Source organism: Alcaligenes sp. 13f (assembly GCF_020496585.1).
Classification (GTDB): domain Bacteria; phylum Pseudomonadota; class Gammaproteobacteria; order Burkholderiales; family Burkholderiaceae_B; genus Alcaligenes; species Alcaligenes phenolicus.
The window spans coordinates 1-57,502 of the sequence record NZ_JAHKKC010000023.1 but is presented as its reverse complement, the minus strand read 5'-3'; the positions used below and the strand labels follow the sequence as shown (position 1 = coordinate 57,502).

Genomic DNA, 57,502 nt, shown 5'->3' with positions numbered 1-57,502 from the left:
CTGGGGCCGATAGTCCAGCCACAGACTGGCGGTCTGACGTGCGGTTTGCAACGTCTGCCGATCAATTTCTGCCGGGCGCTCGCTTTGCGTAGTCCGTGGATCCAGATAGGTATAGCCCGCCATCAGGTTGAGCTGAGAGCTAATGGGCAGCTTGGCTTCCAGCTCGATACCCGTGGATCGTACTTCTCCTGTCTGGACGCTGAAACGCGGGAAGTTCGGATCGGGCGTGGTGACATTGGTCTGGCGCAGATCAAACACCGCAGCGGTAATCAGGGCATCGGTTCCCGGTGGCTGATACTTCACTCCGGCTTCGTATTGCTTGCCCTCGCGCGGCTTGAATGCCGTGCCATCGGCGGCCCGCCCTGTTGTGGGGTCAAAGGCGGTGGAATAGCTGATGTATGGAGCCACACCATTGTCAAACAGGTACAGCAAGCCCGCGCTGCCGGTGGTGGCGCGGTCCGTCATGCGCGGCTGCGTCGCACTGCTTTGTACGGTGCGAGCAGTGTCGTGACGCAAGCTGACATTGGCAACCCACTGGTCCCATTTCAGCTGGTTCAGCATGTAAATCCCGGTTTGCTTCAGATCGCGCTCGGAGTAATCCAGTTCGGGCGGTGTGATGGACAGCCCGTATACCGGGTCGAGCATGTCCAGGTCAGGTACGTTCCAGCCAAAGCCCAAACCGTCGTTTTCTTTGTAGCGCAGATAGTCCACACCAAATTCCAGGGTGTGCTCCAACGGCCCCCAGTTAAAGTCCTTGCCGACACGGCTATCTACCGTGAAGGTGCGGCCTTTGGTTTCCTGGGCCAGGCTGGCGCGGGAGACGCTGCGCTGGTCGGCCAGAACGGCCATGGCGTAGATATGGCGGTAATCAATGTCGATTTCCGAATAACGCAGGTTCTGACGCAAGCGCCAGCCGCTTTCGGTGTCATGCTCCAGAGCATAGCCAATGGCTTTGGTGTCGCGATTGAAGTAGTCAAACGCCGGGTCCCCGGCGGTGCGTTTGAGCGGCAGGTCAGTGACTTCGGGGTAATAAAACAGATTGGGCCACCAGGACTTGGGAGTGCCTCGTTCACGCGAATACGAACCCAACAGTGTCAGGCTGGTCCGGTCCGACAGTTTCCAAAGCAGGGCGGGGGACATCGAGACACGATCGTCGCGCGAGTCTATGGTGCGTCCATGGCTTTTGCGCCCGGACAGATTCAGGCGATACAGCAGGGATTGATCGTCGTTCAAGGCTCCACCAATATCCGCCGTTACCTGACGGCGCTGGTAGCTGCCATAGCCCAGTCCCAGACTGTTCACGTGATCGGCTGTGGGGCGCTTGGACACCACGTTGACCACGCCGCCGGGGCGTCCCTGTCCATACAGGACCGAGGCCGGGCCTTTCAGCACTTCGATGCTGTCCAGGCTGTCCATATCATCGTTCCAGGACCCGTAGGTGCCTGCCGAGAGCTGTTTCAAGCCATCTTTGTAGTAGGCACTGCCGTCACTAAAGCCACGTATCACCGCGCCACTCATGCGCAGGTCGCCCGAGCCGGACACGTCAGTCTGAACGCCAGGGGTGTAAGCCAGGGCGCGTTCAATGCTTTGCGGGGCCAGAATCTTTAACTGCTTTTGCGTGACGATGGAGACCGAACGCGGGGTTTCGATCAAGGGCACGTCCAGCTTGCCACCGCGGCTGTTTAGTGCGACGTAGCTGTCAGCGGTGTCTGTGGGGGCGCGGCGTATCGTGACTGGCGTCAATTGAGTCACACCGGCTGACAAGGTGATCGTGTTGCCGTCTCGGGTGTAGTTGATGCCACTACCGTCCAGCAATTGACGCAAAGCTTGCTCAGGTGCCAGATGACCCGAGACCGAGGGGGCTTGGCGTCCGGCAACTACATCCTGAGAGAAAAAAATCTGCAAAGAGGTCTGTTCGCCCAGTTTCAGCAGGGCATCGCCCAAGGGCTGGGCAGGGATTTGAATAGAGGCAGTTTGTTGGGCCTGCGCAGCAGAAGGGGCCAGGCTGAAGGCCAAACTCAGGCTTAAGGTCAAGGCACTCAAGTTCGCCTGCAAAAGGGGCGAGTGGCGACGACGTGGGGTAAAGGGGCTCACGATCCTACGTTTTCCAATGAAAATACATCTCGCGCGATAGACGCGCCCAGCCTTTGGCCAAAGGGACTCAGGGGGCTGCCCTCCGGGGGATAGCCTCCTTCACCTACCTAGACGCACAAGGTGCTCAATCACCGGAATGAGAATCATGATTATTTTGTAACAGGCCCAGGAAGCTCTGTTTTTAGCGCGCCACAATGTGCGTCACACCTGACGCATCTCTCTGAACCTGGACTGGGGCAATGGCAGGTAAGGCCTTGAGGACAGTCTCGGGTTGGTCGACATCGAAAATGCCGGAGATACGGTGCTGGCGCAGGGCGGGGGCGTCCAGCGTCAAGGGCTGGGGCAGGTAGCGAGCCATTTCCTGTACCAGCACTTCCAAAGGCGTGTTCTTGAAAATGATCTTGCCGCGTTGCCAGGCTGTCAGGCTTTCCACATCGGCTGTGTGTACCGGGCCGGGCTCCGCACCTTGGCGCAACAGCACTTGTTGCTGCGCTCCCAAGAGGCGTTCCTGGCGACGCCACCAAGGACCGGATTCCACTTTGACCGAGCCGGACTGAACGCTGACTTGCAGGCTGTCTCCCAGCCGTCGCACATTGAAGCGGGTGCCGGTGACGGTTACGGTGCCCAAGTCGGTGCGCACAATAAAGGGCAGGGTTTGGTAGTGTTGGACGGCAAAAAAAGCTTCACCCTGGAGCAGTTCGATTTCCCGTTTGGAGGCAGATAAACGAGCCTGGGCGATGGTGTCGGTATTCAAGTCCACAACAGAGCCATCGGGCAAGGTGATTTGCTGACGCTCGCCTTTGGCAGTGAGCAACTGTACCGTTTCTTCTACCGGGTTCAACCAGCCTGACTGATGGATGGCTCCTGCCGAGAGGGCCAGCATGCCAAGCGCGCCCAAACCCAGTGTCAGATAACGGCGCTTGGGGGATGGCACACGACCAGGGGCGTGGGGCAGCAGTCTGCGCAGGCGTTCTTCCGGGACGGCCTGGCTGGCGCGCCACAGGTACTCCACCTCGCGGTAGCGGCGCGCGTTGTCAGGATCAGCGTCCCGCCAGACTTGGAAGGCGTGGTGGTCCTGCTCGCTGGCTTCCCCCGATTGCAGTCGGGCGAACCAATGAGCGGCATCGCTGGGGTGATCCAGTTCGTCGGAGGAAGAGGGGTGGGTCATGGCGCGGGCTTTGTGTACGACATGGCGTCAGTCAGGTACGTAATGGTGCAGCCGTTCATGGATGTGACGCAAGGCACGAGTCATGTATTTTTCCACCATGCTGCGGGAAAGGGCCATGTCCTGGGCAATTTCGGTATGGGTCCAGCCCTCCAGTCGATGCTTGATATAGACCTCTCGGCATTTTGGGGGCAAGTCGGCCAGCGCGTTCACCAGCGCGTCGGCTAATTGCTCAAACTGGGCGTGGCTGTCAGCCCCGGCCTGGCGCGGATGCTCGGTATCGCTTAGCTCGTCCAAGGGTAAGACAGTCAGGACGGTTTGATGGCGATGGCGGCTGATCAGACGGTTGTTGGTGCCTCGTGCCAGATAGGCACGTGGGTTGTCGATCAGGGTAGTGTTGTTTTCCAGCATGCCCACAACGGTGTCGTGCATGGCATCTTCCGCGTCTTCCCGGCTCTCGGCCTTGCGCCGCCATACGCCAAACAGCTCGCTATACGAGGCGAGCCAGGCTTTTATGGGACGTGAAGGGTGAGACATGGAGCGGCTTAGCGGAGCAGGCGGAAAAAAGAATAGTGAATAATAGCAATAATTCTCATTCAGGTTGTTCTTGTTCGGCCTGTCTGTGCAATTTCTTCTGACCGGAAGGGTCTTGGGGTCAAGCTGCCCGTACCAAGCGGCTTGGTCTAAAATCTTTCGATCCTTATATCTTCTACATCTGAATTCCGAGGTTTTCATGTCTCAAACCAGCACTCCCGTTGATCCGGACGGCCTGCTTGAATATTCGGTGGTCTACACCGACCGCGCCTTGAACCATATGTCCAAGACCTTCCAGGAAGTGATGCGTGAAATCTCTCGCACGCTCAAACAGGTCTATCAGGCACATTCGGCGATTGTTGTGCCGGGCAGTGGCTCGTTTGGCATGGAAGCGGTGGCCCGTCAGTTTGCAACGGACCGCAAGTGCATGGTGATACGCAATGGCTGGTTCAGCTACCGCTGGACTCAGATTTTTGACATGGGTTCCATCCCCGCCAGCACCACGGTTCTGAAAGCACGCCCGATTGAGGAAGGCAAGCAGGCCGCTTACGCACCGGCCCCTATCGAAGAAGTAGTTGCTGCGATTCAGGCTGAAAAACCGGCTTTGGTGTTTGCCCCGCACGTGGAAACAGCCTCCGGCATCATGTTGCCCGATGACTATATGCGTCAGGTCGCCGATGCCGTGCATGCGGTAGGCGGTCTGTTTGTGCTGGATTGCATTGCATCGGGCACCGTGTGGGTGGATATGAAGGATGTGGGTGTGGACGTGCTGATCAGCGCGCCGCAAAAGGGTTGGACTGGCTCGGCATGTTGCGGTCTGGTGATGTTAAGCGAGCGCGCTCGTCAGCACATTGAAACCACGACCAGCACCAGCTTTGCCTGCGATCTGCGCAAGTGGCTGCAGATCATGGAAACGTATGAGAGTGGGGCTCATGCCTACCATGCCACCTTGCCGACGGACTCCTTGAAGGTGCTGCAAGAGGCGATGGCCGAGACGGAAGCTCTGGGCTTTGACTGGATCCGCAATCGTCAGCTGGAGCTGGGCCGCAAGGTGCGTGCCTTGCTCAGCGAACATGGTTTCCGCAGCGTGGCGGCACCAGGTTTTGAAGCGCCGGGGGTGGTGGTGTGCTACACCACAGACGACGGCATCCATTCGGCAGCGAAGTTTGCCAAGGCTGGTTTGCAAGCCGCCTCGGGTGTGCCGTTGCAATGCGATGAACCTGCCGATTTCAAGACCTTCCGAATTGGTCTGTTTGGCCTGGACAAGCTGAACAATCTGGAACGCTCGGTGGAGCGTTTGGCCAAGGCGCTGGATGCGATTGAAGAGCAGTAAGTTGCTGCAGTAGCGGTTGCTACATGAGAAGGGAGCCTTGCATGGCTCCCTTTTTATTTTTGCTCCCAAGTAGAGTGTGGCTTGCTTCTTCTTTGCCTACTACTTAGTGGCATCCCCAGGGGTTTTGGGGGCTTGATTGAGTTCACCCATGGCAAAGGCCAGGTTTACAGAGCCGACCAAACCTGCAGTATGAGCCGTAGTCTGGGCTTCTTGTGCACCCAATAGACCGCTGTGCGCTTCGGTCAGCAAGGTCATGCCGGTCAGACCTTCCTTATAGGATTCCAGCGCACCTTGGTAAGTGATTTGTGCCGCCTCGACCAGGCTGGTGGCGGCTTGATGAGACTCCAGAGCAGCTCGCAGCGCGTCGGCAGCAATGATCATTTGCTTGTAGGCGTCTTGTTCGGTTTTGGCGACGCGTTCGCGCGCGGTGTCGGCACGCAACTGGGCTTCGCGTACTTGCTTGTTGCGTAGCCCAGCGTCGTAGATCGGGATATTCAGGGCCAGCACGGCGCCTCGGGAAGAGGATTGCGGGCTGACTTCGGGCAGGCTGCCTACACTTAATGAACCCATGCGTTTGGAGATAAAACCCATCAAGGCCAGCTTGGGCATGAAACTGGCTTCGGCTGAGTCTATGCCTGCCAGACTGGCCTGATGGGCGGCTTGCAGGGCCTGTACATCGGGCCGCTGGGCGATGGCTTTTTTTAGTGTGTCATTGCCAGGGATATCCAGATCCTTGGGCAGGGGACGGGTGGCGCTATCGGCGACTTTCAGCTCCGTTTCCGGGGACAGGCCAATTGCACCCAGCAACGTTTGATAAGACTGACGTGCCAGAGTGCTGGCATTCACATGGTGCAAACGTGCCTGGGCTTTCAGTTGTCGTGCCTGCGCGACTTCAATCTGGGTGCCCAGCCCATTGCGCTGCCGCTCCAGGGCGATATCTTCAATCAGTGCCGCATTTTTCAGCCCTTGGGCAGAGATTTGCTCGCGTTGGCGGGCCGAGTTGTAGTTGAAGTAGCTGATGGATACTTCCGCAATCACGGCTTGATGCACACCGCTGAAGGTAATCCGGCTGGCCATGGCCAGTTTGTCGGCCGCCTCTTGCAAGGCGGCGCGTTTGCCAAAGTCGAACAGCAGCCACTTCAAGGTCAGGGAAGGGACGGCGCCACTTAAATGGGTGTCGTAGTCCACATCGACTTCTCTGCCCAGAATGTGCACGCTGCTGTCGCGGTCGCTGCGCATATAGCCGCCCACCACGCTGGCGGAGATCAAGGGCAGGTAGGTGCTTTCCACCATACCGGCAGCTTCTGCGGCTTGTTGGGCCTCGCCCCAGGCAATGCGGGTGCTGGGGTTCAGGCGCTGGGCCAGGTCGATCAGTTCAGGCAGGCTGTATTCGTGATGGGCTTGCACGCGGGGCGCTGGCTGGTTTTGATCCGGGCCGCTGTAGTCGGCCAATGTCAGGCGAGGAGGTTCCGGCGCATCTTGCTCGGGCATGGCCTGGGCCATGGGTTTGTGATCAGGCGCCGCGCAGGCGGCCAGAGTCAGGGCGGCCGTCACAGCCAGAGTCAGACGCAATGCAGGAAAACAAGTCATAGACATAAATTCAGGAGGCAGCAGAATGAGTCAGCAGCGTAGCAGCATACTGCTGTCCGCCTTCAAGGACGAGTTGTACGGCCATGCAGACCAGCAAGAACCCCATGATGCGTGAAATGGCATCGACGCCGTTATGCCCGATCACACGCACGATGCTGAGCGAGGAGCGCAGGCAAATGAAAAAGATCAAACCAATCAGGATGGCCAGAATGATGGGCGTGGCCACCAGCACCCATTCCGCATAGTGCCCGCGCATGCCAGCCATTTTGGAGGAGGCACTGATAACCAGAGCCATAGTGCCGGGACCGACCGTGGAGGGCAGGGTCAGTGGAACGAAGGCGATATTGTTGTGGGCAGCGGTGTTCTGATCGGCTGCTTTGGAAACCACGTCGCTGACAGTGGGGGGAAACAGCATGCGAAAGCCGATATACGCCACGATCAGCCCGCCCCCGATGCGCATGTCCACCATGGAAATGCCCAGTGCCGAAGTAATCCACAAACCGGCGTAGTAGGTAATCAGCAAGGCAAGAATGACATACAGCGTTGCCTGACGCAGTTGCTGCTTCTTTTCTGCTGCGCTCAAGGTTTCGCCCAACGACAGGTACATCACCATTGAAGTCAGGGGATTGGCCAGGGGCAGCAAAAATGCCAGCCCCAGGCCGAGCAATTTGAATAACTGCATCACTTCGTTGGGCATGGGAGCTCCTTGATGAGGTTTCAGGCGGGCAGGGCGTTCTTGTAAATCTTGCCGTCCTTGATGATCAAGAGCAGGTTCTGTTCGGGCTGCTCCAGAAAGCTCAGGCTTTGTTCGGGTTCGCCATCAATCAACAGCAGATCGGCCAGGGCACCGGCTCGGATCACGCCCAGTTCGCCTTCGTACGGTTGGCGCAGGCCCGACAGTTGCAGCAGCCGGCCATTATCTCCGGTCGCCATTTTCAGCACCTTGAGTGGGCTGTAAAAACGGGTCAGCTTGGACAGCATGCGGCCATGGTGTGGTAGATGGGCGGGGGTGAACAGAATGTCCGTGCCCCAGGCGGTCTGGATCTGATATTTATCGGCCAGTTCGTAGGCACGTACGGTTCCTACGGCAACTTGTTGTTGCTTGGCCTTGCTGCGTGGGTCGTGCTGGACGTTGGCGTCTTCATCGGCCAAAAAGGGTTGCAGGCTCCACCACACGCCTTCGCCAGCCATCATGCGGGCGGTTTCTTCGTCGGCAAGTTGGCCGTGTTCGATGGATTTCACGCCTGCCTTGATCGCACGCTGGATACCACGAGCGCAGTACACGTGCACCATCACGTAGGTGCCCCAGTCGCTGGCGGCCCCCACCGCGGCACGCAGTTCGGCATCACTAAATTGCAGTCCTTCCAGTGGGTCGTACAAGGAGGTGACACCACCCCCGGCCATCAGCTTGATCTGGCTGGCGCCCAGCATCAGTTGCTCACGAACACGACGCAGGACTTGGTCGGCGCCATCGGCAATGCAGGTTACACCTGCTCGTTCGGTATGGCTTAGCTCGCCTTCTGCGCGTGGCACTTCGTAGCGCATACGAAAGTCTGCATGGCCGCCGGTTTGCGCAATCATGGCGCCGCTAGGATAGATGCGCGGGCCATGCAGCAAGCCCATATCAATACCGCGTTTCAAGGAGAAGCTGGGGCCACCGGCATCGCGCACGGTGGTAAAACCGCGCAGCAAGGTGCGCTCGGCTTCTTTGCTGGCAATCAAATGCAGGTCAGCCGGGTCGGCCATCATGGCGGTCATCTGGTCGACAGCGCACAAGAGGCTATGCCAGTGGGCGTCGATCAGGCCAGGCATCAAGACTTTGTTCTGGCAGTCCACGACGGTGGCGTCAGCCGGAATCTCGGCAACCGGCATGACGGCAGTGATGCGGCCCTGGTCAATCTGGACGGCTAGCCCGTTTTTCAGCTCTGTTGTTTCACCATCAAACAGGCGCAGATTGCTCAGGATCAGTTTGGGAGCCAGGGCGATGGGTTTCTGATCCAGGGCATTATTGGATTGGAAGGCCGGGCCTGCAGGGACCGCGCTGGGGGCGAAACTGGCTGATGCACTCAAGCGCTTGTGAATGAAGGGAATGGAGGGGTGGGCGCAAACACAGGCTGGCAAGCCGTGACGATAGGCTTGGCGTTGTTGGCGCAGGGCAGGGGACTGGCCCAGGTAGGAGTAAGTCTGCATGGCGTCCTAAAAAATCAACGATAAATGAAAGGAAGGCGGACTCAAGACATACGCAGTTCGATCAGATCCAGCAGGCGGACCCGTTCGCGAGCGATTTCATCGGATATCTGGTGTGTGCGAGCTAAGGTGTAAACGGCCTCACGCGCGGCGTGGATGGCCCGGATTTGCATGTCTTTTTCCAGTGCTTGTTCTGCCAGATCCGGCTCCAGTCCGTCGCCTTGATGGCTGTGAGCAATAGTGCCCAGGACGCGGTCGGCCATGGCCGTGTAACGCGCCCCTGAGGACTCGGGATTGTGCGCAATCAAGTCATTCAATGTCTGCGCCACCGACTGGGCGCTGGCGTGACGTACGGCTTGCTCGGCCCGTTCTTCCTGCTCCTGACGTCGACGCAGGGCAGGGAAGCTGACTCGTTTCATGATGGGTGGCAGGGCCAGGCTGGCCGTCAGCAGTGACACGATAATGACGACGGAGGCCAGGAAAATGGCCAGATCTCGGGCAGGAAAAGGACTGCCATCGGCAAGAGTGAGCGGCAAGGTCATGACACCGGCCAGGGTGACGGCACCTCGTACCCCGGCAATGGACAGCACCAGCACCAGGCGCGGGTTGGCTTGGGCGGTCTCAGCAGCATGATGCAAGCCCAGCAGGGACAGGCCGCGTCTTAGCCACAGGTACGCGTAAACGCATAGAAAGCGCAGCAAAATCAGGGTGGTACACATGGCGACCGCATAGACCAGCAGCCAGGCTGGATTATGGTGGCCGGTCTCCTGGACAACCTGTACCGCGCCGCGAAAGATAGCGGGTAGTTGCTCGCCCAGCAGGACGAACATCATGCCATTCAAACTAAGTTGCAAGGTGTCCCAGACGGTCTTGCGCTGCATACGGGTGGCCGCCAGTGCATTGCCCGAGAGCTCGGCGTAGCTCATGGTCACGCCTGCTGCGACAGCGGCCAGAATGCCAGAGGCCTCCATTTGTTCGGCCAGGAAGTAGGACGCAAAAGGCAGGAGCAGGCTGAACAGAACCTCTGGCCCTGGCTCTTCGCCCCAGCGGCGCACAAAGAGATTACGCAGAAAAAGCAGGGCACGCGTGGTCACTACGCCCACGACCAGGCCGGCCAGCGTTAGCCACAGGAAGTTCTGGCTGGCAGACGTGATGGAGAAAGAGCCGCCCAGGGCCAGGGCTACAGCAAGTCGAAACGCAACCAGACCGCTGGCATCGTTGAACAGGGATTCACCCTCCAGCAAGGCCTGCAGTCGTGGCGGCAGAGGCACGCGGCGGGTAATGGCCGAGACGGCAACTGGGTCAGTTGGCGAGACAATGGCGGCCAAGGCGAAGGCCACTGGCAAAGGCATGGCAGGAATGAGCCAGTGCAGCACGTGGCCTAATCCGAATACCGTTAAAAAGACCAGAATAAAAGCCAGAACCAGAATGCCAATTCGGTCCCGAATTAAACTTTCCTTGGAAATGCGCCAGCCATCCAGAAATAATAAGGGCGGCAGAAACAGATAAAAGAACAGATCCGGATTCAGGGTCATCCCATGATTGAACCAGCCGGCAATCAGAAAGCCCAGCAGAATCTGTACGAGAGGGGCAGGGATGGCAACAGGTATTATCTTGACCACGCTGTTGCTGATTAAAACGGCGGCCAGCATGCTTAAAGTCAGGTTTACGTCATCCATGGCAACTCTGTGTAAATAACCGAGGTTATTGAGACCCTATCAGAAAGATGTTTGTCACTATACTCGTGAAAATCATAGATACACAGTTGCTTAATCCGGCAGAGATATAAATGATGTCTTTGAAAGGGCTCAGGTACAATTCGTCGCAGCGATCAGGGCGCCATGCGCAGATCGGTTTAACAATAATCAGGGAGATGCCACGCATGCGTGCGCTACTAGCCGGTCTGGCTGTCTTGCCCTTGTTGGGGGGATGTTCTCTTGCCCCGTCGGTCTATGTGGCGGGTTCGTATTTCCCGGCCTGGCTGGTGTGTGTGCTGGGCGCCGTGCTGCTGACCTTGCTGATTCGTTGGGGGCTGATTCGTGCAGGTGTGGATGATGCCCTGCCCATGCGTTTGCCTGTCTATGCCTGCTTGACGCTGGCACTGACCTTTGCCGCACTTCTTCTTTTCTTCGAGTGACTGAGCCATGACCCAGGCACAGAAATCCTCCCCCCGTAAAGGCGCTGCCCGCCTGCTGAGCGTGCTGATTGTTGTCGCCGCCATTGTTTTGGCATGGTGGTATTTGCAGCGCTCTGCCAACAACCCTTTGTCCGAAGACGCGGTGATCGGTGCCGATGTGGTGCATATCTCCAGCTCCTTGCCTGGACACATTGAGCGCATGATGGTGCGTGACGGTCAGTTTGTCAGCCGCGATGAACTGCTCTTTACCGTAGACCCGGTGTTTTATCAGCTGCGTCTGGAACAGGCCCAAGCTGAACTGGCGCTGGCTCAGGCTACGCTGGACATGAAGCAACGGGCTGTGCGCGCAGAAGGGCATAACGCCGTTATTGCCGATGATCAGATTACCCGCGCTAAAACCAATTTGACGATGGCCACGCAAAGCCAGCGTCGCTTGGCGAATCTGGCGGCCAAGGGTTATGTCTCCCAACAGCAATTGGATGAAGCTAATACCTTGCTGCGTGATGCTCAAGTCACCTTGAAACAGGCAACAGAGCAATCCGGGGCCGCTCAGGCTCTGGTCGGCAATACGCAGGCAGAAGAAGCCATGGTGCAAGCGCGACAGGCAGGTTTGGCGATGGCCCAGCGTGATCTGGAACATACTCAGGTCAAGGCACCGCACAACGGTCGTATCGTGGGCTTGCGTATCGGCTCGGGAGAGCATCTGATGCCCGGCACGTCTGTCTTTACCTTGCTGGATACGGATTCCTGGTATGTCACGGGCATGTACCGTGAAACGGATCTGAAAGAGATCAAGCCTGGTGCCTGCGCCACGGTGTATGTGATGTCCGATCCTTCGCGCAAGCTCTCGGGCAAGGTAGAGGAAATTGGTTGGGGTGTCAGCAGTCAGGAGCAGATCAATCTGCCGCGCAGCCTGCCCTATATTCAGAAATCCATGAACTGGGTACGGGTAGCGCAACGCTTTCCGGTGCGTATCCGTCTGGATGCCCCGCCCGAGGACTTGATGCGCATGGGTGCCTCGGCCACCACCATTATTCATCGCGATGGCAACTGCTAAGACCGGCGTGTCGGGTCTGGCGCGGCTGGTCTGGCAAGACTTGCAGCCCACCCCCGGTCGTCTGGCGCAAAGCTGGCGCGTGGCGGTGCTGTGCGCCTTGATGGTGCTGCTGGCCATGAACTACGGTATTCCCGAGTCTGCCGTCAGCTGCTTTGTGATCTTCTTTGTGATGAAGTCCGATGCCGGCGAAAGCTCGGTACTGGCGCTGGCTCTGGTGGTGCTGGTGTCCATTGTGGTGCTGCTGATGGTGCCATTGATTCAGGTCACGATTCAGTATCCGGCCTGGCGTTTGCTGGCCATGGTGCTGACCTCCTTTGTGCTGTTGTTTCTCGGGGTAGCCAGCAAGCTGGGGCCTTTGGGCGGGATTATTGCCTTGGTCATCGCCTTTGTGCTGACCTTGTTGGGCTATGTGCCCTTTGGCGAGATTGCTACCCGTGCCGTGCTTTATGCCTGGTTAATGACCTGCGCCCCCATGGGCCTGGTGCTGATCTTCAATCTCTGTTTTGGTTTGTACCCGCACAAGGTGTTGCGCCGTGAACTGGCAGCGCGTTTGCGTTTGTCGGCCCAGGGTTTGATGGGGCAGGCAGATACGCAGGATTTGTGGGACGAACTGGCTTTGGGAGTCAGTGCACAACAGAAGCGACTGGGCTGGATACGGCTGTTTCACTTGCGGCCTGCACAAGAGCAGGCAGAACTGGATCAGGCCATCTTGAATACCTACCGAGCCTTGCTGGCGGTTGCCGTCTTGCGCGATCAGCATCTGGACAATGAGCAGGCCACAGCATTTGCCCAGATGTGCGAACGCAGCGCACAGGATATTGAACAAGGGCGTTTGCCGCAGATGAATGATCTGCCCGAGCTGTCAGCCTCCAGTTCTTTGGCCGAACAAGATTTGCGCGATGCCTTGCTGGCCTTGTCGGGGGCGGTGTCTATTGGCAAAGCGGATCCGGAACATGGCTCCTTCATGGTGCCCGACGCCTTTAGTAATCCGGTTTATCAGCACCATGCCTTGAAGGCGACGGCAGCTGCAGTGCTTTGTTATCTGATCTATAGCGCGGCAGACTGGCAGGGCATTCATACTGCCATGATTACCTGCTACGTGGCCGCTTTGGGCTCTACCGGGGAAACCGTACACAAGCTGACCTTGCGGATTGTGGGCTGTTTGCTGGGGGCGGCGCTGGGCTTTATCACCATCTTGTTTGTGATGCCGCATCTGCTGGATATTGGCGGCTTGATGGTCGTGGTATTTCTGGTGTCCCTGTTAGGGGCCTGGGTATTTTATGGCCCGGAACGTATCTCGTATGCCGGCATTCAAATTGCCTTTGCCTTTTATCTGGTGACCTTGCAGGGCTTTGGTCCCAGCTTTGACCTGGATTCGGCCCGTGATCGGGTGATCGGTATTTTGCTGGGCAATGCGGTGATGTACGTGATGTTTACCCAGATCTGGCCTGTCAGCATTGCAGGTTCGGTACGTCAGCGTTTGGCCACGGCTTCTGACAGTTTGAGCGGCCTGGGCAGCTTATGGCAGGAACGTCCCGCCCAGGCGGTGCAACAGTCAGCCAGCGTCGCGCAGGAGCTGTCGGCGGCCAAATATGGATTGGCTCTGATGCACTTGGAACCAGAGCGTTTGCGACCCGACCAGCAGCAGGCCCAGGATATGCAACGTCAATGGCAGCAGTTGCGCCAGCAGTTCATCGGCCAAGCCTATATGCCTGTATCTCGCCACCGAAGCGATTGATAACCCTCATTACCTAGAGGTGATTTTCCCGTCCTTGACGGCTCGTAGAATGGGCCTCACTTCCCATTATCGGGATCAAAAGAAGCGCCGCAAAGGCCTCGGTTCGGTCGGAGACACCCCCGCATACCTACTTCTTTCTGCCTATGTCTGCACCTTGTTGCGGGCAGGGCAGGACTCGTCTTTGCTCGGCGTTTTCTTTGATTCAGCGTGTGAGAAGTCTCTTGCCCCCTTTGGGGCTGGAACTGTCCATTACTGATTCCTGATGACGGCAACGTACCGTTTCAGACATCACAATACTGATAAAGGAGCATGAAGTATGGCTGAGCAAGAATCCGCATTGCGGCCAGGGCAGGAGGCCCTGGTCCCTCCGGTTGCTGGCGGTTGGTTGCAGAAACATTTTGCCTATACAGAGCGCGGCAGTTCTCTGCGTCAGGAGGTCTTGGCAGGGCTGACGACATTCCTGGCAATGGTTTATTCCGTATTTGTCGTACCGTCCATGCTGGGCAAGGCGGGCTTTGATACCTCGTCGGTCTTTGTGGCCGTGTGTCTGACCAGCGCTTTTGGCTCCCTGCTGATGGGGCTGTGGGCGAATCTGCCCATTGCGGTGGGCTGTGCCTTGTCCTTGACTGCGTTCTTGGCTTTTGACTTGGTGCTGGGTCAGCAACTCAGCCCGGCCGTCGCCCTGGGTGCCGTGTTCCTGATGGGCCTGATCTTTACCCTGATTTCCGCCACCGGGATTCGTACCTGGATTCTGCGCAATTTGCCCCTGGGCATCGCGCATGGCACGGGTATCGGAATTGGCCTGTTCTTGCTGATGATCGCCTCCAACGAGGTAGGTCTGGTGACCCGTAATACGGGCGCAGGTCTGCCGGTTGCCCTGGGGGACGTCACGTCCATGCCGGTCTGGCTGAGTGTGCTGGGTCTGGCAGCAATTTTTGGCCTGGAGCGCCGTCGTGTCACGGGCGGTATCTTGCTGGTGATCTTGGGTCTGTCGGCGGTAGGCCTGATCTTCGATCCCAATGTGCGCTTTGCTGGCCTGTTTGCCATGCCTAGCTTGCTGGGCGAGAACTCCTTGATCGGTGCCATGGACATAGGCGGGGCCTTGAATGCGGTCGTCCTGCCCAGTGTGCTGGCTCTGGTGATGACAGCCGTGTTTGATGCGACCGGCACGATTCGTGCGGTCGCGGGCAATGCCGGGCAATTGGACAAGGATGGTCAGATCATCAATGGCAGCCGCGCCCTGACGACGGACTCGCTCAGCTCTTTGGTGTCTGCCAGCTTGGGGGCTTCGCCTGCCGCCGCCTACATTGAATCTGCTGCCGGCACAGCCGCCGGGGGACGTACCGGTCTGACCGCGGTGGTGGTTGGCCTGGGTTTCCTGATGCTGATCTTCCTGTCGCCTTTGGCCGGTCTGGTGCCTTCCTATGCGACTGCGCCTGCCTTGATGTATGTGGGCTTGCTGATGCTGGGCGGCGTGCGTCATCTGAATACCGAAGATACGGTCGACACCATGGCGGGTCTGGTGTGCGCCGTGTTTATCGTGCTGACCGTCAATATCGTCACAGGCATCATGCTGGGCTTTTGCACGCTGGTGCTGGGTCGCCTGTTCTCGGGTGAACTGCGTCGTCTGAATGTGGGCACGGTTCTGATTGCCATTGCCCTGGTTGTTTTCTACCTGGGTGGCTGGGCCTTATAAAGCAGGGCTTGGGAAGGGCTGGTGTTCCCCTTTACACTAGCCCTTTTTCTGAAAACCAAAGGGGTACCTGTGCTGGTCGCATTTGATTTTGATGGCACGATTACAGACCGGGACAGCTTGCAGGACTTCATACGTCGCATGCGAGGCTGGCCGGTCTGTATTCGTGCCTATTTAGCTTGCGTGCCTCGCGTCCTGGTCTGGGATCGCGGTCCGCAGCGTCGTCAGGCGATCAAGCATCGTTTTCTACGCAGTGCCTTGGGTGGTTTGAGCCGGGAGCAGGTTCAGGCTTTAGCCGACACCTATGTGCGGGACTATGTGCCGCAGATTGTCCGCCCGGAAATGATGGAACGAGTCCGTGCCCATCGAGAGCGGGGAGATACGGTGGTGCTGGTCAGTGCCTCGCCGTCCATTTATTTACAGCCCTGGGCGCAAGCACAGGGAATGGCTCAGGTGCTGGCGACAGAGTTGGCCTTTGATGATCAACAAGGTTGTGTGGGCATGGCCAGCGCCAATTGCTGGGGGCAGGAGAAGGTGAATCGCTTGCAGGCGTGGCTGGGCGATAAACCCGTGGAGCTGGATATGGCCTATGGTGATAGCCCCGGTGATGCGCAGATGCTGGCCCATACGCGTCAGCCCTGGCTGCGGGGAAGGGATGCCGCTCTGCCAGCGCTGGAAGTCCGATAGTCGATTGTAGGGTTTGCTTTGTACCGCTTGAGTTGCAGGCTTGGCAGCCTGGTGGCAGATCTACAGTCCAGGGCGGGAGATCAAGATAGCAAAATGCCCGACCAGAAGCAGATTCTGGTCGGGCATTTTTTCGGAGTGATTTGCAGTGATTTAGTCAGCGGAGATCAATCCCGACGCAGGGGTTTGATCCTGGCCGCTGGTTTAGTTCTGATTGCGCTTGATTGCCATACCAATCAACAAGCTGGCCCAACCTTGGGTCAGCAAATCAATACCCAGAATCAGGCCCAGAATCCATACGCTATTGCCGGGCCAGCCTGCGGCAATGATCAAACCGGCTGCCAGTGTAATCAGGCCGGAAAAAGCCATCCAGCCGCCACCTGCCTGGGCCCGGTTCTGAAACCAGATCCAGAGTCGGAATGCGCCGGAAGCAATCAGGAAGGCGCCAAAAATCAGGGTCAGGACGGTGGCACCTACCAAGGGGTTGCTGATGGCGATCAAACCGGCGAACAAGTACAAAATGCCGCTCAAGCTCCAGAACAGAAAGCCGCGCCAGCCTTTGGAACTCCATGCATGAGCCAGATGCAGCACGCCGCCTATGGTCATCAGGATGCCGACGTACACCACGCTGGCAACCGTGGCACCAACCACGTAGATCAAGGCGATCAGACCCAGAATAATCAGGGCGATGCCCAGACCAATAAACCATCCTGGTTTCAAGGGCAGTTGACGTAGCAACTCAGAGCGATTGTTGTCATGTGGACTTAGAGCCATCTATGTACTCCTTGCAAGGTTAAACCGACGCTACGGTCTTAACTTTACTCCAGACCCGGGCAAGGGCCTAGTGATATGCAAAGAGCCTGCTGCAGAAACACGAAGGCCCTACCGTTGCGGTAGGGCCTATGGGCCGCTCTGGCGGCGGTGAACTGTCATGATGACAGTTTGGGAAAGCTGTGTTTCAGACAGCTTACTGACACTATGTCAGTGGTTTCAATGTACGTTAGCTAATCAAAACCAGCCAATTATGGAAAACCCGGAAGTCTGAAACAAAGCCCTTCAAACCGGTAAAACAGGCGGTTTGAAGGGGTGAGAACAGGGCCTTAGTGGCCGTGTGCGCCCTGGTGACCCTGGCCAGCCTTGGTGTTCAAGGCACGGACCGGAGCGCTGATTTTCAGCTCTTCCTTTTGACCGGCGGCATTCTGGATTTCCAGGGTGAGATCCACGGAACTGCCCGCCTCAACCTGTTTGTCCAGACCCAGCAGCATGATGTGGTAGCCGCCGGGTTTCAGTTCCACAGCCTTGCCAGCGGGCAGGTCGATTTTTTCAACCTGGCGCATGCGCATGACTTCGTTTTCCATCGCCATTTCGTGGACCTCCACCTGCTTGCTCAAGCTGCTGCTGGCGCCCAGCAATTGGGCGTTCTCGGTAGATTGCAGCACCATGAAGGCGCCGGTGGCTTGCTGGCCGGGAACCGTGGCGCGAACCCAGGGATCGGTAACGGTGACTTCGGCCTGGGCCAGGGTGGGCAGGCTCAGCAAGGCGGCCAGGGAAAAAAGAGAGCGAGCAATAGTACGTTTCATGTTGGTAATCCTGTTGGGGTTCACTTGCTCAGAGCCAGTACCTGGCGGATATCAGCCACGGCTTCTTCAGCCGTTTGCGTATGACGCAGGGCGATCTGCAACTTGCCTTGTGTGTCATACACATAGGTCAAGGCGCTGTGGTCCATGGTGTAGCTGGAGCCGGTAGGAACCTTTTGATAGAAGACTTTGAAGTCGCTGGCGGTTTTGGCCAGCTCTTCCTCGGTGGGGCGCAGGGCCACGAAACTGGGGTCGAAAGCCTGCATGTAGGCTTGCAGCAGTTCGGGCGTGTCGCGCTCCGGGTCAATGGAGATAAACAAGACTTGCAGCTTGTCGCCATCCTCGCCCAACTGTTCCTTGATGTCGACGGCACGAGTCAGGGCTGTCGGGCAGACGTCGGGGCATTGGGTAAAACCAAAGAAGATCAGCACGATCTTGCCGCGATAGTCGGCCATGGTGCGACGTTGGCCTTCGGTATCCAGCAAGCTGAAATCCTTGGCAAAGTCGGCACTGCTCATGTCTACACCTTCCAGATTACGAAAGGCGGGCTGCTTGGGGGCCTTGTCGCCGCAGGCGCTCAGGACCAGAGGAGTCGCCAGCATGGCAAGCAGGAGCTGGCGGCGTGAGAAGGAGGCGTTCATAGAAATATCCCGCTAATTGACAACATAAGGTGGCTGCGCCGGGCAGCCGAGGCTGGTCAGGAAACGAGCGTGGAGGGGGGACCGCGCGCACTCAGGGGCGGGCCCGTCAGGGGAAGAACGGGAGCCGCCGCCTGTTGGGCAGTGTCCCAGGTATGTCGTGGTGTAGGTGTCAGATTCCAGGCAGGGCTGGGATCATCATTCAGGGCTTTTTGCGCCTGGGCCTGGGCGAACAGACAGGCCGCATGCAGGCTGTGTTGCTCGTCGTGCTTTGGGCCACCAGGGAGCTGGCTGCTCCATTGCGCCAGGAAAGGGTCACCCTGAACGCACAGGCTGAGCGCGGCTGCATTGGCCGGGTCGGCGCTGGGCATGTAGCCGTTGGGGATCAGACCACGCAAAAGCAGGGCGCAGATTGCCAGCACCAGTAAAAACCGGCTGCGAGTACCTGAGGTGGGGAATGCGCAGTGCCTGATCATGATCAGAGCATTCTAGTACAGATGGAAATCAGTTTGCCCAGATTCTGTGGCACAGTAGACGCCTATCATCAAGGAGCTTGATATGCGACAGATTTATGGGGTGCTGAGCGCCTTGGTCATGGTGCTGGGGCTGGCGGCGTGTTCAACACCGGATCGCTTTGCAGACAGCAGCTGGAGTCGACCGTCGGGCGTTGAAGTTTACGGGGAAGTGGATGCGGGGGTAGGGACCCGGCGGCAGTCCCACTAGGGAGACTGCCGCTTGCAGCGTCAGGCCAGGGCTTGGCCTGCGCTATCAGCTGCGTCCTGTTTTTTCATGATTTCTTCAGGATCAGCTTCATCATTCAAGTACGACAAGGCTTTGCTCAGGCTATAGGCCGGTTCAAAGGAGTCGGGGTTGGCCATAGGCCAGCCCACACGGAAAATCGTTTGACGATAGTGGCCGCGCAAGAGTTCGCCTTTTTTCAGATCCGGGAACAGAGCCGACATCACGCGCACTTCGCCGTTGCTGATACGGCGGGCAATATGGTGAGGACGTAGCTGGTCCGGATGTTCCAGGCCCGCCGCACCCAATAGTTCAGCCAGGGCTTTGAGCGTATTGCCATGGAAGCTGGCCACGCGCAGGGATTTGTCATCAACCACCAGGGCTTTTTGACGCTGCGGATCTTGTGTCGCCACGCCAGTGGGGCACTTGTCGGTATGACAGGCCTGGGCCTGAATGCAACCCACGGCAAACATGAAACCACGCGCGCTATTGCACCAGTCAGCACCCAGGGCCATGATGCGGGCCATATCAAAGGCGCTGATGATCTTGCCCGAGGCACCCAGGCGGATTTGTTCGCGCAAACCGATACCCACCAGCGTGTTATGAACCAGGCGCAGAGCCTCGCGCAAGGGGGTGCCGACGTGGTCAATGAACTCCACGGGGGAGGCACCGGTACCTCCTTCCGCACCATCGACCACAATAAAGTCCGGTGTGATACCTGTTTTCAGCATGGCTTTGGCAATGGCAAACCATTCCCAGGCATGTCCAATACAGAGTTTGAAGCCCACGGGCTTGCCACCGGACAAGGTACGCAGCTTGGCCACGAATTCCAGCAGCTCTACGGGAGAATGGAAGGCGCTGTGGCTGGGGGGCGAGTTACAGTCCACGCCTTCCGGCACACCGCGTGCCAGGGCAATTTCAGGCGAGACCTTGGTGCCGGGCAAGATGCCGCCGTGGCCAGGTTTGGCCCCTTGCGACAGCTTGATTTCAATCATCTTGATGTGATCCTGAGTGGCTCGTTCGGCAAAGCGTTCGGGCGAAAAGTTGCCTTGTTCATCGCGGCAACCAAAGTAGCCCGAGCCAATATTCCAGATCAGATCACCGCCATGACGCAGGTGATAGGTGCTGATGCCGCCTTCGCCCGTGTCATGCGCAAAATTGCCCATCTTGGCACCCTTGTTCAGGGCTAGGATGGCATTGGCCGACAGCGCCCCAAAACTCATGGCCGAAATATTCAGCACCGACAGCGAATAAGGCTGGGTACAGTCCGGCCCACCCACCGTGATACGGAACTGTGAGTCTTTGATGTGCTTGGGCGTCATGGAGTGGTTGATCCACTCGTACCCATTGTTGTAGACCTCCTGGTGAGTACCAAAAGGCTGCTTGTCGACCTGCTGTTTGGCGCGCTGGTACACCAGGGAGCGGTCCGCCCGCGAAAAAGGCAGTTGCTGCTCATCGCCTTCCAGAAAGTACTGGCGAATCTCAGGGCGTATGGCTTCAAAGATAAAGCGCAGATTGCCGATAACCGGGTAGTTGCGACGAATGGCGTGACGAGTTTGAGTGATGTCCACCAAGCCCTGAATGCACAGGGCCAGCCCTGGTATCGCCAGCCACAGCCAGCTTGCGCTTCTGAACAAGGAAAGCAGCAAGAAAAAGGCGGTCAGGCCAATGATGATGTAGAAGGCGGTGTAGCGTGTCAGCCACTTTTGCATAAAGACTCCTGCCAAGAAAACGGGGTGACGGGCAGGATTTCGGGTACCTGCCGGTCAGGCTGCCAACATCATAGAACGCTCCCGTACGGTTTGACCATGCCTGGATGGCGATAGTTTATGAAAACTAACAAACAACCATGGAGTGGCTGAAAAAGGGCGGGGCAGGGCGCAAATTGTTTAGCTTTGAAAGGCGTGATGGAAACCAGGGAGGCTGTTGCGGTGCAGCATGAAACAGGGTGTTCTGCCTTGAAGCTTATGTCTGGCGGGCAGGGCCGGAGCTGCCATAAACACGATATTCAGCTAGCTGTAATTGAATAGGTAGGTAAGCTATCTATATAATCATGCTTTAGCATTTTTTTTGTCTCCTGTCTTTTATGCTCCCCTCATTTTCCTGGATCCAGCTGGATCGACCTGCGCTCCTGCATGGCCTGAATTTGGCCTTGGCAGCGTGGCTGTCGTTCACCATCGCTGTTCTGCTTTCCGTTGATAACCCGTTTTGGGCTGCCATGCCGGTGTGGGTGCTGTCGCAAGCGTATCGGGGGCTGGTGTACGAGCGGGCTTTGTGGCGGATTTTGGGAACGTTGGTGGGGGCCGGTTTGGGATTGGCGTTCCTGCACTTACCCAATCCTTATCTGCAATTGCTGGGGATGGCCCTGGTGGTGGGGGTGGCCTCGGCCTTGACCCATGTGTTTCGGGGCGCTTTTTCTTACTTGCCCATGCTGGCGGGGATCACGATTGGCGTGGTGGTCTTGCCCTCGGTGCTGGCTCCGGAAGCGTCACTGGATTTGGCCTTGTCGCGAGTGGAGTGCACGCTGATCGGGGTCGTGGTCACCACCTTGCTGTGCTCGCGGACAACGCCGCGCAGTCAGCGCAAAACGTATTACGAGCGCGTACGTGTCCTGGCGGCGGATGCCTTGCGCATCGCTGCTCATGCTTTGGGGCCGTCTTATCAGCAGCCGGATCAAAGCTCGTGGAGCCGTGTTCGCCAGGAGATTGTGGATCTGGATGCCCAAGCCCGTATTCTGGCGGCAGGCTCTCTGGATGCTTATCGACGCCTGCCTTATGTGGATGCGTTTCTGTACGCCGTGATTGAGCTTTTGGCCGCCAGCGCGCTGATTGTCCAGCAAAGGGAGCAGGGCCTCTCGCCTGCCGCGGATTATGCACGCGACTTGCAGGAACAGGCACAACGCTTGCAGGACGGTCTGAGTTTGCGGGTGCTGGGCAAGACAGCCTTGCGGCACGAGGGGCAGATCAGTCTGGCGCGCTTGCGCCGTGCAATGGGACAAATACAAAGAGCGGAGCAGGGTTTGTTTGCTGAACGGGTGCAACCCAGACGGCACCGTTTTCTGACGACGCCTGCTGTTTCGGTGGATTGGCCCTTGGCAATCCGCACAGGCCTGGTCAGTGGCCTGGCCGCTTTCACTGCAGGTGGTATCGCTTACGCTTTGGCCAGCCCCGCGCTGGAGTTGATGGCGATTGGGGTGTGTACGTTCTCCATTATTTTGGGCTCCATGCCGCGTCCGCAACTGATGAGCCGAACCATGTTTACCGGGATTGCCGTGGGCGTGCTGGTAGCCAGCTTTTATCGCTACTTTGTCCAGGTACACCTGGTTGCGGACTGGCAGGTCATTCTGTCCGTGCTTCCTTTTTTGGTGATCGGCGGTTTGTTACGTGCCAACCGTCCCACATCCACCTGGGCATTGGACGCGAATATGTGTTTCCAGCTGGCCAGTCAGGCCGGGATGGCGGCGGTTACTTGGCCCATCATCTTGAAGGAGTCCTTGCCTTTGCTGGCGGGCTCCGCGGTCGTGTGCAGTGCTTTCTTTCTTTTGCCTCGCCGGACTCATCCTCGTGGCCAAGCCTTGGTCAGACGTGTGGTGCGCGAACTGTATCCCTTGATCAAGCGTTCGCGCCCACGCCTGTTCCGGGTCTGGCGTGCGCGGGTAGCGCGTCAATGGGTGCGTCTCTGGCACTGGATGGGCGAGCAGACCCCTCATGGTTTGCTGTCCTTGATCAACCTGGGCCATGGCGTGGTCGCGCTGAAGCGGCTGGCCAAACGCGGACCGGAGCAGCAAGCCTGTGTGGAGCTGGTCTGTGAGTTGCTGGAAGGGTTTGAGCATCAGCCCGTGGAGTTGGCCCAGCAATTGCTGCGTATCAGCCAATCCTGTACCGACACAGTATTGAGGCAGGCGATCATGGATGTGGCGCAGTCCTTGCAGGGGGCGCAAGCGGTTCTGGTTTATGCTTACCCGCCTGATGCTACGTCGCGCGCTGTGGAGACTTCCTGATGAATCACCAACTTTATGAACGATTTGGCCTGTCCATGATTGTGCTGGCGCGCCTGTATCGTCGTGAACTGGATCAGACGCTGGTGCGTTATGGCGTGTCCGAGGCCACCATCCTGCCGATTCGCTATCTGGCCCAGTTGGGGGAACCCATACGGCAAGGGCAGTTGGCACGCATGATGCGTTTGGAAGGCCCCACCCTGGTGCGCCTCATCGACCAGTTGGAGTCCGGCGGTTTGCTGGAGCGTGTGCCCGACGAGCAGGACAAGCGCGCTCGCCTGTTGTGTCTGACTGAAAAAGGGCGGGACTTTCACGAACGCCTGCTGGAATTGCTGCGCCAATCCCGTGCTCCCCTGTTTGAAGGGATTGCGGACGCAGATATAGAAGCGGCCTTGCGTTGTTTTGACGCGCTGGCCAGCAATCTGGGGCTGGAAGCAACGGATATGTCCAGCCTGTTCGGGGATTGATCAAGTGCCTGGGCGGGGCAGCGTAAGCGCATGTTCCAGATGGTGAGCAGAAAGCAGGAGCTGGTTTCCTGCTTTTTTACTTTATGGTTGAATAAACCGTCCTTGTTTCAGCAATAAGGAGGGTATGCCATGAACGATGTAGATCTTGCACGCTTGGTCAAAACCATGACCGAGGCCCAGCTGACGCTGGCAACCGCAGAATCCTGCACGGCAGGGTTGATTGCGTCCACGCTGGCTGACCAAGCGGGGGCGGCAGTTGTACTGGACTGTGCTTTTGTGACGTATTCTCCGCAGGCCAAGTATCGCTGCCTGGGCGTCGATCAGCGGGTGCTGGCGGAAAACAATCTGTGCAGTGAGGCAGTGGCGCGGGCCATGGCCAAAGGAGCCGCAGAATTGACCCCGGCCAATTTGATCATTGCCAATACGGGGGTGGCTGACGATATTGCGGAGCCGCAGATTCCGGCCGGCACGCAATGTTTTGCCTGGCTGTTCAAGCCACAGGATAAATTTGATCCTTTGGTCGTCTATACGGAAACGATTGTTTTCGATGGCACGCGGGATGAAATCCGCCAGCAAAGTGCGAATCATGCCTTGCTGCGCATCGAGCATTGGTTGCGGCTGGTTAAACAAGAACGCCAGGGTGTGACCCCTGGCGTTTGATACCGCTAACTGGACAAGCTAAGCCTGTAAAGGCTTAGTTTTCCAGGTATTTGCGCCAGACGCGTGGCAGGATACCGCCATGACGCCAGTACTCCATGTCCTCGACCGTATCCAGACGCACAATCACCGGCACGGACTGGGTGCTGCCATCCAGGCGATGGATGATCAGCTCGGCCTGCGAGCGTACACCCAGGTTTTCTTCCAGGCCCTTCACATCAAAGGTTTCGGTGCCGTCCAGTCCCAGGGTATCGGCATTGGTGCCGTCCTGGAACTGCAAGGGCAGCACACCCATACCGACCAGGTTGGTGCGGTGGATACGCTCGAAACCTTCGGCAACCACCGCCTTCACGCCCAGCAGAGCAGGGCCTTTTGCGGCGGAGTCGCGGGAAGAACCGCAACCGTAGTTCTTGCCAGCAATCACCAGCAAGGGAACCTGACGCTCCTGATAGGTCTGGGCCGCTTCAAAAATACGCATCACTTCGCCTTCCGGCATCACCTTGGTGACGCCGCCTTCCACGCCGGGAACAATCTTGTTGCGCAGACGGATGTTGGCGAAGGTCGCACGTTTGACCACTTCGTGGTTGGCACGGCGCGTGGTGTAGTTGTTGAAGTCTTTTTGCTCCACACCCTTGGACAGCAGGAAGTCAGCAGCAGGCGTACCCAGGCTGATCGAACCCGATGGCGAGATGTGGTCGGTGGTGATGGAGTCACCCAGAATCGCCAGCGGACGCATGCCGCGCAGGTTGGCCACGGGAGCCGGTTCTCGCTGCAAGCCGTCAAAGTAAGGCGGTTTGCGGATGTAGGTGCTGTCGGCTTCCCATGGGTAGTGGCCACCATTGCTTTCGCGGGCCAGGGCATCCCAGGGTTCGCCACCGTCGTACAGCTCGGCATAGCGTTCGATGAACAGGTCGCGGTCGTACGCGCCGTGGATGGCTTCCTGAACTTCTGCCGATTTAGGCCAGATGTCGCTCAGGTAGATGTCTTTGCCGTCCTGATCCTTGCCCAGCGGGTCGCGGGTCAGGTCTACATTCAGGTTGCCGGCCAGGGCGTAGGCCACAACCAGGGCGGGCGATGCCAGGTAAGCAGCGCGCACGTTGGCGTGGATACGGCCTTCAAAGTTACGGTTACCCGACAGTACGGCGGTGGCAATCAGCTTTTCGGATTCAATCGCGTTGACGATATTGGCAGGCAGTGGGCCCGAGCCGCCGTTACACGTGGTGCAACCAAAGCCGGCAATATTAAAGCCCAGCACGTCCAGGTCGTCTTGCAGTTGAGCGCGCTCCAGCACGTCAGCTGTTACTTGGCTACCGGGCACCAGCGAGGTCTTGACCCAGGGCTTGCTGCGCAGGCCACGAGCCACGGCGTTGCGGGCCAGCAGACCGGCGGCCATCATATTGGCGGGGTTAGCGGTATTGGTACAGGAAGTAATGGCGGCAATGACCACATCGCCATCATTCAGCACAAAGTCCTCGCCTTCCACGGGTACGGCACGTTGCGGGTCGTAAGGACGGCCAGCAATTTTCTGGTGATGGGCGGGGAAGGATTGGGCAGCGGTGTCCAGATCCAGGTGATCTTCAGGGTTGCTGGGGCCAGCCAGGCTAGGCTTGATGCTGTTCAGATCCAGTTTCAGCACGGTGTCGTAAACAGGAGCGGGAGCGGCCGGATCGCGCCACAGCTTTTGAACCTTGCTGTATTGCTCGACCAGATCAATTTGCTCTTGCGGACGGCCTGTCATGTGCATGTAGTGCAGGGCAGCGTCGTCAATGGGGAAGAACACGGCGGTGGCGCCGTACTCCGGTGCCATATTGGCGATCATGCCGCGGTCGCCCAGAGACAGCTCGTCCACGCTGGGGCCGAAGAACTCTACAAACTTGCCGACCACGCCCAGTTCGCGCAGTTTTTGCGTGATGACCAGCACCAGGTCAGTAGGCAGTACGCCGTCATTCATTTTGCCGGTCAGCTCGATACCCACTACAGCAGGTAACGCAATTGCAACGGGCAGACCCACCATCACGGCTTCGGCTTCAATACCACCTACACCCCAGCCCAGAATGCCCAGGCCGTTAACCATAGGCGTGTGGCTGTCGGTGCCCACACAGCTGTCGGGGTAGACCAGATCCACATCCTGGCCTTCTTCGGTCCAGACAACCTGACCAATGTGCTCGATATGCAATTGGTGCATGATGCCTTTGCCGGGCGGCACGACTTTCACGCCATCAAAGTTGCTGGAACACCAGCGCAGGAAGGCAAAGCGCTCGCCGTTACGTTGGTATTCGCGTGCCAGGTTGACGTCGGCCGCCTTGGGGTTGGCCCAGCTGTCCACTTGCAGGGAGTGGTCAATAATGACGTCGATAGGGACTTGGGGGCGCACACGGCTGGCGTCACCACCGGCTGCTTGTACGCCTTCGCGCAAGGCCGCCATGTCCAGCAACATCACCAAACCCAGAATGTCCTGACCAAATACGCGGGCAGGGTAGAAGGTGATGCCGTCGCCCACCTTGCGCTGGAGCAGGGAATCAATTTCCTGATCCACGTCGGCGTGACGCACGGCCTTCTGACGACAGAGGTTTTCCAGCAGAACGCGCAGCGAATACGGCAGCTTTTCAATACCGGGGATGTCGGCGATAGGAACGTAACGTACGGAACGTCCGTTCAGGGACAGCGTTTCTAGGGCAAGAGACTGAGACATGGCAAACGATTCATCCGTAATAAGAAGCCAGGCAAGCAGGGCCAACCTGGGCAAGAATAATCAATAAAATTATGCGTCTGGAGCCTTGATAAAACAATTAAATTGTATTTTGTTTGTATATAATACAATAAAACGATCCAGGATCGCTTCGATTTTTAGGAATGTCGGCATGAAAAGCCAATCTAATTCTTTGCATGTCACCTTGGCGCATCGCCTGCTGGACTACGTGCGGGCAGGGCATTTGCAGGCCGGGCATCATTTGACGGAACAATCGCTGGCCGAAGCGCTGGGTGCGTCGCGCTCGCCCATACGGGGGGCGCTGGCCTATCTGGCGGAAAAAGGCATTGTGGGCGCGCAGCCGCCTCGGCGCGGCCTGTATCTGTTGAAAGGGGCCGACCAGCTTGGTGTGATCGAAGAAGAGCTGGGCACCAGCCAGGACGACCAGATCTACTTGCAACTGGCCCGCGACAAGCTTTCGGGCATTTGGGGCGACACCTTGTCGGAAAACGATGCCATGCGCCGTTATGGCCTGACGCGCGAGCGTGTGCGCCGCATTCTGGCTCGTGCTGCCAATGAAGGCTGGATGGAACAACGCGCCAGCAAGGGCTGGTCTTTCCTGCCCATGATTGACGGCCCCCAGGCCTGCGAAGAAAGCTATACCTTGCGTCAGATGCTGGAACCTGCCGCCATGCTGCTGCCCGGCTTTGCGATTGACTCTACCGTCTTGCGCCGAGTGCGGCTGCAACAGCAAGCCCTGGCTGACGGCGGCTGGCGTCATGCAGGACATGCCGAGATGTATCAGGCCAATGCCACCTTCCACGAAGCCTTGGCGTCCTTGTCCGGCAACCGTTTTATCGCTCAGACCGTGACACGTCAGAACCAGTTGCGACGCTTGCTGGAATATCAGGAAACGCTGGATCGGGAACGTATTCGTCGCCAATGTCTGGAGCATCTGGCGATTCTGGATTTGCTGGAAAAGGGCGAACGCGCCCAGGCCTCCGCCTTGCTGGCCCGCCATCTGGGCAACGCCAGCGAGGAAAAAGTGCAGCAGCTGGAACGACAACAGCAGCGCACGATCCGATCAGACTCTTCTTTTAGCGAACCGATTGTCTCTCACGCCGAACCCATGGAGGAGACGGCGCAATTTTCTTTAATGGCGCAAGCCAAGAACCAGGAATAACGTGATGAAGCAAAAATCCCTTCCCGCCGTGTTCATGCGTGGTGGCACCAGCAAAGCCTTGATGCTGAATATTGCAGACCTGCCTGCCGAGCGCGACGACTGGACGCCTCTGTTTTCCGCTGCCATGGGTACGCCGGACCCTTATGGTCGCCAACTGGACGGCATGGGCGGTGGTGTTTCTTCCTTGTCCAAGGTTTGTATTATCGGCCCGTCCAGCCATCCGGACGCGGACGTGGACTATACCTTTGCGCAAGTAGCCATCAAGGAAGAGAAGGTGGATTACCGTGGCAACTGCGGCAATATGAGCTCGGCCGTCGGCCCTTACGCAGTAGAGCAGGGCATGGTCAAGGTTGAGGATGGCGAAGCGTGCGTACGCATTCTGAATACCAACACCAACAAGATCATTCACGCCCACTTCACGGTTGAAGATGGTCAGCCCCGGTACGACGGTGATCTGTCCATTCCCGGCGTAGGCGGCACGGGCTCGCCTATCCGTCTGGACTTTGTGGAACCGGGCGGTGCCTCTACTGGTTCCTTGCTGCCTAGCGGTGAATTGACCGAGTGGCTGGATGTGCCTGGCGTAGGCCGTATCGAGGTGTCGCTGGTGGACGCGGCCAACGCAGCGGTGTTTGTACGCGCGGCTGATGTAGGCCTGACCGGTCTGGAATTGCCCGACTGGCTGGAAGCTCACCCCGAAGTGCTGGAGCGTCTGGACGCAATTCGTGTGCAGGCGTCGGTACGCATGGGCATTGCTCCCGATGTGGAAGCCGCACGTCAGATTCGCATCGTGCCCTTTGTTTGCATCGTGTCGCCGGCTCAGGACAACCCGACCTTGTCTGGCGACGTGGTTCCTGCCAAAGAGATTGATCTGGTTGCCCGCGTGATTTCCAATGGCCAGCCGCACCGCGCCTTGCCCTTGACGATCTCGCTGTGCACCGCTGTGGCTGCTCGTTTGACGGGCAGCCTGCCTTCGCAATGTCTGTCTGACTCGGTTGCCCCTCAAGGTCCACTGCGTCTGGGCATGCCTTCCGGTGTGCTGACAGTGGGCGCGGAAGTGGAAAAGAAAGACGGCCAGTGGTTTGCCAAGGCCGGTTCTTTCTATCGTACGGCGCGTCGCTTGTTTGACGGCCGTGTGTGGGTTCCTGGCAAAGCCTTGAAGGACTAATCCACGATACGCAAGTCCTGCGAGGGCGAACGCCCGAAGCGGGACTTGTAGTCTGCACAGAAGCGGCCGAAATGGTTGAAGCCGCAACGCAAGGCAATCTCGCTGACCTGGGTGCCCGGCACGGCATGACGAATGGCTTGCTGGGCCGCTTCCAGACGAATCTGCTTTAGAAACTGCATGGGGCTCAACCCCCGTTCGTTGCGAAAGGCCAAAGTCAGGCTGCGCACGCTGGCGCAGGCCGCGGTGGCAATCTGCTCCAGCGTCAGGGCCTCGTCCAGGCTGGCCCGCATGAAATCCTCGGCTCTTTGTACCCGGCGCGAACTGGCCGGGCGCACGCTTTGCTGCAATTGCTGGCTGTAGTTACCCGGCTGGGTATGAAACAGATGCAGCAAAAGATTGTCTTCGGCCTGACGCGACCACTGGTCCATTTCGGGCGGCAAATGCCCGCCATAAGCCAGCAAGCTGCCAATCTGGTGCTGCCAGGCGCAGCCGTGCGGCGAATCCAGAGACATGCCAGCAGCAAATTCAATGGGCCGATCCAGGCTCAAGCCCAAGGTCTGACGGGCCACTTCTTCCAGCCTGTGGCGCGGAATCTTCACCAAAAACTGTTCACAGCCCTGTTCCCAATCCAGTTCAACCTGGAGGGAAGGGGAGATCACGCTGGCAATTTTAGGGTTGGCCTGGACGTACTCCCGACCAACCCGAATACAGGATCGTCCCTGTATTGGCACCTGAAACAGCAGAAAGTCTTCCAGAATCCCCGGCGAGACCTGCACCGCCGCGCCATATTTCAGCAAGACAAAGGAAAAGCTGTGGCTGCTGGCATAGCGCAGGGAAGCATCGACCGGGCCGTCATTCCAGGTCAAGCGGTGCTCGGTTAAAAAACCGGCCGTCTCGCTGCGTGTCTGGTCCGGGCAGCGCGATTCAAAGCGCGGCGCACTGTGTTGCAAGGGGGCCAGCCCTGACATAAACCACGCTTGCATGATGTGTGTCTCCAAATTTTTGCCGGTTCGGGATAAGGCTTGCCATATCTGGATAGCCGCCCATTCTGCGCCGGTCTAATGTATTTCAAACCTAAAACAGTAGTCCTGTCCCGGCACCTTAGCAGATTGGGATACGACTGGGAATTGCTGTATTCACGTAGTCCCTTGGGCCCGTCTTTTCTGGCTTGCAGGACAAGCGCCGCAAAAATCACGGGCGTCAGTGGTACACAGCTTCCGGCGTATTGGGGGTGGTCCAAGGCAGAACTAAAGTCCAGTTTTTTGAAAGACAGAGGACGGAGACAAACATGAAAAAACAAGTGGCGTTCTGTATGAGCACGCTGGCCTTGGCCCTGGCCTGTAGCCCGGCATCCAGTCAGGAAGTATTCAAGGTGGGGCTGCTAACCACCTTGTCTGGCCCTGGTGCAGCCATTGGCGCAGAAATCCGTGATGGTTTCGAGCTGGGCCTGAACCACTCGGGTGGCAAGCTCGGCGGTGTGGATGTGGCCTTGACGGTGCTGGATGATCAGCAAAAACCAATGGAAGGCCGCCAGGCGGTGGACCGTCTGGTCAAGCGTGACAAGGTCGATGTGATTACCGGCATGGCTTTCTCCAATGTGCTGCTGCCCGTGATGCCGACGATTTTGAACAGTGACACGGTCTACATTTCCGCCAACACCGGCCCGGCCGATTACGCGGGCGAGCGTTGTCACCCCAATTTCTTCAGCGTGTCCTGGCAGAACGAGGATATACCCGCTGCGATGGGCAAGTACGTGACCGATCAGGCGCACAAGAAAGTCTATTTGATTGCCCCCAACTACCCCGGTGGTCGCGAGTCCATTGAAGGCTTCAAGCGTCTGTTCAAGGGCGAGATTGCCGACGAAGTGTATGTGAAGGTCGGCCAGATGGATTACGCCGCCGAGCTGGCACAAATGCGAGCTTCGGGTGCGGATGCCGTGTTTTTCTTCCTGCCCGGCGGCATGGGCGTGTCTTTTATCAAGCAGCTGATCAACTCGGGCCTGTCCACGCAACTGGCGGTGTATACCCCCGGCTTCTCGGCTGATCAGGACACGATTGCCGCGATTGGCGAGTCCATGAAGGGCATGGCGAATGCCGCCCAGTGGTCGCCGGATCTGGATAACCCGGTCAACAAACGCTTTGTGGCGGATTTTGAAAAGGCTTACGGTCGCCTGCCTTCCATGTACGCCTCCCAGGGCTACGACGCCGCCTTGTTGCTGGATGGCGCACTGAAGGCTGACCCCAAGGCCGCTACCGACCGGGAGGCCCTGCGTAAAGCCTTGCGCAGCGCACCGTTCGAGTCTGTACGCGGCGCCTTTGCCTTTAACAACAACCAGTATCCGGTGCAGACCTACTACATGCGTGAAGTGGCCCCGAATGACAAGGGCCAGATGAGCAACAAGATTGTGTCCACCGTATTCGAGCAGTTCCAGGATCATTTTGCACCGCAGTGCAAGATGGAAAAGTCATAAAGAGGGTGCGTCAAGCATCCGGCAGCAAGGAGGTAATGATGAGCTATAGCAACGAACAGCTGTCCGCATTGGTGCGGGGCGACAGCGTACATAAATCGGTCTATACCGACCCCGAGATCTTCCGTCTGGAGATGGAACGCATTTATGGCCGTGCCTGGATCTACATCGGCCACGACAGCCAGGTGCCTAATCCCGGCGACTACCACACCACCTTGTTGGGCGGCCAGGACGTCATCATGGTGCGCGGCAGCGACAAGAAGGTGTACGTGCTCTACAACCGTTGCCCGCACAAGGGCGCGAAAGTGGTAGCGGACGGTTGCGGCAATGCGGGCAAGTTCTTCCGCTGTCCTTACCACGCCTGGACATTCAAGCTGGACGGTCAGCATCTGGCCGCTCCGATGAAAAACGGCCTGGAAAACACCTGTTTTGATCCCAAGCACCCGGACTTCTCCATGCGCCGTGTGGCTCGTGTGGAAAGCTACCGTGGTTTTGTTTTTGCCTGTCAAAGCGCCCACGGCCCGGACCTGAAAGAGTTTTTGGGTCCCATCATCACCTCCATCGACAATCTGTGCGATCGCTCGCCCGTGGGTGAAGTGGAAGTGGCCGGCGGCAGCTTCAAGGTCTGGCAGCCCTCCAACTGGAAGGTGTTCTACGAGAACCTGCACGACACTATGCACGCCAACGTGACGCACGAGTCGTCCTACGTGGCCGCCCGTGAGCAAGCCGAAGATTACGGCTCCATGCCATTGGAACTGCACATCATGGACGGTAACGGCGAGCCCTACGGTTTCTGGGAAAAGCTGGACCTGTATGCCTTTGATAACGGCCACGGCTATATGGAAGGGATTTTCAATCCCGGTGCCATCGAAACCGACCCGATCACCAAGGCGCACTACGAAACGCTGAAAGAAGCTTACGGCGAAGAAAAAGCGCTGAACATTCTGGGCGAGAACCGTCACAACAGCATTATTTACGGCAGTGGTTCGCCCCACACCGTGTTCCAGCAGTTCCGTGTGATCCGCCCTGTGGCGGTGGACCGCACCCACGTGGAAATCCAGCTGTTCCGCCTGAAGGGCGCACCGGACGATATTTACAAGCGCGGCCTGATGTACGCCAACCTGATCAACTCGCCGTCGTCCAACGTGATGCCGGACGACATCGAAGTCTACGGTCGTTGTCAGGAAGGGAACCAGACCAATGGCGGAGACTGGATCAGCATGCACCGCTATGACGGCACCGACAAGCCTATCGAAGGCGGTATGGTCGCCACCAACGGCACCAGCGAATTGCCCATGCGCAATCAGTTCCGCGCCTGGAAGCATTTCATGACTACCAGTCTGTACGACGCGCCTGCGCAGTCGGAAGACAGTGGTAAAGCCACGGTGCGTTCGGCTTCTGGTGAGCCCATCGCCCCGGCAACACAGGCTTAAGCGGGCTGCTGTCCGAGCCAAGGAGAATTCTTATGTTGTTTGATATTGATTTTGACGTCAGCGTGGATCAGGTCACGCCTGTGAACCTGAGCCTGGAAGCCATCCGTGAAGTGGAGCAGTTCATCTATCACGAAGCTCGTTTGCTGGACGAGCGTCGCTGGCAAGCATGGCTGGATCTGTGGACCGAGGAGGGCATGTACTGGATTCCTCACAGCTACGATCAGGAAAGCCCTTACGAGCACATTTCCCTGTGCTGGGAAAACAAGCTGCTGCGTGAACTGCGCATCCGTCGTCTGGAAAACCACCGCAACTGGTCCCAGCAGCCAATTACACAGTCCTGCCGTGTGCTGGGCAATGTGATGATTGATGGCACTGATCCGGAAGGCTATCTGGTGGTGCGTTCCAGCTTCCACTCCATGGAGTGGCGTGGCAAGGATCCGGTCTACCGTGTGGGCAGCCTGATTCACAAGCTGCAGGCCCAGGAGGGCGGTGGCTGGAAACTGCGCATGAAGCAGGTGAACCTGGTGGATCGTGACGCGGTTCACGGCGCTATTCAGGTGTACATCTAATGTCGGCAGCCCATCACACAGCCTTGCTGGCCCTGCATTATCAAAACGACGTCCTGCACGCCGATGGCCTGATCCGCGTGGGGGTAGAGGCCAATAGCCCCCAGCGTCAGGCCTTGATCGAGGCCGCAGGCCGTTTGCTGGCGCAGGCCCGCGCACAGGGCGTGCCCATTGTGCATGTGCGGGTGGGCTATCGGCCTGACTATGCCGACCTGCTGTGCAATGCGCCGATTCTGCACAATGTGAAACGAATCGGCGCCATGCAGACTGGCAGCTGGGGAGCCCAGTTCTTTGACGGGCTGGCTCCCTTGCCTGACGAGTTTGAAGTCCACCACACGCGTATTAACGCTTTCTTTGGTTCCGCGCTGGAGCCAGTGGTGCGTCGTTTGGGCGTGGAGCGTCTGGTGATTGCCGGTGTGGCTACCCATTCTGTAGTCGAGAGCACAGTGCGCCATGCGGTGGATATGGGCTATGAGGTGGCGGTGGTGGCCAGCGCTTGTGGTGCTCCCCCCGCGACCCATGAGGCCTCCCTGGCCAGCATGAGCCTGATTGCTCATATTGACCGGGATGAAGATTGGGCGACGGTGTTCGGCGCACCAAAAGCACAGTAGGAGAAGCACATGCAGCAGGACATGAAGGTGAATTTACAAGGTAAGGTCGCCATCGTGACCGGGTCCACGCAAGGGTTGGGGGCGGACATCGCCCTGGCTCTGTGTGCCGCCGGTGCGTGGGTGCTGATCGTGGGTCGCAGTCAGGAAGAAGGTCAGCGTACCGAGGCGCGTCTGCAGACCGTGGGCAAGGCCCAGTTCATGGCCGCCAATATTTGTGATGATGCACAGCTGGATGCCTGTGTGCAGGCCGCCCTGGCACAAACCGGCCGCATCGACATTGTGGTGAACAATGCCTGTTCCTACGGGGACGAAGGCCTGGCTTCCAGCCGGGAGCTGTGGCATCAGACGCTGGATGTGAACCTGATCTCTAGCGCGATTCTGGCCCAGAAAGCCACGCCGCATATGGGGCAGGGTGGGGTCATCATCAATATGGGCAGTACAGGTGGCAAATTCGGCGTGGCCGGGCGCGCCCTGTATCCGGCTTCCAAAGCGGCCATCCTGCAATTTACAAAAAGCTTGGCCGTGGAATTGGCTCCCTCGGGGATTCGTGTGCTGACGGTTTCGCCCGCCTGGACTTGGTCGCCATCCGTTGAGCGCATGAGCGGTGGCTCGCGCGAGCTGGCCAATCAGGTAGGGGCACAAGTTCATCCTTTGGGGCGAGTCGGCTCCGGTGAAGAGGTCGCCCAGGTGGTGTTGTTTGCCGTGTCGGGAGCGGCTTCCTGGATGACAGGCATTGATCTGCCCGTCGATGGTGGCTTTTCCGTACTCGGGCCAGAGCAGGGCAAGTCGCCCCGTCACTGGTTTGAACGCTGGCAGGCGCAGTCGTCTGGCTCATAAATAGAAAAGTGCGGTAAAAGATGTCCAGGGCTTGTGAACAGCTGTTTCTTGTGGCGTGTTCACAAGCCCTGACCCCGTTCAGGGCAATTTAAAAAAGGTGTGGGATGACAGACTCAACAAATAAAAAATCGTATGCCGTCATTGTGGTGGGCAGTGGCATTAACTCCCTGGTGTGTGCAGCCTTGCTGGCGCAAAAGGGCAAGCAGGTCCTGGTGCTGGAGCGTAACGACCGTGCGGGCGGGTGTATCCGTACCGAGGAGCTGTTTCCGGGCTTTACCCATGAGTTGCTGTCGTCCTGGTACCCCTTGTTCACATCCGGCGCTGCCTATGCCCGTTTGAAAGACGATCTGGCCGCCCAGGGCGTGGAGTTTCTGGAAAACGGCTACACCACCGGCGTAGTGGGCAGCGATGGCAAAGGCCTGGCCCTGCGCCACGATGTGGGCGATTCAATTCAGCGTATCAATGGCTTGCAAGCTGGTGATGGCGATGCCTTTGGTGCCATGTGCAGCCAGTTGTTCGAGCGCGATGCGGGCCTGACCTTCGGCTTGCTGGGCACCGAGCCATACAGCCGTGGCTTGTTGGGTTTGCTGTTCTCGCAATGGCGCAAGCGCCGCATGGACGGCATGGTCCAGTACGGACGCGAGTCCCTGGAATCCTTCCGCCGCTGGGCTGACCGTGAACTGAAAGATGACCGTGTGCGCGGCATGATGGCTCCCTGGGTCTTGCACTCGGGCCTGGGCCCTGACGACGCCTGCTCGGCCTTGATCGGCAAGCTGACCTTTGCGGCTGTGGTGGCCGGTGGCATGCCCGTGGTGAAAGGTGGCGGCCAGAATCTGGTGCGTGCTCTGTGCGCCATTATTGAAAAGGCTGGTGGCCGTATTCAACTGAACACCGAAGTGGAAGAAATTGTGCTGGAAGGACAAAAAGCCCGTGGCGTGCGTGCCGGCGGCCAAGTCTACGAAGCCAGCCATGTGGTGTGCAACGTTACACCGCCACAGCTCTATGGTCGTTTGTTGCAGGGTGCTCCCGCTCAAGTACGTGAACAAGCTAATGCCTACCGTTTTGGCCGTGGCGACATGCAAATTCATCTGGCGCTGGACAGCATGCCTAACTGGAGCGATCCGGAGCTGCTGAAAGTACCGTTGCTGCACCTGTCCGACAGCCTGGAAGACGTCAGCATGAGCGTGGCCCAGGCCAATAACGGCCTGATCCCGGCCAAGTTCACTGTTGCTATTGGCCAGCCTTGCTCTCTGGACCCCAGCCGTGCGCCGGAAGGCAAATGGATACTGTGGATGCAGATGCAGGACATGCCGTCCAAGTTGCGCGGCGATGCGGCTGGCAAGATCGACGTGCCGGAAGACGGCAAATGGACCGAAGAAGTCAGCCAGGCCGTGGCCGAGCGCATCATCGACCAACTGGAAGGCGTCATGCCCGGTTTGCGTCAACAAATCGTGGGTCAGAAAGTGCTGTCGCCAGCCGACCTGGAATCCATCAACTGCAATCTGGTGGGCGGCGACCCCTACTCGGGCATCTGCTCCCCCGACCAATTCTTCTGGATGCGCCCCTTTGCCGCCAGTAACGGTGCCCGGTCTCACGCCACACCGTACAAGAATGTCTACCACATTGGTGCGTCCACCCATCCAGGCCCAGGTCTGGCGGGAGCGTCCGGATTCATGGTGGCGGAGCAGATTCGTTAATCCTGCTTGTTCCTGGGCCTGAGGCTTGATGCCTGCAGGCAGAATAACCGGCCGGGGTAGGTGTTTTGCACCTGTTCTGGCCGGTTTTTTTTGCTTCTTGGCATTCAGCCAGAAGAGGGGATGAGGGGGAGTAAAGGAGCCGGAACCTGAAAAGTGAGCAGGTCGGGGCGTTTATCACCAAAAAAACAGGGTTCTCGTGAATACCTCATGCGCCAAGCACACAATAGTTCGGTATTCTGTGCATGTTTTCTGCTGCCCTGACGGTTTCATGCTTGGGGCCTGATTGTTTAGCCGGAGTTTTATTGATGCACGCCTTTCGCTGTTCGCGCCTGTGTGCTTTTTTGTCCTTGTGGCTGCTGGCTGTGGTGCTGGCTGTTACCGCTGTCCCTGTGACGGCCGAGACGGTGGCATTGACGCCTGCGCAGGCCAGTGAATCCCTGAATGAATTGCGTGACACGCTGCAAACTGTCCAGGACCGTTTGCAGAAAAATGATGGCTTGGGCGATTCCGATCTGGTTGCCTTGCGCAATCAGTTGCTGCTGGCGCAAGAGCAGGCTCAGGAAATGAGTGTGCGTCTGGAGCCTGAGCTGTTGAGCGTGACCGCGCGTCTGAATCAGTTGGGGCCTGTGGATGATCCGGCGGGGGAGTCCGAGGACATTGCGCGCCAGCGTGCTCAATTGCAGCAGGCGGTGACCGAGCTGGACGGCATGATCAAGCTGGCCCGTTTGATCGGCGTGGAAACAACACAAGGCCTGGATCAGGTGTCCAAGCAGCGCCGCGTAATTTTCCAGGCGGAATTGGGTCGGCAGTCGCAGTCCGTGTTGACACCACGCTTCTGGCGTAATGTGTCGCGTGACTTGCCCGGTGATCTGGCCAGGGTCGAACGCATGCGCAAGGATCTGGCTCAGCGGGTAACCGATTTGCCCGCTTATGTGCTGTGGTCGGCAGGAGCCTTGGCTCTGGTCTTGCTGGCTTTGTCGGTCTGGGCGGTACGGGGGCTGGAGCGTTTTACCATCAACCACACCAAGCCCTCGCGCTTGCGACGCTCTTTTTATGCGACGGCTTTGATTGTGCTTTACAGCCTGACGCCCGGTTTGCTGGCATCGGTGGCGGCAGGGCTGTTTTACTGGAACGGCAATCTGGCTCCGGATCTGTCCAGCTTTGTGTCCAAGTCCGTATTCGCCTTGTATCTGGGTGGCTTTGTGACCGGGATGGGCCGCGTGCTTTTGTCGGCGCAGCGTCCTAGCTGGCGCTTGCCTCCCATTCCCAGCAATGTGGCTTTGAAGCTGGCATGGTTGCCCATTGCTCTGGGCATCATGGTGGCCTTGACCTGGATGTCGCAGCAATTGCTGGGCCTGATCAATGCCACGCTCAGCACTACCTTGCTGGTCAACAGTTTTAACACGCTGACACTGAGCATCTTTATTGCCATTGCAGCCTGGAACTTGAGCCAGGGACGGGACAAGACCCCCGTTCCAGAGGGCGGCGAGGACCCGCAGAAAACGGCTCCGGTTCAGCAGGGGGCGACCTGGTTACGCGCCATTCCTGTCACCTTGGGTGTGGTCATTGGGCTGGGGATGATTGCCTTCTTGCTGGGCTACATCGCCTTGAGCAGTCTGATTGTGCAAGAGGTGTTGTGGCTGAGTCTGGTGATTTGCACCTGCTATGTCCTGGTCGCGCTGATTGCGGATATCGGTCAAAGCCTCTTGCTGCAATTTAAAGAGAAGCGCGCCGCTAATGAATGGAGCAGTACGCAATTGCGTGGCAGCAGCCAGATCGTGATCGTGCTGTCCGGAGCCTTGCGTTTATGCCTGATTATTACGGCGATTACCCTGGTCTTGCTGCCTTTTGGGGAAGACCCCACGCAGTGGCTGCAGCGTCGTTTGGGCTTTTTGGTTAAAGGTTTTTCTTTAGGTCAGGTTCAGTTAAAACCCAGCTCGGTCCTGCTGGCCGTACTGATTCTGGTGCTGGGGATTTTGTTTGTCAAAGCCTTGCAGCGCTGGGTTGCCAACCAGCTTTTACCCGCCACGCGTATCGATCCGGGTATGCGAGTGTCTACTGCTAATCTGTTCAGCTATGTGGGCTACTTTATTGTGGTGGCTACGGCGATTTCGTCTCTCGGAATCGGTCTGGAGCGCATGGCCTGGGTGATTTCAGCCTTGTCGGTGGGTATCGGTTTTGGCTTGCAAGCGGTGGTGCAGAACTTTGTATCGGGGCTGATTTTGTTGGCCGAACGTCCCATCAAAATTGGGGACTGGGTCAGCCTGAACGGGGTAGAGGGCAATGTACGCAAGATCAATGCCCGTGCGACGGAAATTGAAATGTTCGACCGCTCCACCTTGATCGTGCCGAACTCCGAATTCATCACCAAAACCGTGCGTAATGTGACCTTGAGCAATCCCTTGGGGGTAGTGAAGGTCAAGATCAATATGCCTATCGACACAGACGCTAAACGGGTACGTTCTATCATGCTGGATGTGATGCAGAACTACAGCGACGTGCTGGCCGACCCGGCGCCGGATGTGACGCTGGATGGCTTTGATGCCAACGGCTTGCAGTTCACGGCGACCTGCTATGTAAGCTCGCCTCGCATTGGCAGCCGGGTACGTAGTGTCCTGATGTTCGATATTCTGGATGAATTACGCAAGGAAGGTCTGGCGTTGCACCATACTCAGACCATGACGGTGTTGCCTAATACACCGGTCGCCAGCCAGAATGAAAGCGGCAACCCCTTGCTGAATGATTGAACCTCGATAAAAACAACAGGCAGGCCCCAGGGAGACAACAGCCATGAAGACGCTACGACTAGGTGTGCAGGTCTTGCTCTTGTTTCTGGCTCTGCTGGGGGCCTGGCCACAGGCACAGGCACAAGCCTTGTCCGAGGTAGAGCAAGAGCGTGAGATGATTCGAGAGCTGCAGCAGGCCCAGGATGAAATCCGCCTGATGCAGTACCGCCTGGAAGGCAACCAGGTATCGATACGGCCCGAGCGCAGCTACGAGGAAGATCAAAAGCTGGTGCGAACGCAGGAGTTGTCCGGACGGGTGGTGCAGTCTCTGGAGCGGCGTAGCCGCCTGTTGAAGGCACGTTTGCAGGAGCTGGGCGAAGATTCGGGCGATGAGGCCGAGCAGCTCATCGTTCATAACGAACGCATGCAATTGCGCCGTGCCGATGCTGCCTTGCGGGCTGATCTGCGCGTTGCGCGTCTGGTGCAGGTGGAGGCGCAACAAGCCCGTCAGTTGCTGCGAGAGGCGACGGTGCGCTATGAGAAAGCGAAGCGTTGGCGACGCAATGCCTCTTTGGTCCTGCTGGAAAGTTTGCCCGAACTTGCACAGGCCTGGCCCGCTGACCGTTCCAAACTATCTGACTTTGCCCAGCAGTGGCGAGGAACATGGAGCAATAGCAGTTGGCAGCAAAGCAGCGCCTCATTGTGGATGGCGGCGGCGGTTCTGCTTGTGATGCTGGCTTTGTTCCGCGTCATGCCCCTGTGGGTAAGCCGTTATCTGCCAGCCGGACGCTTGCGTCGCTCCAGTCTGATCATTGCTAATTTCTTCCTGTGGTTTATCGCTACCTGGGTGGTAGTGGACCAGCTGGTTGAACTGGTGTTTCAACGGCCAGGCCTTTCTCCCACCCAGTTTGAGCTTCTGGCTTATTTGAAAGTAGGAGCTTGGGCTGCGGCAGTGGCGCTGGCTTGTCTCAAGAGTATGGTGGTTCAGCCTCGGGCTTCCTGGCGTTTGATTCCCGTTTCCACTCAGACTCAGCATAGGCTGCGTTACTTTGCACCCGCTTTTTTCCTGCTGGTGTATGCGGACATCACAAGCAGTTTTTTTCGGGGATCGATAGGTTTATCGGATGCATTTCAGTCCATGGCTGATGGTGTGAGCAGCCTGCTGTATTTGATCCTGTATGGCTATGGTTTGTGGGTTCTGCGAGACGAGCTGTTCAATCGTACTGATGTCGCGGGGCAGGGGGCGAGCCGAACGGGACGCAGTTGGGCTCGTCTGGCCTTTAAAGGCGGCGTCCTTGTTTACATCCTGGTGTTGGGCTTGTTCATCGGCGGCTGGCAAGGCCTGTCGGATGACTTGATGTCGCATTTCATCACCATGCCCTTGATCCTGGGGCTGCTGGCCTACGTTTGTATGGTGTGGCTGCAGGACATTGCGGATTCCTTGCTGACCTATTTACGTAACCGCAGTCATGATCCAGAGGCTGCGCCGATTCGCGTGCAAAGCCAGTTCATCGTTGTGTTTTTTGCTATCGCCCGGATGAGCGTGTTGCTTCTGGCGATCTGGATGGTCAGCGGGGATTGGTTAACTGAACCCAAACAGATGCTGGAGTCGGGACTGGATGTCTCGCGTGAGGCCTTGCGTCTGGGAGCGGTGCAGTGGCGCCTGGACTTGTGGCTGATTGCCTTGGGCGTGATGCTGGTGGGGGCCGTCCTGATTCATTTCCTGCGCACCTGGCTGCGTCAGCATTACATGCCTAACACCACGCTGGAGCCGGGCCTGCAAAATGCGATCGTGGGCATGGTTGGGTACGTTGCCTATTTTGTTCTGTTGGTGATCTGCCTGTCCATGCTGGGTGTGCCGATTGAATCGGTGACCTGGATCTTTACGGCCTTGACGGTGGGTCTGGGTTTTGGCTTGCGAGGCATTGTGCAGAACATTGCCTCTGGCCTGATGCTGATGGTCGAGCGTCCCGTCAAAGTGGGAGACTGGGTGGAGGTAGAGGGCAGCGAAGGCAATGTGCGCCAGATTCGCTTGCGGGCGACCTATGTTGAGCGCTTTGATCGCACCATGGTCATGGTCCCCAACTCCCAGATGATGGGGCGGCAGGTGCGTAATCTGACTTACACCCCGACCTCCTTGGGCGCGATCGAGTCCCGCTTGCTGTTTCCGCTGGATGTGGACGCGGATGCGGTCATGCAGATTTTGCGTGAGGCCGTACAGTCCGAGCCGGAAATTCTGACCGAGCCAGCCCCTATCTTGTCTTGCGACGGAATTTTTGGGGATGGGGTGGCATTCAGCACCCGTTGTTTCATCAATACCATGCGAGTCCAGCGCCGGGTGCGTAGCAATCTGATGCTCGATATTCTGCGGCGCTTGCGTCAACAGGGCATCAGTCTGCATCCGGCCCAACGCTGGGTTCAGGAAGCCATGGACAAGGACAGGGCCGAAGACCCCGACCTTTAGGGTTTTCCCAGTGATTGAAAGCTGAAATATTCATCCGTATAATTTGTTTAGCCACACTAAACAGAATAGACGCATTATGCGTATCAGGATGGATGAGACATGAGCAAGAAACAGTCCCCACAGGACGAGGCCCCCGTATCGCCGTGGCGTGCTGCCAGCGCAGCGGGTTTGGGCACCATGATCGAGTATTACGACTTTCAGCTGTACGGCGTCCTGGCTGTGACGCTAAGTGTGCTGTTTTTTCACGCCGGCAATGAGAACGCGGCCTTGCTGTCCACATTGGCCGTGTTTGGCGGGGCCTTTCTGGCGCGCCCCTTGGGCGGTATTTTCTTTGGCTGGTTTGGCGACAAGCATGGCCGTACCGCTGCCTTGATGTTCACGATTGTGGGCATTGGAGTGGCCAGCGCCTTGATGGGCATGTTGCCTACCTACGCCACGCTGGGCCTGGCTGCACCGGCCTTGCTATTGTTGTGTCGTTTGCTGCAGGGCTTTTTTGCCGGTGGTGAAATTACGGGTGCAGCTACCTATGTGGCAGAATGCTCGCCCCCCGGCAAGCGCGGTTTCTTTGGCGCGTTCAACCCGGCCGCCGCCACTTTGGGCTTGTCCCTGGCCACCGGCGTCGCGGGGTTGGTGACGGCGCTGGTGGGTAAGGAAGCCATGCTGGATTGGGGCTGGCGTATTCCCTTTCTGCTGTCCATTCCCTTGATCATTCTGTGTGTCTGGGCTCGTTCACGTATCGAGGATTCGCCGCGCTTTAAGGAAATGCTCAAAAGCCATCATCCCGAGCACTCGCCCCTGTCCTTGATTGTGCGTGATTACCGCCGTCCCCTTTTGCAAGTCATTGCTATTGGTTTTGCGCAGAATGCAGCAGGCTACGTGGGCGTGGTCTATCTGAGTACCCATTTGATTCACACCCTGAAATACGACGGCACCGCGGTGTTCTGGCTGATTTCCCTGGTCACCTTGTGCTCGGCCTTCATCATGCCTTTTGCCGGTGGCCTGTCTGATCGCTTTGGCCGCAAACCCTTGCTGACGATTGGCTTGCTGGGCTATCTGGTGCTGGTGCCGCTGACGATGTGGGTCGCCTCCTGGGGCAGTTTCCCGCTGGCGGTGATCGCGGTGGCCGTGTCCATTTTGCCCTTCATCGTAGTGCAGGCCGTGGGCTACCCCTTGTATGCCGAATTGTTCCCTACGCGAGTGCGCTATAGCGGCGTGTCGCTGGGCTTTAACATCGCCACCATTCTGGGTGGAGCGACGGCGCCATTCGTGGCGTCCTGGCTGACGGGCCTGACCGGTTCCAGCATGGCACCTGCCTTTTACGTGATGGTAGTGGCGCTGATCGGGATTGTGGCTTTGAGCACGGTGCAGGAAACCTCTGGCCGTCAGTTGGCCGATTGATTTTCAAGGAAGTAAATGATGTCCGGATATTTTCTTTATCACTCCATTGGCATGTTCGAGGGCAAGGAAGCGGCCATGCGTGCCGAGCTGGATCAGTTCAGCCAGGTCTGGTCGGCGCAGGACGATGCCCAGTGGGGGTACGCTCTGGGCCAGAAACAGGCTTTCATGGATGCCTGGGCCCGTTTGATTGGTGCTGATTCCAAGGATATTGCGCTAAGTGAAAACGTCACAGGCGGCCTCTACAGCATTCTGGGTTCTTTGCCTTCGCATGTGCTTAAAGGACGTACCTTGCTGGTTGCGGCCGATTGCTTTCCCAGCCTGCATTTCCTGTTGCAAAAACTGGCCTTGCGCCTGGGCTTCACCTTGCGCACCGTACCTTTGAGCGCCGGCCTGTCCTATGTGACGGACGATGATTTCATTAATGCCTGGGATGACAGTGTGGGTTTGGCCCTGGTGACCTGGGTCAGCTCTACGTCCTCGCACCGGGTGGATGTGGATCGCATGGCGCAATGTGCGACGGAGCACGGCAGCCTGATGGCGCTGGATTTGACACAAGCTGCCGGGCTGGTGCCGTTCACCGTGCATGAAGGCGTGGCCTTTACCTTGTCGGCCTCCTTGAAGTGGGCATGCGGCGTGTCCGGTGCCAGCCTCTTGCATGTGCGTGCAGATTTGATCGAGCAGTGCGAGCCGGAGTTTCGCGGCTGGTTCAGCCAGGAAAATCCCTTTAACTGGAATCTGGACCAGTTCAGCTATGCTGACGGCGCGCGTCGTTTCGACCACGGCACACCGGCTATTTTGGGAAGTATTGCGTCCCTGCCTGGCATGCGTTTCGTGCTGGAAACCGGCGTGGAAAAACTGCTGGAGCAAAACCGGGCATTGACGGCGGTCTTGCTGGATCGTGCGGCCAAAGCCAATTGGCCCGTGCTGACCCCATTGGCCGAGAACGAGCGCGGCGGCAGCATCATGTTGCGCGCCAGCAGTGCCCAGCGCGCTCAGGCTATGGTGGATCAGCTGCGTGAGCAGGAGCTCTATTGCGATCAGCGTGACGGCGTATTGCGTCTGTCGCCCGGTAATGTCTGCACCGAGCAGGATGTACTGCGCTTGTGCGACACCTTGCAAGCCGGTTGGTAAAGGAGGAGGGGATATGGATAGCCAAACCTGGGCTCATCAGGCCAGCCGTCGTATCGAACGATCCGCCAAGGTCGTGATGGACTATATGGCGGATCTGGATGCGCTGGGACGCTGGTCCCTGGGCTGCTTTGACACCGAAACGGTGGAGCCTGGCCTGGTGGTGGGGACGTCCTTGTTTGATGGTGGCCAAACCCATGTCAGCGTGGAGATTCTGGCCGAGCAAGGGCTGATTCGCTATTGGGTAGGTAGCGCCACGCAACGTACCCCGCGCATCAGCGCCATGGTGCAGCCGCTGGATCAGAATTCCTGCATTTTGATCATGCTGGCGACACGCGGTGCAGACATGGATGAAAACCGCTGGCTACGTTTGCAGCGTTGCCATGAAACCGAGCTGGACCTGATTCAGGCCCAGCTGCACAGCGCCGCCTAGTGCTCGTGCTTAATAGCTGGGTGGGGTGATCGCCACAATAAAGCGCACATCCGTGTCGTAAGGATTGCGGTAGGCATGGGGCAGGCTGGAGTTGAAATAACAGCTATCGCCCGTTTGCAGACAGTGCTGATCATCCCCTACATCGACCAGCAGCCGGCCTTCCGTCACCAGCACACATTCCTCGGCAGGGTGGCTCCAGCGCTGCCCGACCGAGCTTCCTCCCGGCGGCAAGAAGCCCGCCAGCATTTCAATACTGCCAAAGCCCGGTGACACCCGCTGGTACTGCACGCCCGAAGCGGATTGAATGCTCATGCGCTCGTTCTGGCGCACCACCGCCACTTGCTCCACATTGTCATCCAGCAGGGAAAACAAGGGCGTATCCAGCGCACGTGCAATTTGGCGCAGGGTATCCAGACTGGGTTGGGTCAAACCGCGTTCCACCTGGCTGATCAGGCCGGGGGAGACTTGGGCAAGCTCGGCCAGCTTGCGCAGAGACAGTTTTTTATGAAGTCGGACTTGGCGAATACGCAAAGCGGCCATGTAGAAGCGGGGGTAGATAGTAAAGCCGTCATTGTAAGACAAGCCCGCAGGGCTGAGGAGCGCGGGACCTGGCCCACCTGCTGCTTATCGGGCCAATCGGTTCAGGTCTTTGCCATCAGTTGGGGATCGTCGGCCCATTTTTCTTTGATATGCAGCATTTCAGGCAGGCATTTGTCCAGCAGGGCGATCAGTTGCGGGTCAAAGTGCTGGCCGGATTGTTCGCGCAGATAGTTGATGCAGCGCTCTACACTCCAGGCTTTCTTATAGGGCCGCTCACTGGCCAAGGCATCAAACACATCGGCCACCGCCACGATGCGGGCGGGCAGGGGGATATTCTCGCCTTTTAAACCGTAGGGATAGCCACTGCCATCCCATTTTTCATGGTGATACAGCGCGATCGTGCGTGCCAGTTTTAACAAACCATGCGAGTGCTGGCCAATAATGCGGGCGCCAATCAAGGTGTGCGTACGCATGATTTCCCATTCTTCGGGTGTTAGCTTGCCGGGTTTTTGCAGGATGGAATCCGGGATGCCGATTTTGCCAATATCGTGCATGGGCGCGGCGTGCAGCAGTTCGTCGGCCGCTTCGCTGGAGTAACCCAGCCAATGGGCCAGAATGCGCGTGTAGTGGCTCATGCGGATGACGTGGCGGCCAACTTCGTTGTCCTTGTATTCGGCCGCTGTCCCCAGGCAACGGATAATCTGCAGGCGGCTGTCGCGCAGTTCCTGCATTTGTACCAAGGACAGATGGTTGCGTATGCGTGCCTTCAGAATCGCCGGGTTAAAGGGTTTGGAGATGTAGTCCACCGCCCCCATGTCCAGCCCCATTTGCTCATCCTGCGGCTGCGAGAGTGCGGTTACAAAAACAACGGGTATGTGGCGGGTTTTAAGGTCGGCCTTCAAGGCTCTACAGACTTCGTAACCCGACATTTGCGGCATCATGATGTCCAGCAAGATCAGGTCCGGTAGATCCCGTTGTGCCAGCTCCAGCGCCTTGATGCCATCTTTGGCAAAGAGCAGCCGGAAATCCTGTTGCAGCGTATGGCGCAGAATCTGCAGATTGGCGGGCTCGTCATCGATGAGCAAGAGGGTGGGGCGCGGTGAGGTAAATTCATTCATGGCGTGGCGGATCCTTGGCCAAGCTCGCATTCAGGTCTTTGATCAGCTTGGACAGGATCAGGCTGGCTTGAGCAAAGTCGAACACGTCGATGGTTTTATTAAGATCATTCAGGGTATCGGTTTGCCCTGTGCTTTCCAGATACTGACAGACCACTTGCAAGGCAGGCTCATCCAGCTCGTTGAGCAAGACGCTGCTATGCAGAATGTGGAGATGGTTCAAGGCAACGTCTGGGGTATGCACCACGACGTGTTGAGGGTCTGAATAAGGAGTCGGTGGGCCGTTGTGGCTAAGTTCTTGAACGATGCGGTTGAACATTTCCTGCAACTGTTCAATACGGCGACGCATCTGGCGAGTTTGACCACGACGAATTTTTTCTTCCAGCTCGGCGCTGAGGGCAGACACTTGGGGCAGGCCCAGATTGCCGGCGGTGCCGCGAATGCCATGCAGGCTGCCCAGCACAATTTCCCAGTTCGGGGATGCCTGCTTGATTTCATCGAGTGGGTAGCGGGTATGCAGGTCAGACAGAAAGCTCAGCAGAGCGCGGCGCAGACGGACCTGGGAACCCCACAGGCTCAGGCCCAACTCCCAATCGATCAGGCTGCTCTCTTGTGGTTCGACGCTGTGCTCCAGGGGACCAGTGGGGGGCAGACCCATCACCATGGCAATTTCTTGCAGCAAAGAAGGCAGATCCAGCGGTTTGGTGGCAAAGCCATTCATGCCGGCCTCCTGGGCCGCATGACGGTCGGACTCCATGACACTGGCAGTCAGCGCAATCAGAGGCAAAGGCAGACGCGCTTCACGGCGCTCCTGTTCGCGCCACCGGCGGGCGGTTTCCAGACCGTCCATCTCGGGCATGTGCACATCCAGCAAGGCCACATCAAAATCTTCTTTGGACAGCAGCTCCAGCACTTTGTGACCGTTGTCGGCCGCTGTCACGGAGTGTCCGTGCTGCTCCAGGGCCAAGGTCAGCAGTTCCTGATTCAGGCTGATGTCATCGGCCACCAGAATGCGCAGCGGCGGCAGGCGGGGCACGGGCTGATCGTCCGGGCTCAGGCTGGGTTCTTTACCCGGTTCCAGGGGAATACGGACTTCAAAGACGCTGCCCACGCCCAGGGTACTTTCAACCTTCAGCGTGCCGCCCATCAGATCCACCAACTGGCGGGCAATGGATACGCCCAGGCCGGTACCGCCAAAACGGCGGCTGATGGATACATCGGCCTGTGTAAAAGGGGTGAACACATGGCGCAACTGCTCAGGAGTCATGCCAATGCCGGTGTCCGTGACGCGGATGGAGACGGTATTGCGCCCTGGTTCGGGATTGACATCCACATGCACCGCTCCGCTTTGGGTGAACTTGATGGCATTGCCGATCAGATTGTTCAGCACCTGCTGAATCCGCATCGGGTCGCCCTTGTAAAACTGATGCAGCTCGGGCGCATGGTTCAGACGGAACTCCAGGTTCTTGGCATCCGCTGCCAAACGCAAGGAGGCCACGACCTGATTGCACAATTCAATCAGCGAAAAATCCACTTGCTCCAGCTCGACCGAGCCGCGTTCCAGCTTGGTGGTATCCAGAATGTCGTTCAGCAAGGCCAGCAAGGAGTGGGCGGACTGGTTGATGATGGCAAGGTGCTTGTTTTGCTGCGCATTGATCTGATCATTCAGCATCAAGTCGCTAAAGCCAATAATCGCGTTGAGCGGGGTACGGATTTCATGGCTCATATTGGCCAGAAAAGCCGTCTTGGCCTGGGCTGCCTGCTCGGCTTTTTCCGCACTTTGACGCAGGGATTCGGTCAGTGCCTTGTAGCGGCTCATGTCAGTGACAAAACCGACAAACAGCGGGTCACCCGGCTGGCGTACCTTGCCCACGGCCAGGCGCATCGGCAGCAAGCTGCCATCCTTGCGCAAACCGGTGACATCCCGGCCTACGCCAATAATTTTTGGGTCGTTGGTGCGTAAATAATTGGACAGATAGCTGTCGTGGCGCGAGCGGTCCGGCTCGGGCATCAGCATGTTCACATTGCGCCCCAGCACCTCGCCAGCCTTCCAGCCAAACAGGCGTTCGGCTGAATGGTTGAAGTCCAGAATGGTGCCGTGGCTGTTGATGGTAATAATGCCGTCAATCGCCGTATCCACAATGGCCCGGTTATGCGATTCGCTTTCTTCCATCTTCAAGAACAACTGGCGGTAGCGCAGCAGGCCGTTGGCCGCGGTCACCAGTACCGTCACCGTAATGGTGAAGGTGGACAGCACTATGGAGGCAAAGGTGATGTTGAAGATGATCATGTCATCGGGCGGTGTGGTCTGGCCTATAAAGCGGGCGGCCGCCATGCCGGTATAGTGCATGCCGGAAATGGCCAGGCCCAGCACAATGCCGCTGATGACCACGCGTTGCAGCAAGGTCAGGCGGGTGCGATGCAGGCGAAAGCGTATCCACAAGGCCAGCGTGGCCAGTACCACGGCCAGCACAATCGACAAGAAGAAGGTAAAGGGCTCGTAGCGCAGCATCGGTGCCATCCGCATGGCCGCCATGCCGCTGTAATGCATGGTGCCTATGCCCAGGCCCACCAAAATGCCGCCCACAATCAGGTGCGAGCGCTGGACACGAGCTTGCGAGAGGATTTGCAGCGCCACCCAGGATGCGCCCACGCTGGGCAGAACCGACAGCATGGTGATGGCCGGATCGTAATGGACGCTGGTACAGAGTTCAAAGGCCAGCATGCCAATAAAGTGCATGGTCCAGATGCCGCCGCCCAAAGCAATGGCACCCGTGCAGATAGCAATCTGGCGATGCAGGCGCAAGTCCGCCATGCGGGCAATATGGGCCGTGTGCAGGGCCATGCCCGAGGAGAAGATGGCAACCAGTAGCGACAGGATGACCAGACCACTGTTATAGCTGCCAACCAAAAAGGGAGCCATCTGGTCCGCACTGATGAAGAACTGGTCGAGTATCCGCATAGGTGCTTATGTCCGAAGCGGCCCATGAAGGCCAAGTTAGACGAAATGTGTCAGGCTCCCCCTGCCTGCCAGAGGGAATGTAACGGTGAAATTCGGATAGGTTACCGAGTTTGTCTCTTACTGTGCAGTTTTTTGTATGGATTGAACAAAAATATTCATGGCTAGAGCAGCGTTCCGGTCAAGAGCAGCGCGGCGACGGAGAAATAAATGACCAAACCGAGCACGTCCACCAGAGTCGCCACCAAGGGCGCCGAGGCACTGGCCGGGTCAAAACCGACGCGTTGCAAGATGAAGGGCAGCATGGAGCCAATACAAGAACCAAAGGTCACAATGCCCACCAGAGCCAGCCAGATGGTGAAGGCAATCAGCAAGGAATGTTCGCCGTAGTCGTACAGCCCCAGGTGTTGCCAGACTTCAATACGAATAAAGCCGATCGCCCCCAACATGGTGCCCAGCACCAGACCCACGGGCAGTTCCCGCAGCAGCACGCGCCACCAGTCGCGCACCCGGACTTCGCCCAGGGCCAGACCGCGAATGAGCAGGGAAGTGGCTTGGGAGCCGGAGTTCCCGCCGGAGCTCATGATCAAGGGGATGAACATGGCCAGGACCACGGCCTTTTCCAGCTGAATTTCGTAGTACTGCATGGCACTGGCCGTCAGCATTTCACCCAGGAACAGAATGGCCAGCCAGCCGCCCCGTTTGCGGATCATGGTGCTAAAGCCCGCCTGCAAATAGGGTTTGCCAATATGCTCGGCACCCCCGAAGCGGTTCATGTCTTCGGCGGCCTCGTCCATCAGGGCGTCAATCACGTCGTCCACCGTCACAATGCCGATGATGGCATTGGCCTCGTCCACCACTGGAATGGCCAGAAAGTCGTGGCGGCGTATCAGTTGGGCCACGGCCTCCTTGTCCGTCAGGGCCTGCACGGCAATGGGGCTGTCGCCACTCCACAACTCGGTCAGGGCCGCTTGCGGGTCGGCGCACACCAGCTTGCGCAAAGGCACCACAAATTGCAGTTGTTGCTTGTCGTTGACCACATAGATGGCATAGACCGTTTCGCGGGTACTTTCCACTTCCCGAATGTGCTGCAAGGTTTGTGCCACATTCCAGCTCATGGGCACTTGCAGAAACTCGGTAGTCATGATGCCGCCGGCTGTGTCTGCCGGATAGTGCATCAGACGCATGATGGAGGTGCGGGTGTGCTGGGTCAGGCGGCCAAGAATCTGCTCCTGGTCTTCATGGTCCAGGTCTTGCAGCAAGTCGGCCATTCGGTCTTCGGCCAGTTGCTCCAGCACTGGCAGGCGTTCGGGACGTGTCAGCTCCATCAAGAGCGCACTGGCCCAACGCAACTCCGGCACTTCCAGCAAGGCTTGCAGACGTTCGTTATCCAGCTCCTGGGCAGCGAGCAGCGCGGGGCGTTGCTCCAGCTGATTCAGGGCCAGAACAATATCGGCAATCGGGGTTTGGGGGCCAAGTAGCTCAGTTGATGGATGCGTGGACATGCAATACTCCAGTGGGCGTGCAGGTACAGGGTCTTGAGTTCAGGAGGTTGGCACCGGGCCAACAGACCGTAAAGCGAACCGGCTCAGTTCGCACGAAACTCGCTAGGATAGCGTTCTTTGCGGATACGTGCTTCCTAAGCCGGGCGCAGGAAACGCCAGGCCGCTGCATTTTGTCTGGGAAATTGCTGATGCTGTGGTCTAAGTATGTCTGTGAATCGATCCATGATTTACCCATAGAACCGCTCAGTGCACTACCAAGCTGAAACTCAGCGTGATGAAGAATATCGCCATCGTAGGGAGGTCTGCGCTGGAAGTCAAAGCGATTGCAATGATGCGCAAAAAAATGATTTGTGCTGTTAAGGTGAGGCTTGTGCCCCTGCACCGAACTTGAGACGGTTCAGAGGGTGCTATAGTGCCCGCTTTGCCGCATAACGGCGACTCGACCCCGGCGGGCCAAGGCCCACTACACGATCAGGAACAACCATGAGCAATGCGATTAATTTTGACAAAGGCAACTACCGCTTCATTCCGACCGGCGTGAACCGCTTTTCGGGCGGGGTGGCCGCTCAGCCCGGTTACGAGATCTGCCGGGTCGTGTTTTCTGCTCCCGTGCCACTGAAAGAAGGTTTTGACTTGATTCAGGCCGTGCTGGAAGCAGAAGAGCGTCCCTTGACAGCCTTGTGCGCCTGCGAGCTGCGCTCGCCCGAGCCAGTTAGCGACAGCGACTTCAACAAGTTCAATGAGCTGTATCTGGAAACGCTGAAAGAGTGGGGCCTGGTCAAAGGCAAGCATAATCCGGTCGCCCGCAGCAACGTGTCGCCGCTGGTAGGCGCACCTGCCGAGCCCAGTTTTTACGCTTTCAGCTACACGGTGGAAACCGATATTGAAGAAGCCACCTTTGTGATCGCAGGCAGCTGCGAAGTCCCCGAAACGCCCGACGACTATATAGAGAGCATTGTGGCCTACCAGGACGTGTCGCCTGAAGGGCTGTTGCAGAAGGCGCAATGGGTTCTGGGTGAAATGGAGCGTCGTCTGGAAGTGTTGGGCCATGAGTGGGCTGACACGACGGCCACCCATGCGTACACGGTGCACAATCTGCATCCTTTCATGGCTACTGAACTGGCTCAGCGCGGTGCGATCAACCATGGCTTGGGCTGGCACCTGGCCCGTCCTCCCGTCAAGGATCTGGAGTTTGAAATGGATTGCCGCCGTATCCTGAACGAACGCGTGCTGACCATTGATTAATTGATCAGCCCTAAAAAAAACAGGCCCACGCTAGCGTGGGCCTGTTTGTTTGATGTCTGGCTGTTTATGCCTGGCTATAAGCTGCCTGGCTGGCAGACTGCTGATAGCGACGACGCACAATCAGGCCCCACGTCAAGCCCAGAACGGCGGACGCCAAAGAGCCGCACAGAACGCCCAGCTTGGCAGCATCCAGCAAAACGGGCTCGGCAAAGGCCAGGTTGGCCACAAAGATGGACATGGTAAAGCCAATACCGGCCAGCAAACCAATCAGGGTGACGCCGGCCCAATCCATGCCGGCAGGCAGGGTACATAGCCCCAAGCGTACGGGCAACCAGGTGCCCAGCAAGACGCCCAGGGGCTTGCCCACAATCAGGGCAATCGCCACACCAAACAGGGCGCTTTGTGCACCGGCGGCATTCAGGTCCAGACCATTCAGGCTGACCCCGGCATTGGCCAGCGCAAACACCGGCATGATGATGAACGCTACCCAGGGATGCAGCAGTGCAGGAATACGCTGGACCGGAGGCAGAATCTCGCGTTGAGCCAACTGCATTTTCTGCAGCGTGTGCATGACTTCGTGGGTGTCATGCTGGCTTTCCAGTTTGGTGGCCAGTTCCAGATTCAGGTGACGGGCCTTGCGAGGCAAGGGCAGGGCGCGCACAGGGCTCATCATGCCCAGAACCACACCGGCCAGGGTGGGGTGAGCACCTGTCTTCAACAAGCCAAACCACAGGATCGCACCGGGAACGACATAGGCCCAGGCCGAGCCTATGCCCATTTTTTGCAGACCCAGGACGGCCACAATACCAACGGCTGCAATCAGGAAGGCGCTATAGTCCAGGCCACCCGAGTAGAAGAAGGCAATGATCAGGATGGCGACCAGGTCATCAATAATGGCCAGCGCCAGCAAAAACACCCGCAAGCTGGGGGGCAGGGAGCGGCCCAGCAAGGCCAGCACACCCACTGCAAAGGCAATATCGGTGGCAGTCGGAATGGCCCAACCCATCAGCACCTTCGGGTCGGGATTCATGGCGGCGTAGATCAGCGCGGGCAGGGTGATGGCGGACAGGGCGGCACAGATAGGCAGCATGGCCGAGCGCCAGTCGGACAGGGCACCGTCATGGATCTCGCGGCGGATCTCCATCCCGACAACCAGGAAGAACAAGGTCATCAGAATATCGTTGACCCAAAAATGCAGATCTTGCGAGAAACGCCAGGAGCCCAGCTCCAAGGTCACTTGGGTGTGCCACAGGGCAGAATAGCTATCGGCAAATGAAGAGTTGGCCCAGATCAGGGCTATGGCGGCAGCCATCAACAAGACCACACCGCCCAGGGCCTCGATATGCAGGAGGCGTTGCAATTGGGCTTGCAACTGGCGGGTCAGAACATGGGCGCGCGGCAAAGGCGCACCGGAAGAAGGGTGGGACATGGTCGGCAAATCTCCACAAGGCGGCCCGACCTTGCGTATGTAATTAACCTGCCTTGCTGCACCATGCCAGCAAAACACCCTGCGCAATTATAGGGATGGAGCCTCTTTAAGGCAATCGTCAGCTTGGGTCTGTGTCGGGCGCAATATGTATGGGAATCGTGACTGGCCCATCGTTGGTCAGGCTCAATTGCATATCGGCACCAAATACGCCGCACTGGGTATCAGGCAGCCGGGTGCGGGCCATGGCTACCAGCTCGTCAAACAAGGGCTGGCTGATTGCAGGGGGCGCAGCGCGGCTGAATCCTGGACGGTTGCCCTTGCGCGTATCGGCCGCCAGGGTGAACTGGCTAACCAGTAATAGCTGACCACCGGCTTGCTGCAAGTTCAGGTTCATCTTGCCTTGCTCGTCCGAGAAAATGCGCAGGGCCAGCAATTTATCCAGCAAGCGTGTGGCTTGCTCGCGGGTGTCACCGTGCTCGGCACAGACCAGAACGGCCATGCCTGCGCCAATTTTTGCGACAGTCTGGTTTTCAATATCGACTTGGGCCTGGCGTACCCGTTGAATCAAGGCAATCATATTTATTCACTAAAATCAGTGGCCGACAGATTTGGAGAACAGATTCACAATCAGCACACCCACCACAATAAAACCGATGCCAATCATAGCGGCCAAATCCAGCTTCTGCTTGAAGACCACCCAGCCAATCAAGGAAATCAGCACAATGCCCACGCCACTCCAGATGGCATAGGCCACCCCAACCGGCATGACGCGCAGGCTGAGCGACAGGAAGTAAAACGCACCTGCGTAGAACATGATGGTGAAGGCGCTGGGCATCAGGCGCGTGAACTGTTCGGAGCGCTGCAGCAAGCTGGTGGCGATGATCTCGAAGAGAATCGCGATGAATAAATGCAGGTAGGCGAGGCTTACAGGGGTCATTGAAAATCAGGGTTGGAAACTGAACCAGCCAGGTAGCAGCAAGACACTGGCCCACAAGGCGGCCGAGGCCCAGGATGAGATATGAAAACTCAGAGGCGACATGGCACAGGTGCCCGCAATCAAGGGGACAGTTGAGCGCAAGGGACCAACAAAGCGGCAGGCCACAATACTAAACCATCCCCAGCGTGCAAAAAAAGCCTGCGCTTTTGCATACAGATGCAAACGCTTGCGGGCCCACTCGAAGTGGAACAGATTGCCACCGTAACGCTGGCCCAGAAAAAACGAGATGGCATTGCCCAGGCCGGCGCCCAGTGTCACGGACAGCCAGATCGGCAGCAAGCTCATTTCCCCGGCACCGACCAGGGCACCGACGGATAAAAGGATGGCTGTACCCGGTATGATCAGGGCCAAAAAGGGCAGGGACTCGACCAGGCACAAAGCGAAAACAGCGGGGGCCACCCATTGTGGGTTGGCGCTGATCAGGGCTGTGGCCTGTTCTGCAAAATTGCTTAGAGTGCTCAGCATATCAACCAGAAGGAAGGGACAGCATCATTGCAGTCTTTTAGTTCAGGGCAAGGCTCAGAATCAGGCGGTCCTTGTGCTGCAAGCCGTCCTCAAACAGGGCCTCGTCGTAATGGTGCAGGAAATAATCGGGCTCTACCGCTATCACTCGAAAGCCGGCGCGCTGATAGAAAAACAGGGGGTAGCCAATGGTGCCGGTGGCCACATATAAGGTTTGACCACCTTGTTCGCGTACATAGCTAATCAGGGCAGACAGCAGCTTGGCACCCAACCCATGACCCTGGTGCGAGGGCTGAACGGCGATGTTCATCAGCTCCCAATCCTGGGCGTTCCTGCGCTGCAAAATAGCAGCCGCCACGATGTGTTCCTGATCTTTAATGCACCAGGCGTGCGGTGTGTCTTTGTAGCTTTCAATCAGACTTGTGCTGGGATCAGCTTCCAGAAGCAAAGCCATGGGCAGGCTGGAGCCATGGACCTGTTCAGCTTGCCCAAAATCGTTGCTTTGGCTCATGAGAAATCCCCGTCCACGTAAAACCATTGGCCTTGTTCAAGGACAAAACGGCTGACTTCATGCAGACGGTTCGCCCGGCCATTCAGACGGTTGCGAGCGACAAATTCCACAATCGCTTCCGTGTCGGAAACACGTTCATGACGTCGCACATCCAGGCCCAACCATTGCAAACCTTCCGGATTGGGTTCCAGCGAATGAGGGCGGGTGGAGCTATGCCAGGTGGCCAGCAGATAGTCCAGATCGTCGCGCACAAAAGCGCTGTACCGCGAGCGCATCAGGGTAGCCGCATCGGGGGCTTGCAAGTACTGCGGGCCTTGGTGCCAAGGGCCGCAACAAACTTCGTAGGTTTTGGGATTGCCGCAGGGACAGGAGTTTTTTGAAGAGGAAGACTTTTTCAAGAGCGTAACTGCCAAGACCAAAGAATGGCACAAGCATACCTGAAAGCAGGTATTGGTTTATGGCGCCACCGCGACGAAAAGTAAGGATTTACAGACCAGGCTTTGCTGTAGCTGGACTGCTTGTCAGGCAGGGGCGTTCGAGGGAGTACGGGTGTTGGTAATGTCTGATTGGTTCATCGTACGGGTAAAAAGTTCCTGGCCGAGCATCCAGCGTTTGGTAGCGGCGGCCCGATGCTGTGCTGCATCCTGAGTTGTGATCCCTGGAATCCCCATAAAAAAACCCGCCCGCAAAAGCGGACGGGTTAGCGGCATGCGATTCGCTGCGTCGAAGGGGCTTATTTAGCCGCGTCGATGCGCTGTTGCATACGCTGGGCGCGTTCTTTGGAACCGGGGTGCGAGCTCATCACGCTGCTTTCGCCGCCGTCCAGAGCTGCCAGTTTTTCAAAGGCAGAAACCAGACCCTGGGTCTTGAGCTTGCGCTCGGTCAGCAGGTCAAAGGAGTAGTCGTCAGCGTCGGATTCTTGCGATTGCGAGAACTGAGCGTTCAGGAAGGCTTCGGACAGCTCGCCCAATTGGCTGGAGTTCAACTGAGCAACCACACCGTTACCGGTGGCGGCAGCAGCGTCACGAGCAGCGGACAGACCGTAGGCGGTTTGCATGGCTTTCTTGCTGTGGCCCAGTTCAACGTGGCCCATTTCGTGACCGATCACGCCGCGCAGTTCGTCGTCGTTCATCTTGTCCATCAGACCGGCATACACACGGATACAACCGTTAGCCATGGCCCAGGCGTTCACTTCCTGAGTCTGGTAAACCTTGAAGTTCGGTGTTTGACCGTTCAACTGTTTCGCCAATGGCTTAACGACACGTTGCAGGCGCTTGTTGTACTTGCTGTTGGGGCTGGCCACTTTGTTTTCAGCATCCATCTGCTTGCAGGACTGATCCGACAGAGCAATCACTTCCTGATCGGACAAATTGAACGCCTGGACAGCCTTGCTGCCGGCACCGACCATGCCACCCACATCCATTGTCTGACAGCCTGCAGTCAGGCCAGCGACGGCCAGCATAGCGGCCAATGCACCCATACGAAAAGTCATGAACTTCCCCTTCTACTTATATAAAGAGAAGCGATTTTAATGACTAGGCGGCGAAGGGTTCCTGTATAAAACAAACTTTAACAATTGTTGTTTATGTACTTACAGTTATATAAAAGACGTTGGGCAGCACGATAAGCGATTTTGGCTGCTTTTAAGGGCAGGGA

General features: G+C 57.8%; 49 protein-coding genes (1 of these 49 cut by a window edge). 24 read left to right on the top strand and 25 right to left on the bottom strand.

What is annotated here, in order from left to right; all coding sequences use genetic code 11:
- The 3 genes from KOE80_RS16825 to KOE80_RS16815 all read right to left on the bottom strand — a co-directional run.
- On the bottom strand, positions 1-2,094 hold the 5' portion of the coding sequence (locus tag KOE80_RS16825) for a TonB-dependent siderophore receptor (protein ID WP_413228943.1). It extends 246 nt beyond the left edge of the window; the window shows 2,094 of its 2,340 coding nt (coding positions 1-2,094); it begins with the start codon at positions 2,092-2,094; the stop codon falls past the left edge of the window.
- A gap of 181 nt (positions 2,095-2,275) precedes the next feature.
- Positions 2,276-3,262 carry a FecR family protein gene (locus tag KOE80_RS16820; RefSeq protein WP_226349553.1) on the bottom strand — a complete coding sequence of 329 codons (987 nt, stop codon included), beginning with the start codon at positions 3,260-3,262 and terminating at the stop codon, positions 2,276-2,278.
- Positions 3,263-3,289: 27 nt separating this feature from the next.
- Positions 3,290-3,796 carry an RNA polymerase sigma factor gene (locus KOE80_RS16815; RefSeq protein WP_035268361.1) on the bottom strand — a complete coding sequence of 169 codons (507 nt, stop codon included), beginning with the start codon at positions 3,794-3,796 and terminating at the stop codon, positions 3,290-3,292.
- A 196-nt stretch (positions 3,797-3,992) separates the two neighbouring features.
- Between KOE80_RS16815 and KOE80_RS16810 the strand changes: the two genes are divergently transcribed.
- Positions 3,993-5,126: an aminotransferase class V-fold PLP-dependent enzyme gene (locus tag KOE80_RS16810; protein ID WP_115635027.1), complete on the top strand. Its 1,134-nt coding sequence runs from the start codon at positions 3,993-3,995 to the stop codon at positions 5,124-5,126.
- A 99-nt stretch (positions 5,127-5,225) separates the two neighbouring features.
- Here KOE80_RS16810 and KOE80_RS16805 read toward each other — a convergent pair whose 3' ends face one another.
- The 4 genes from KOE80_RS16805 to KOE80_RS16790 are packed head-to-tail and all read right to left on the bottom strand — an operon-like array spanning position 5,226 to position 10,582.
- On the bottom strand, positions 5,226-6,716 hold the full coding sequence (locus KOE80_RS16805) for a TolC family protein (protein ID WP_226349552.1): 1,491 nt from the start codon (positions 6,714-6,716) through the stop codon (positions 5,226-5,228).
- Between the two features lie 10 nt (positions 6,717-6,726).
- Positions 6,727-7,413, bottom strand: coding sequence for a MarC family NAAT transporter (locus KOE80_RS16800; RefSeq protein ID WP_009460989.1), 687 nt, complete (start codon positions 7,411-7,413; stop codon positions 6,727-6,729).
- Between the two features lie 20 nt (positions 7,414-7,433).
- Complete coding sequence (locus KOE80_RS16795; RefSeq protein WP_226349551.1) at positions 7,434-8,906, bottom strand: metal-dependent hydrolase family protein; 1,473 nt, start codon at positions 8,904-8,906, stop codon at positions 7,434-7,436.
- Between the two features lie 41 nt (positions 8,907-8,947).
- Complete coding sequence (locus KOE80_RS16790) at positions 8,948-10,582, bottom strand: Na+/H+ antiporter (RefSeq protein WP_226349550.1); 1,635 nt, start codon at positions 10,580-10,582, stop codon at positions 8,948-8,950.
- A gap of 203 nt (positions 10,583-10,785) precedes the next feature.
- Between KOE80_RS16790 and KOE80_RS16785 the strand changes: the two genes are divergently transcribed.
- The 5 genes from KOE80_RS16785 (at position 10,786) to KOE80_RS16765 (ending at position 16,215) form a co-directional block, all read left to right on the top strand.
- Positions 10,786-11,040: a YtcA family lipoprotein gene (locus KOE80_RS16785; RefSeq protein ID WP_179136438.1), complete on the top strand. Its 255-nt coding sequence runs from the start codon at positions 10,786-10,788 to the stop codon at positions 11,038-11,040.
- A 7-nt stretch (positions 11,041-11,047) separates the two neighbouring features.
- The gene (gene mdtN / locus KOE80_RS16780; RefSeq protein ID WP_021446781.1) at positions 11,048-12,097 is read left to right on the top strand and encodes a multidrug transporter subunit MdtN; all 1,050 of its coding nucleotides are present in this window, start codon (positions 11,048-11,050) and stop codon (positions 12,095-12,097) included.
- The gene (locus KOE80_RS16775) at positions 12,084-13,835 is read left to right on the top strand and encodes an FUSC family protein (RefSeq protein WP_226349549.1); all 1,752 of its coding nucleotides are present in this window, start codon (positions 12,084-12,086) and stop codon (positions 13,833-13,835) included. The genes mdtN and KOE80_RS16775 overlap by 14 nt, the downstream gene beginning before the upstream one ends.
- Positions 13,836-14,151: 316 nt before the next feature.
- Positions 14,152-15,531, top strand: coding sequence for an NCS2 family permease (locus tag KOE80_RS16770; protein WP_226349548.1), 1,380 nt, complete (start codon positions 14,152-14,154; stop codon positions 15,529-15,531).
- A gap of 69 nt (positions 15,532-15,600) precedes the next feature.
- Positions 15,601-16,215: an HAD-IB family hydrolase gene (locus KOE80_RS16765; RefSeq protein ID WP_035268864.1), complete on the top strand. Its 615-nt coding sequence runs from the start codon at positions 15,601-15,603 to the stop codon at positions 16,213-16,215.
- Positions 16,216-16,416: 201 nt separating this feature from the next.
- On the opposite strand, the gene KOE80_RS16760 is transcribed toward KOE80_RS16765, so the two are convergent.
- The 4 genes from KOE80_RS16760 to KOE80_RS16745 form a co-directional block, all read right to left on the bottom strand.
- Positions 16,417-16,986, bottom strand: coding sequence for an HdeD family acid-resistance protein (locus tag KOE80_RS16760; RefSeq protein ID WP_009460967.1), 570 nt, complete (start codon positions 16,984-16,986; stop codon positions 16,417-16,419).
- Between the two features lie 326 nt (positions 16,987-17,312).
- Positions 17,313-17,792 (bottom strand): copper chaperone PCu(A)C, encoded by a 480-nt coding sequence (locus KOE80_RS16755; RefSeq protein ID WP_035268345.1) that lies wholly within the window; start codon positions 17,790-17,792, stop codon positions 17,313-17,315.
- Between the two features lie 20 nt (positions 17,793-17,812).
- Positions 17,813-18,430, bottom strand: coding sequence for an SCO family protein (locus KOE80_RS16750; protein WP_026484718.1), 618 nt, complete (start codon positions 18,428-18,430; stop codon positions 17,813-17,815).
- Positions 18,431-18,486: 56 nt separating this feature from the next.
- Positions 18,487-18,903: a hypothetical protein gene (locus KOE80_RS16745; protein ID WP_035268339.1), complete on the bottom strand. Its 417-nt coding sequence runs from the start codon at positions 18,901-18,903 to the stop codon at positions 18,487-18,489.
- A gap of 82 nt (positions 18,904-18,985) precedes the next feature.
- Between KOE80_RS16745 and KOE80_RS16740 the strand changes: the two genes are divergently transcribed.
- The gene (locus KOE80_RS16740; RefSeq protein WP_226349547.1) at positions 18,986-19,150 is read left to right on the top strand and encodes a hypothetical protein; all 165 of its coding nucleotides are present in this window, start codon (positions 18,986-18,988) and stop codon (positions 19,148-19,150) included.
- 20 nt (positions 19,151-19,170) lie between these two features.
- Here the strand turns inward: KOE80_RS16740 and KOE80_RS16735 are convergent, their stop codons facing one another.
- Positions 19,171-20,877 carry an FMN-binding glutamate synthase family protein gene (locus tag KOE80_RS16735; protein ID WP_035268337.1) on the bottom strand — a complete coding sequence of 569 codons (1,707 nt, stop codon included), beginning with the start codon at positions 20,875-20,877 and terminating at the stop codon, positions 19,171-19,173.
- Positions 20,878-21,251: 374 nt separating this feature from the next.
- Between KOE80_RS16735 and KOE80_RS16730 the strand changes: the two genes are divergently transcribed.
- From KOE80_RS16730 to KOE80_RS16720, 3 genes are all read left to right on the top strand, one after another.
- Positions 21,252-23,165, top strand: a complete 1,914-nt coding sequence (locus KOE80_RS16730) for an FUSC family protein (protein WP_226349546.1) — start codon at positions 21,252-21,254, stop codon at positions 23,163-23,165.
- Complete coding sequence (locus tag KOE80_RS16725) at positions 23,165-23,629, top strand: MarR family winged helix-turn-helix transcriptional regulator (protein WP_009460957.1); 465 nt, start codon at positions 23,165-23,167, stop codon at positions 23,627-23,629. Before KOE80_RS16730 ends, KOE80_RS16725 begins: the two co-directional genes overlap by 1 nt.
- A gap of 129 nt (positions 23,630-23,758) precedes the next feature.
- A complete protein-coding gene (locus tag KOE80_RS16720) occupies positions 23,759-24,289 on the top strand; it encodes a CinA family protein (protein WP_226349545.1) in 531 nt (176 codons plus the stop codon).
- A gap of 34 nt (positions 24,290-24,323) precedes the next feature.
- On the opposite strand, the gene acnA is transcribed toward KOE80_RS16720, so the two are convergent.
- Positions 24,324-26,978: an aconitate hydratase AcnA gene (acnA, locus tag KOE80_RS16715; protein WP_226349544.1), complete on the bottom strand. Its 2,655-nt coding sequence runs from the start codon at positions 26,976-26,978 to the stop codon at positions 24,324-24,326.
- A gap of 169 nt (positions 26,979-27,147) precedes the next feature.
- On the opposite strand from acnA, the gene KOE80_RS16710 reads away from it, so the two are divergent.
- Together KOE80_RS16710 and KOE80_RS16705 are read left to right on the top strand one after the other, a co-directional pair.
- Positions 27,148-28,158, top strand: a complete 1,011-nt coding sequence (locus KOE80_RS16710) for a GntR family transcriptional regulator (protein ID WP_226349543.1) — start codon at positions 27,148-27,150, stop codon at positions 28,156-28,158.
- A gap of 4 nt (positions 28,159-28,162) precedes the next feature.
- Positions 28,163-29,323 carry a 2-methylaconitate cis-trans isomerase PrpF family protein gene (locus KOE80_RS16705; protein ID WP_009460950.1) on the top strand — a complete coding sequence of 387 codons (1,161 nt, stop codon included), beginning with the start codon at positions 28,163-28,165 and terminating at the stop codon, positions 29,321-29,323.
- Here KOE80_RS16705 and KOE80_RS16700 read toward each other — a convergent pair.
- Positions 29,320-30,306: a helix-turn-helix domain-containing protein gene (locus KOE80_RS16700; protein WP_026484711.1), complete on the bottom strand. Its 987-nt coding sequence runs from the start codon at positions 30,304-30,306 to the stop codon at positions 29,320-29,322. The genes KOE80_RS16705 and KOE80_RS16700 overlap by 4 nt on opposite strands.
- A gap of 305 nt (positions 30,307-30,611) precedes the next feature.
- Here KOE80_RS16700 and KOE80_RS16695 point away from each other — a divergent pair, with 305 nt between their 5' ends.
- The 11 genes from KOE80_RS16695 (at position 30,612) to KOE80_RS16645 (ending at position 45,083) form a co-directional block, all read left to right on the top strand.
- On the top strand, positions 30,612-31,793 hold the full coding sequence (locus KOE80_RS16695; protein ID WP_060186056.1) for an ABC transporter substrate-binding protein: 1,182 nt from the start codon (positions 30,612-30,614) through the stop codon (positions 31,791-31,793).
- A gap of 38 nt (positions 31,794-31,831) precedes the next feature.
- Complete coding sequence (locus KOE80_RS16690; RefSeq protein WP_035268328.1) at positions 31,832-33,223, top strand: aromatic ring-hydroxylating dioxygenase subunit alpha; 1,392 nt, start codon at positions 31,832-31,834, stop codon at positions 33,221-33,223.
- 32 nt (positions 33,224-33,255) lie between these two features.
- Entirely contained in the window at positions 33,256-33,792 is a 537-nt protein-coding gene (locus KOE80_RS16685; protein WP_035268326.1) for an aromatic-ring-hydroxylating dioxygenase subunit beta, read from the top strand.
- On the top strand, positions 33,792-34,400 hold the full coding sequence (locus tag KOE80_RS16680) for a cysteine hydrolase family protein (protein ID WP_035268323.1): 609 nt from the start codon (positions 33,792-33,794) through the stop codon (positions 34,398-34,400). The genes KOE80_RS16685 and KOE80_RS16680 overlap by 1 nt, the downstream gene beginning before the upstream one ends.
- 9 nt (positions 34,401-34,409) lie before the next feature.
- A complete protein-coding gene (locus KOE80_RS16675) occupies positions 34,410-35,237 on the top strand; it encodes an SDR family oxidoreductase (RefSeq protein ID WP_226349542.1) in 828 nt (275 codons plus the stop codon).
- A 104-nt stretch (positions 35,238-35,341) separates the two neighbouring features.
- Complete coding sequence (locus KOE80_RS16670) at positions 35,342-36,934, top strand: phytoene desaturase family protein (RefSeq protein ID WP_226349541.1); 1,593 nt, start codon at positions 35,342-35,344, stop codon at positions 36,932-36,934.
- A 305-nt stretch (positions 36,935-37,239) separates the two neighbouring features.
- Positions 37,240-39,681, top strand: a complete 2,442-nt coding sequence (locus KOE80_RS16665) for a DUF3772 domain-containing protein (RefSeq protein ID WP_226349540.1) — start codon at positions 37,240-37,242, stop codon at positions 39,679-39,681.
- Positions 39,682-39,724: 43 nt separating this feature from the next.
- Entirely contained in the window at positions 39,725-42,124 is a 2,400-nt protein-coding gene (locus KOE80_RS16660) for a mechanosensitive ion channel family protein (RefSeq protein ID WP_226349539.1), read from the top strand.
- Between the two features lie 99 nt (positions 42,125-42,223).
- Positions 42,224-43,522 carry an MFS transporter gene (locus tag KOE80_RS16655; RefSeq protein ID WP_009459482.1) on the top strand — a complete coding sequence of 433 codons (1,299 nt, stop codon included), beginning with the start codon at positions 42,224-42,226 and terminating at the stop codon, positions 43,520-43,522.
- A 15-nt stretch (positions 43,523-43,537) separates the two neighbouring features.
- Positions 43,538-44,653, top strand: coding sequence for an aminotransferase class V-fold PLP-dependent enzyme (locus KOE80_RS16650; protein ID WP_226349538.1), 1,116 nt, complete (start codon positions 43,538-43,540; stop codon positions 44,651-44,653).
- A 13-nt stretch (positions 44,654-44,666) separates the two neighbouring features.
- On the top strand, positions 44,667-45,083 hold the full coding sequence (locus tag KOE80_RS16645; RefSeq protein ID WP_009459478.1) for a hypothetical protein: 417 nt from the start codon (positions 44,667-44,669) through the stop codon (positions 45,081-45,083).
- A gap of 9 nt (positions 45,084-45,092) precedes the next feature.
- Here KOE80_RS16645 and KOE80_RS16640 read toward each other — a convergent pair whose 3' ends face one another.
- The 4 genes from KOE80_RS16640 to mgtE all read right to left on the bottom strand — a co-directional run bounded on the left by KOE80_RS16640 (position 45,093) and on the right by mgtE (position 51,202).
- A complete protein-coding gene (locus KOE80_RS16640) occupies positions 45,093-45,665 on the bottom strand; it encodes a helix-turn-helix domain-containing protein (protein WP_226349537.1) in 573 nt (190 codons plus the stop codon).
- 59 nt (positions 45,666-45,724) lie between these two features.
- Positions 45,725-46,741 carry a two-component system response regulator gene (locus tag KOE80_RS16635; RefSeq protein WP_035268306.1) on the bottom strand — a complete coding sequence of 339 codons (1,017 nt, stop codon included), beginning with the start codon at positions 46,739-46,741 and terminating at the stop codon, positions 45,725-45,727.
- Positions 46,734-49,700 (bottom strand): MHYT domain-containing protein, encoded by a 2,967-nt coding sequence (locus tag KOE80_RS16630; protein WP_226349536.1) that lies wholly within the window; start codon positions 49,698-49,700, stop codon positions 46,734-46,736. Before KOE80_RS16630 ends, KOE80_RS16635 begins: the two co-directional genes overlap by 8 nt.
- 161 nt (positions 49,701-49,861) lie before the next feature.
- Entirely contained in the window at positions 49,862-51,202 is a 1,341-nt protein-coding gene (gene mgtE / locus KOE80_RS16625; protein ID WP_226349535.1) for a magnesium transporter, read from the bottom strand.
- A gap of 483 nt (positions 51,203-51,685) precedes the next feature.
- Between mgtE and KOE80_RS16620 the strand changes: the two genes are divergently transcribed.
- Positions 51,686-52,447, top strand: coding sequence for a hypothetical protein (locus tag KOE80_RS16620; protein WP_009459468.1), 762 nt, complete (start codon positions 51,686-51,688; stop codon positions 52,445-52,447).
- A 64-nt stretch (positions 52,448-52,511) separates the two neighbouring features.
- On the opposite strand, the gene nhaA is transcribed toward KOE80_RS16620, so the two are convergent.
- From nhaA to KOE80_RS16585, 7 genes are all read right to left on the bottom strand, one after another.
- Positions 52,512-53,876 (bottom strand): Na+/H+ antiporter NhaA, encoded by a 1,365-nt coding sequence (gene nhaA, locus KOE80_RS16615; RefSeq protein ID WP_226349534.1) that lies wholly within the window; start codon positions 53,874-53,876, stop codon positions 52,512-52,514.
- A 118-nt stretch (positions 53,877-53,994) separates the two neighbouring features.
- Positions 53,995-54,453 carry a D-aminoacyl-tRNA deacylase gene (gene dtd, locus KOE80_RS16610; protein ID WP_035268299.1) on the bottom strand — a complete coding sequence of 153 codons (459 nt, stop codon included), beginning with the start codon at positions 54,451-54,453 and terminating at the stop codon, positions 53,995-53,997.
- A 15-nt stretch (positions 54,454-54,468) separates the two neighbouring features.
- The gene (locus KOE80_RS16605) at positions 54,469-54,813 is read right to left on the bottom strand and encodes a DMT family transporter (RefSeq protein WP_009459464.1); all 345 of its coding nucleotides are present in this window, start codon (positions 54,811-54,813) and stop codon (positions 54,469-54,471) included.
- 6 nt (positions 54,814-54,819) lie between these two features.
- A complete protein-coding gene (locus KOE80_RS16600; RefSeq protein WP_009459463.1) occupies positions 54,820-55,338 on the bottom strand; it encodes a DedA family protein in 519 nt (172 codons plus the stop codon).
- A gap of 37 nt (positions 55,339-55,375) precedes the next feature.
- Positions 55,376-55,846 carry a GNAT family N-acetyltransferase gene (locus KOE80_RS16595; protein WP_115635061.1) on the bottom strand — a complete coding sequence of 157 codons (471 nt, stop codon included), beginning with the start codon at positions 55,844-55,846 and terminating at the stop codon, positions 55,376-55,378.
- Positions 55,843-56,244, bottom strand: a complete 402-nt coding sequence (locus KOE80_RS16590; RefSeq protein WP_009459461.1) for a YchJ family protein — start codon at positions 56,242-56,244, stop codon at positions 55,843-55,845. The genes KOE80_RS16595 and KOE80_RS16590 overlap by 4 nt, the downstream gene beginning before the upstream one ends.
- Positions 56,245-56,579: 335 nt before the next feature.
- Positions 56,580-57,338, bottom strand: a complete 759-nt coding sequence (locus tag KOE80_RS16585; protein WP_009459460.1) for a M48 family metallopeptidase — start codon at positions 57,336-57,338, stop codon at positions 56,580-56,582.
- Positions 57,339-57,502: the final 164 nt, after the last annotated feature.

Excerpts from the sequence above, each read along its gene's own strand:
- KOE80_RS16660 (WP_226349539.1), top strand. The coding sequence starts at position 39,725 with ATGAAGACGCTACGACTAGGTGTGCAGGTCTTGCTCTTGTTTCTGGCT.
- KOE80_RS16645 (WP_009459478.1), top strand. The coding sequence starts at position 44,667 with ATGGATAGCCAAACCTGGGCTCATCAGGCCAGCCGTCGTATCGAACGA.
- KOE80_RS16670 (WP_226349541.1), top strand. The coding sequence starts at position 35,342 with ATGACAGACTCAACAAATAAAAAATCGTATGCCGTCATTGTGGTGGGC.
- KOE80_RS16630 (WP_226349536.1), bottom strand. The coding sequence starts at position 49,700 with ATGCGGATACTCGACCAGTTCTTCATCAGTGCGGACCAGATGGCTCCC.
- KOE80_RS16755 (WP_035268345.1), bottom strand. The coding sequence starts at position 17,792 with ATGAAACGTACTATTGCTCGCTCTCTTTTTTCCCTGGCCGCCTTGCTG.
- KOE80_RS16700 (WP_026484711.1), bottom strand. The coding sequence starts at position 30,306 with ATGCAAGCGTGGTTTATGTCAGGGCTGGCCCCCTTGCAACACAGTGCG.
- KOE80_RS16740 (WP_226349547.1), top strand. The coding sequence starts at position 18,986 with ATGCGACAGATTTATGGGGTGCTGAGCGCCTTGGTCATGGTGCTGGGG.
- KOE80_RS16650 (WP_226349538.1), top strand. The coding sequence starts at position 43,538 with ATGATGTCCGGATATTTTCTTTATCACTCCATTGGCATGTTCGAGGGC.
- KOE80_RS16790 (WP_226349550.1), bottom strand. The coding sequence starts at position 10,582 with ATGGATGACGTAAACCTGACTTTAAGCATGCTGGCCGCCGTTTTAATC.
- KOE80_RS16695 (WP_060186056.1), top strand. The coding sequence starts at position 30,612 with ATGAAAAAACAAGTGGCGTTCTGTATGAGCACGCTGGCCTTGGCCCTG.
- KOE80_RS16605 (WP_009459464.1), bottom strand. The coding sequence starts at position 54,813 with ATGACCCCTGTAAGCCTCGCCTACCTGCATTTATTCATCGCGATTCTC.
- KOE80_RS16745 (WP_035268339.1), bottom strand. The coding sequence starts at position 18,903 with ATGATCAGGCACTGCGCATTCCCCACCTCAGGTACTCGCAGCCGGTTT.
- KOE80_RS16600 (WP_009459463.1), bottom strand. The coding sequence starts at position 55,338 with ATGCTGAGCACTCTAAGCAATTTTGCAGAACAGGCCACAGCCCTGATC.
- KOE80_RS16635 (WP_035268306.1), bottom strand. The coding sequence starts at position 46,741 with ATGAATGAATTTACCTCACCGCGCCCCACCCTCTTGCTCATCGATGAC.
- KOE80_RS16775 (WP_226349549.1), top strand. The coding sequence starts at position 12,084 with ATGGCAACTGCTAAGACCGGCGTGTCGGGTCTGGCGCGGCTGGTCTGG.
- dtd (WP_035268299.1), bottom strand. The coding sequence starts at position 54,453 with ATGATTGCCTTGATTCAACGGGTACGCCAGGCCCAAGTCGATATTGAA.
- KOE80_RS16720 (WP_226349545.1), top strand. The coding sequence starts at position 23,759 with ATGAACGATGTAGATCTTGCACGCTTGGTCAAAACCATGACCGAGGCC.
- KOE80_RS16665 (WP_226349540.1), top strand. The coding sequence starts at position 37,240 with ATGCACGCCTTTCGCTGTTCGCGCCTGTGTGCTTTTTTGTCCTTGTGG.
- mgtE (WP_226349535.1), bottom strand. The coding sequence starts at position 51,202 with ATGTCCACGCATCCATCAACTGAGCTACTTGGCCCCCAAACCCCGATT.
- KOE80_RS16750 (WP_026484718.1), bottom strand. The coding sequence starts at position 18,430 with ATGAACGCCTCCTTCTCACGCCGCCAGCTCCTGCTTGCCATGCTGGCG.
- KOE80_RS16810 (WP_115635027.1), top strand. The coding sequence starts at position 3,993 with ATGTCTCAAACCAGCACTCCCGTTGATCCGGACGGCCTGCTTGAATAT.
- KOE80_RS16735 (WP_035268337.1), bottom strand. The coding sequence starts at position 20,877 with ATGCAAAAGTGGCTGACACGCTACACCGCCTTCTACATCATCATTGGC.
- KOE80_RS16705 (WP_009460950.1), top strand. The coding sequence starts at position 28,163 with ATGAAGCAAAAATCCCTTCCCGCCGTGTTCATGCGTGGTGGCACCAGC.
- KOE80_RS16760 (WP_009460967.1), bottom strand. The coding sequence starts at position 16,986 with ATGGCTCTAAGTCCACATGACAACAATCGCTCTGAGTTGCTACGTCAA.
- KOE80_RS16585 (WP_009459460.1), bottom strand. The coding sequence starts at position 57,338 with ATGACTTTTCGTATGGGTGCATTGGCCGCTATGCTGGCCGTCGCTGGC.
- KOE80_RS16690 (WP_035268328.1), top strand. The coding sequence starts at position 31,832 with ATGAGCTATAGCAACGAACAGCTGTCCGCATTGGTGCGGGGCGACAGC.
- KOE80_RS16620 (WP_009459468.1), top strand. The coding sequence starts at position 51,686 with ATGAGCAATGCGATTAATTTTGACAAAGGCAACTACCGCTTCATTCCG.
- KOE80_RS16785 (WP_179136438.1), top strand. The coding sequence starts at position 10,786 with ATGCGTGCGCTACTAGCCGGTCTGGCTGTCTTGCCCTTGTTGGGGGGA.
- KOE80_RS16675 (WP_226349542.1), top strand. The coding sequence starts at position 34,410 with ATGCAGCAGGACATGAAGGTGAATTTACAAGGTAAGGTCGCCATCGTG.
- KOE80_RS16725 (WP_009460957.1), top strand. The coding sequence starts at position 23,165 with ATGAATCACCAACTTTATGAACGATTTGGCCTGTCCATGATTGTGCTG.
- KOE80_RS16805 (WP_226349552.1), bottom strand. The coding sequence starts at position 6,716 with ATGACTTGTTTTCCTGCATTGCGTCTGACTCTGGCTGTGACGGCCGCC.
- KOE80_RS16680 (WP_035268323.1), top strand. The coding sequence starts at position 33,792 with ATGTCGGCAGCCCATCACACAGCCTTGCTGGCCCTGCATTATCAAAAC.
- KOE80_RS16770 (WP_226349548.1), top strand. The coding sequence starts at position 14,152 with ATGGCTGAGCAAGAATCCGCATTGCGGCCAGGGCAGGAGGCCCTGGTC.
- KOE80_RS16595 (WP_115635061.1), bottom strand. The coding sequence starts at position 55,846 with ATGAGCCAAAGCAACGATTTTGGGCAAGCTGAACAGGTCCATGGCTCC.
- acnA (WP_226349544.1), bottom strand. The coding sequence starts at position 26,978 with ATGTCTCAGTCTCTTGCCCTAGAAACGCTGTCCCTGAACGGACGTTCC.
- KOE80_RS16685 (WP_035268326.1), top strand. The coding sequence starts at position 33,256 with ATGTTGTTTGATATTGATTTTGACGTCAGCGTGGATCAGGTCACGCCT.
- KOE80_RS16710 (WP_226349543.1), top strand. The coding sequence starts at position 27,148 with ATGAAAAGCCAATCTAATTCTTTGCATGTCACCTTGGCGCATCGCCTG.
- KOE80_RS16815 (WP_035268361.1), bottom strand. The coding sequence starts at position 3,796 with ATGTCTCACCCTTCACGTCCCATAAAAGCCTGGCTCGCCTCGTATAGC.
- KOE80_RS16655 (WP_009459482.1), top strand. The coding sequence starts at position 42,224 with ATGAGCAAGAAACAGTCCCCACAGGACGAGGCCCCCGTATCGCCGTGG.
- KOE80_RS16730 (WP_226349546.1), top strand. The coding sequence starts at position 21,252 with ATGCTCCCCTCATTTTCCTGGATCCAGCTGGATCGACCTGCGCTCCTG.
- KOE80_RS16795 (WP_226349551.1), bottom strand. The coding sequence starts at position 8,906 with ATGCAGACTTACTCCTACCTGGGCCAGTCCCCTGCCCTGCGCCAACAA.
- mdtN (WP_021446781.1), top strand. The coding sequence starts at position 11,048 with ATGACCCAGGCACAGAAATCCTCCCCCCGTAAAGGCGCTGCCCGCCTG.
- nhaA (WP_226349534.1), bottom strand. The coding sequence starts at position 53,876 with ATGTCCCACCCTTCTTCCGGTGCGCCTTTGCCGCGCGCCCATGTTCTG.
- KOE80_RS16820 (WP_226349553.1), bottom strand. The coding sequence starts at position 3,262 with ATGACCCACCCCTCTTCCTCCGACGAACTGGATCACCCCAGCGATGCC.
- KOE80_RS16800 (WP_009460989.1), bottom strand. The coding sequence starts at position 7,413 with ATGCCCAACGAAGTGATGCAGTTATTCAAATTGCTCGGCCTGGGGCTG.